The organism is Georgenia sp. H159, from assembly GCF_035607575.1.
Classification (GTDB): domain Bacteria; phylum Actinomycetota; class Actinomycetes; order Actinomycetales; family Actinomycetaceae; genus Oceanitalea.
On record NZ_JAYDZY010000005.1, the window covers coordinates 57,672 to 115,342 of the forward strand.

39 protein-coding genes (2 of these 39 cut by a window edge) are annotated in these 57,671 nt (G+C 71.7%); 24 read left to right on the forward strand and 15 right to left on the reverse strand.

The window, feature by feature from the left end; all coding sequences use genetic code 11:
• Nucleotides 1-50, forward strand: partial view of a mannose-6-phosphate isomerase, class I gene (gene manA, locus VR894_RS07790; protein WP_324650810.1) — the 3' portion only. Its footprint begins 1,150 nt before the window's first position; 50 of the gene's 1,200 nt are visible here — the last part of the coding sequence; its start codon lies off the left edge, out of view; its stop codon occupies nucleotides 48-50.
• A gap of 7 nt (nucleotides 51-57) precedes the next feature.
• On the opposite strand, the gene VR894_RS07795 is transcribed toward manA, so the two are convergent.
• The 7 genes from VR894_RS07795 to VR894_RS07825 are packed head-to-tail and all read right to left on the reverse strand — an operon-like array spanning nucleotide 58 to nucleotide 7,103.
• Nucleotides 58-1,440 (reverse strand): alkaline phosphatase family protein, encoded by a 1,383-nt coding sequence (locus tag VR894_RS07795; protein WP_324650811.1) that lies wholly within the window; start codon nucleotides 1,438-1,440, stop codon nucleotides 58-60.
• Complete coding sequence (gene eboE / locus VR894_RS07800) at nucleotides 1,437-2,603, reverse strand: metabolite traffic protein EboE (RefSeq protein ID WP_324650812.1); 1,167 nt, start codon at nucleotides 2,601-2,603, stop codon at nucleotides 1,437-1,439. The genes VR894_RS07795 and eboE overlap by 4 nt, the downstream gene beginning before the upstream one ends.
• Nucleotides 2,603-3,478 (reverse strand): TatD family hydrolase, encoded by an 876-nt coding sequence (locus VR894_RS07805; RefSeq protein WP_324650813.1) that lies wholly within the window; start codon nucleotides 3,476-3,478, stop codon nucleotides 2,603-2,605. The genes eboE and VR894_RS07805 overlap by 1 nt, the downstream gene beginning before the upstream one ends.
• 35 nt (nucleotides 3,479-3,513) lie before the next feature.
• A complete protein-coding gene (locus VR894_RS07810; protein ID WP_324650814.1) occupies nucleotides 3,514-4,191 on the reverse strand; it encodes an EboA domain-containing protein in 678 nt (225 codons plus the stop codon).
• 1 nt (nucleotide 4,192) lies between these two features.
• Nucleotides 4,193-5,059 (reverse strand): sugar phosphate isomerase/epimerase family protein, encoded by an 867-nt coding sequence (locus tag VR894_RS07815; RefSeq protein ID WP_324650815.1) that lies wholly within the window; start codon nucleotides 5,057-5,059, stop codon nucleotides 4,193-4,195.
• The gene (locus VR894_RS07820) at nucleotides 5,056-5,925 is read right to left on the reverse strand and encodes an SCO3242 family prenyltransferase (RefSeq protein ID WP_324650816.1); all 870 of its coding nucleotides are present in this window, start codon (nucleotides 5,923-5,925) and stop codon (nucleotides 5,056-5,058) included. Before VR894_RS07820 ends, VR894_RS07815 begins: the two co-directional genes overlap by 4 nt.
• A complete protein-coding gene (locus VR894_RS07825) occupies nucleotides 5,922-7,103 on the reverse strand; it encodes an inositol-3-phosphate synthase (RefSeq protein ID WP_324650817.1) in 1,182 nt (393 codons plus the stop codon). The genes VR894_RS07820 and VR894_RS07825 overlap by 4 nt, the downstream gene beginning before the upstream one ends.
• A gap of 349 nt (nucleotides 7,104-7,452) precedes the next feature.
• Here VR894_RS07825 and VR894_RS07830 point away from each other — a divergent pair, with 349 nt between their 5' ends.
• From VR894_RS07830 to VR894_RS07845, 4 genes are all read left to right on the forward strand, one after another.
• Nucleotides 7,453-8,496 carry a polyprenyl synthetase family protein gene (locus tag VR894_RS07830; protein WP_324650818.1) on the forward strand — a complete coding sequence of 348 codons (1,044 nt, stop codon included), beginning with the start codon at nucleotides 7,453-7,455 and terminating at the stop codon, nucleotides 8,494-8,496.
• An 80-nt stretch (nucleotides 8,497-8,576) separates the two neighbouring features.
• Complete coding sequence (locus VR894_RS07835; RefSeq protein ID WP_324650819.1) at nucleotides 8,577-9,266, forward strand: DUF1080 domain-containing protein; 690 nt, start codon at nucleotides 8,577-8,579, stop codon at nucleotides 9,264-9,266.
• 372 nt (nucleotides 9,267-9,638) lie between these two features.
• Nucleotides 9,639-15,203: a ThuA domain-containing protein gene (locus VR894_RS07840; RefSeq protein ID WP_324650820.1), complete on the forward strand. Its 5,565-nt coding sequence runs from the start codon at nucleotides 9,639-9,641 to the stop codon at nucleotides 15,201-15,203.
• A 299-nt stretch (nucleotides 15,204-15,502) separates the two neighbouring features.
• Nucleotides 15,503-21,385 (forward strand): ThuA domain-containing protein, encoded by a 5,883-nt coding sequence (locus tag VR894_RS07845; RefSeq protein WP_324650821.1) that lies wholly within the window; start codon nucleotides 15,503-15,505, stop codon nucleotides 21,383-21,385.
• A gap of 249 nt (nucleotides 21,386-21,634) precedes the next feature.
• On the opposite strand, the gene VR894_RS07850 is transcribed toward VR894_RS07845, so the two are convergent.
• On the reverse strand, nucleotides 21,635-22,849 hold the full coding sequence (locus VR894_RS07850; RefSeq protein WP_324650822.1) for an ROK family transcriptional regulator: 1,215 nt from the start codon (nucleotides 22,847-22,849) through the stop codon (nucleotides 21,635-21,637).
• Between the two features lie 107 nt (nucleotides 22,850-22,956).
• Here VR894_RS07850 and VR894_RS07855 point away from each other — a divergent pair, with 107 nt between their 5' ends.
• The 7 genes from VR894_RS07855 (at nucleotide 22,957) to VR894_RS07885 (ending at nucleotide 31,618) form a co-directional block, all read left to right on the forward strand.
• The gene (locus tag VR894_RS07855; protein ID WP_324650823.1) at nucleotides 22,957-24,474 is read left to right on the forward strand and encodes a sugar ABC transporter ATP-binding protein; all 1,518 of its coding nucleotides are present in this window, start codon (nucleotides 22,957-22,959) and stop codon (nucleotides 24,472-24,474) included.
• Complete coding sequence (locus VR894_RS07860) at nucleotides 24,471-25,538, forward strand: ABC transporter permease (protein ID WP_324650824.1); 1,068 nt, start codon at nucleotides 24,471-24,473, stop codon at nucleotides 25,536-25,538. The genes VR894_RS07855 and VR894_RS07860 overlap by 4 nt, the downstream gene beginning before the upstream one ends.
• 65 nt (nucleotides 25,539-25,603) lie before the next feature.
• The gene (locus VR894_RS07865) at nucleotides 25,604-26,668 is read left to right on the forward strand and encodes a substrate-binding domain-containing protein (protein ID WP_324650825.1); all 1,065 of its coding nucleotides are present in this window, start codon (nucleotides 25,604-25,606) and stop codon (nucleotides 26,666-26,668) included.
• A 76-nt stretch (nucleotides 26,669-26,744) separates the two neighbouring features.
• Nucleotides 26,745-27,923 (forward strand): Gfo/Idh/MocA family oxidoreductase, encoded by a 1,179-nt coding sequence (locus VR894_RS07870; RefSeq protein ID WP_324650826.1) that lies wholly within the window; start codon nucleotides 26,745-26,747, stop codon nucleotides 27,921-27,923.
• A 2-nt stretch (nucleotides 27,924-27,925) separates the two neighbouring features.
• Nucleotides 27,926-28,927 carry a sugar phosphate isomerase/epimerase family protein gene (locus VR894_RS07875; RefSeq protein ID WP_324650827.1) on the forward strand — a complete coding sequence of 334 codons (1,002 nt, stop codon included), beginning with the start codon at nucleotides 27,926-27,928 and terminating at the stop codon, nucleotides 28,925-28,927.
• A gap of 188 nt (nucleotides 28,928-29,115) precedes the next feature.
• Entirely contained in the window at nucleotides 29,116-30,312 is a 1,197-nt protein-coding gene (locus VR894_RS07880) for a CAP domain-containing protein (protein WP_324650828.1), read from the forward strand.
• A 106-nt stretch (nucleotides 30,313-30,418) separates the two neighbouring features.
• Nucleotides 30,419-31,618 carry a CAP domain-containing protein gene (locus tag VR894_RS07885; RefSeq protein WP_324650829.1) on the forward strand — a complete coding sequence of 400 codons (1,200 nt, stop codon included), beginning with the start codon at nucleotides 30,419-30,421 and terminating at the stop codon, nucleotides 31,616-31,618.
• A 32-nt stretch (nucleotides 31,619-31,650) separates the two neighbouring features.
• Here the strand turns inward: VR894_RS07885 and VR894_RS07890 are convergent, their stop codons facing one another.
• Nucleotides 31,651-32,817, reverse strand: coding sequence for a glycosyltransferase family 4 protein (locus tag VR894_RS07890; RefSeq protein WP_324650830.1), 1,167 nt, complete (start codon nucleotides 32,815-32,817; stop codon nucleotides 31,651-31,653).
• Between the two features lie 143 nt (nucleotides 32,818-32,960).
• Between VR894_RS07890 and VR894_RS07895 the strand changes: the two genes are divergently transcribed.
• A complete protein-coding gene (locus tag VR894_RS07895; protein WP_324650831.1) occupies nucleotides 32,961-34,109 on the forward strand; it encodes a hypothetical protein in 1,149 nt (382 codons plus the stop codon).
• A gap of 21 nt (nucleotides 34,110-34,130) precedes the next feature.
• Here the strand turns inward: VR894_RS07895 and VR894_RS07900 are convergent, their stop codons facing one another.
• Complete coding sequence (locus VR894_RS07900) at nucleotides 34,131-35,291, reverse strand: glycosyltransferase (RefSeq protein ID WP_324650832.1); 1,161 nt, start codon at nucleotides 35,289-35,291, stop codon at nucleotides 34,131-34,133.
• A gap of 28 nt (nucleotides 35,292-35,319) precedes the next feature.
• Nucleotides 35,320-36,492, reverse strand: coding sequence for a glycosyltransferase family 1 protein (locus tag VR894_RS07905; protein ID WP_324650833.1), 1,173 nt, complete (start codon nucleotides 36,490-36,492; stop codon nucleotides 35,320-35,322).
• A 220-nt stretch (nucleotides 36,493-36,712) separates the two neighbouring features.
• Between VR894_RS07905 and VR894_RS07910 the strand changes: the two genes are divergently transcribed.
• The 6 genes from VR894_RS07910 to VR894_RS07935 all read left to right on the forward strand — a co-directional run bounded on the left by VR894_RS07910 (nucleotide 36,713) and on the right by VR894_RS07935 (nucleotide 44,512).
• On the forward strand, nucleotides 36,713-38,527 hold the full coding sequence (locus VR894_RS07910) for an ABC transporter ATP-binding protein (RefSeq protein ID WP_324650834.1): 1,815 nt from the start codon (nucleotides 36,713-36,715) through the stop codon (nucleotides 38,525-38,527).
• Between the two features lie 22 nt (nucleotides 38,528-38,549).
• The gene (gene wecB, locus VR894_RS07915) at nucleotides 38,550-39,617 is read left to right on the forward strand and encodes a non-hydrolyzing UDP-N-acetylglucosamine 2-epimerase (RefSeq protein WP_324650835.1); all 1,068 of its coding nucleotides are present in this window, start codon (nucleotides 38,550-38,552) and stop codon (nucleotides 39,615-39,617) included.
• A 107-nt stretch (nucleotides 39,618-39,724) separates the two neighbouring features.
• Entirely contained in the window at nucleotides 39,725-40,141 is a 417-nt protein-coding gene (locus tag VR894_RS07920) for a VOC family protein (protein WP_324650836.1), read from the forward strand.
• Nucleotides 40,142-40,283: 142 nt separating this feature from the next.
• A complete protein-coding gene (locus VR894_RS07925; RefSeq protein WP_324650837.1) occupies nucleotides 40,284-41,579 on the forward strand; it encodes a nucleotide sugar dehydrogenase in 1,296 nt (431 codons plus the stop codon).
• Between the two features lie 10 nt (nucleotides 41,580-41,589).
• Nucleotides 41,590-43,629, forward strand: coding sequence for a DUF6541 family protein (locus VR894_RS07930; RefSeq protein ID WP_324650838.1), 2,040 nt, complete (start codon nucleotides 41,590-41,592; stop codon nucleotides 43,627-43,629).
• A 31-nt stretch (nucleotides 43,630-43,660) separates the two neighbouring features.
• Nucleotides 43,661-44,512 carry a glycosyltransferase family 2 protein gene (locus VR894_RS07935; RefSeq protein ID WP_324650839.1) on the forward strand — a complete coding sequence of 284 codons (852 nt, stop codon included), beginning with the start codon at nucleotides 43,661-43,663 and terminating at the stop codon, nucleotides 44,510-44,512.
• Nucleotides 44,513-44,533: 21 nt separating this feature from the next.
• On the opposite strand, the gene rfbB is transcribed toward VR894_RS07935, so the two are convergent.
• A complete protein-coding gene (gene rfbB, locus VR894_RS07940; RefSeq protein WP_324650840.1) occupies nucleotides 44,534-45,529 on the reverse strand; it encodes a dTDP-glucose 4,6-dehydratase in 996 nt (331 codons plus the stop codon).
• A gap of 223 nt (nucleotides 45,530-45,752) precedes the next feature.
• On the opposite strand from rfbB, the gene VR894_RS07945 reads away from it, so the two are divergent.
• Entirely contained in the window at nucleotides 45,753-47,747 is a 1,995-nt protein-coding gene (locus tag VR894_RS07945; protein WP_324650841.1) for a DUF6541 family protein, read from the forward strand.
• A 1-nt stretch (nucleotide 47,748) separates the two neighbouring features.
• Here the strand turns inward: VR894_RS07945 and VR894_RS07950 are convergent, their stop codons facing one another.
• From VR894_RS07950 to VR894_RS07960, 3 genes are all read right to left on the reverse strand, one after another.
• Entirely contained in the window at nucleotides 47,749-48,984 is a 1,236-nt protein-coding gene (locus tag VR894_RS07950; RefSeq protein ID WP_324650842.1) for an ABC transporter ATP-binding protein, read from the reverse strand.
• A 1-nt stretch (nucleotide 48,985) separates the two neighbouring features.
• Nucleotides 48,986-49,888 carry an ABC transporter permease gene (locus VR894_RS07955; protein ID WP_324650843.1) on the reverse strand — a complete coding sequence of 301 codons (903 nt, stop codon included), beginning with the start codon at nucleotides 49,886-49,888 and terminating at the stop codon, nucleotides 48,986-48,988.
• Nucleotides 49,889-49,982: 94 nt separating this feature from the next.
• Nucleotides 49,983-51,293: a polysaccharide pyruvyl transferase family protein gene (locus tag VR894_RS07960; protein ID WP_324650844.1), complete on the reverse strand. Its 1,311-nt coding sequence runs from the start codon at nucleotides 51,291-51,293 to the stop codon at nucleotides 49,983-49,985.
• A gap of 248 nt (nucleotides 51,294-51,541) precedes the next feature.
• Between VR894_RS07960 and VR894_RS07965 the strand changes: the two genes are divergently transcribed.
• The 4 genes in view from VR894_RS07965 to VR894_RS07980 are tightly spaced (at most 32 nt apart) and all read left to right on the forward strand, a layout consistent with a single transcriptional unit that may run on beyond the window.
• A complete protein-coding gene (locus tag VR894_RS07965; protein ID WP_324650845.1) occupies nucleotides 51,542-52,198 on the forward strand; it encodes a hypothetical protein in 657 nt (218 codons plus the stop codon).
• The gene (locus tag VR894_RS07970) at nucleotides 52,198-53,790 is read left to right on the forward strand and encodes a glycosyltransferase family 2 protein (protein ID WP_324650846.1); all 1,593 of its coding nucleotides are present in this window, start codon (nucleotides 52,198-52,200) and stop codon (nucleotides 53,788-53,790) included. The genes VR894_RS07965 and VR894_RS07970 overlap by 1 nt, the downstream gene beginning before the upstream one ends.
• On the forward strand, nucleotides 53,787-55,130 hold the full coding sequence (locus VR894_RS07975; RefSeq protein WP_324650847.1) for a glycosyltransferase family 4 protein: 1,344 nt from the start codon (nucleotides 53,787-53,789) through the stop codon (nucleotides 55,128-55,130). The genes VR894_RS07970 and VR894_RS07975 overlap by 4 nt, the downstream gene beginning before the upstream one ends.
• A gap of 32 nt (nucleotides 55,131-55,162) precedes the next feature.
• A protein-coding gene (locus tag VR894_RS07980; RefSeq protein ID WP_324650848.1) for a glycosyltransferase crosses the window boundary here: on the forward strand, nucleotides 55,163-57,671 show its 5' portion. It continues 11 nt past the right edge of the window; 2,509 of the gene's 2,520 nt are visible here — the first part of the coding sequence; the start codon lies at nucleotides 55,163-55,165; its stop codon lies off the right edge, out of view.

A 57,671-nucleotide genomic window follows, 5' to 3' on the forward strand; every position in this document is an offset into this window, starting at 1 on the left:
CGCTCGCCATCCGCGGGACGGGCACCCTCGTCCAGGCCGACGTCCCGTGACCCGGTCCTAGGAGGTTCCGGCCGGGACGGGGACGTCGGCGAGGGTGAGGAGGAGGTCACGGACGTCGGTCGCCCGGACGTGGTCGGTGGCCGTGGCGGCGTCGGAGCACAGGAGCACCGGGCCCTCCTCCGGCGACTCGGGCAGCCGGCCGTGGCTCCCGCGCAGAGGCGCCGGGTCCAGCGGCACGACGTCCATCGTGTACCGCATCCCGAGCTTCTTGCGGGCCAGTGCCGTGCCGGCACGCAGCTTGACCCACCGGTCCTTCGGGTCCATGAACAGCTCGACGGGGTCGTAGCCCGGCTTCTTGTGGATCTCCACGAGCTTGGCGAAGTCGGGGGCGTTCGCGTCGTCGAGCCAGTAGTAGTAGGTGAACCAGGCGCCGGGCTCCGCGACGAGCACCAGCTCACCGGACCTGGGGTGGTCCAGCCCGTTGGCCCGCTTGCCCTCCTCGTCGAGGACGGCCTCCACACCCGGCAGCCCGGCAAGGAGGTCGCGCACCGCGGGGACGTCGTCGGGGTCGCGCACGTAGACGTGGGCGACCTGGTGGTCGGCGACGGCGAAGGCCCGGGAGGTCCAGGTGTCGAGGAGCTCGCCGGTGGAGTTGCGGTGGACGTGCAGCAGCCCGGCACGCCGGAGCGCACGGTTGACGTCGACCGGCCGGTCGACGTCGGTGATGCCGTACTCGCTGAGGACGACGACGGTCGCGCCCAGCCGCTCGGCGTCGTCGAGCAGCGGGGCCAGGGCCTCGTCCACCTCCTTGGCCGCGCGCACGGCCTCGGGCCCGGAGGGGCCGAAGCGCTGGAGGTCGTAGTCGAGGTGCGGGATGTAGGCGAGGGTGAGGTCGTGGTCCGGCATGACCCGCCGGGTCGCACCGATGATCCACTTCGAGGACTCGATGTTCGCGCCCGGCCCCCAGAAGGTGAACAGCGGGAAGGGCCCCAGCTCGGCGACGAGCTGGTCGTGCAGCGACGGAGGCCAGGTCCAGCAGTCCGGCTCCTTGCGCCCGTCCGCGTGGTACTCGGGGCGCGGGGTGATCGTCGTGTCGACGTCCGCGCCCATCGCGTACCACCAGCACACGTTGGCCACCCGGTAGTCGGGGCGGTGGCGGCGGATCGTCTCCCACACCCGCTCGCCCTCGACCAGCCCGCTGTGCTGGCGCCACAGGAGGATGTCGCCGAGGTCCCGGAACCACCAGCCGTTGGCGACGATCCCGTGCTCACTGGGCAGCGTGCCCGTGAGGTAGGTGGACTGCGCCGTGCAGGTCACCGCCGGCAGGACGGTGTCGAGCGTCGCGCGGTAGCCCTGCTGGGCCACTCGCTTGAGCCGTGGCATGTGCTCGAGCAGCCGCGGGGTCAGCGCGACGACGTTGAGCACCAACAGCTTGGTCATGCGTCCTCCAGTCCGAGGGAGTGAAGCTGGTCCTGCGCGTGCCGCAGCTCGGCAGCGATACCGGTGACGAGGCCGGCGTCGTCCGTGGGTCGCTGGTCCGGCGGCAGCACCGTCCACGTGTAGGTCTCCACCTCGAGGTGGTCGGTGAGCGGCCGCTCACCGCCGACGAGCGCGCGCAGCGACTCCGTCAGCTCGGCTCCCGTGCCGGCGAGCGGCGCCGTCGGCGCCGAGTGCAGCGGCAGGTGGAAGTGGATCCGCCACGGGTCGCTGCCCGGCAGTGGGTCCGTGGTGAGCGCGTCGGGGAGGTCGTCGCGTCCGACCACGCCGGCCGCGGAGGGCTCGCGCACCTGGTGGAGGAACCGGTCCTCGACGAAGTCCGCGAGCAGGGCCCGCGCCTCGGCCGACAGCGGGTCCGCGACGTGCAGCGCCGCGGAGACCTGGGCCTTGACGACCGGCAGCCCGGCGGCGCCGAGGCGGGTCATCGCCTCGCCCGGGTCCTCGAAGGCGGTGGCGAGGTGGCAGGTGTCGACGCACACCCCGAGGTGCTCGGTGTCGATGCCGGCGAGCTCACGGACGGCGTCGGTGGTGGTCTCGACGACGCAGCCGGGCTCGGGCTCGAAGCCCACGCGGACCAGGCGCCCGGTCCGCTCGTGCAGCTCGGCCAGCCCCGAGGCGAGCTCGTCGAGGTTCGCCCGTGCCGCCCCCGCGGCCTCGGACGACCACGGGGTGTGCCACGCCAGCGGCAACGTGCTGATGCTGCCGCGCGCGGCGTCATCGGGAAGCAGCCGTGCGAGGACCTCGGCGGCGTCCAGCGTGTACCGCAGGCGCTGCCGCTCGGTCCAGTCCGGGCGGTAGACGCGGTGCTTGACGACGGGCGCGTGGAACCCGCCGTAGGGGAAGGCGTTGAGGGTGACGACCTCCAGCCCCTGCTCGTCGAGCACCGCGCGCAGCGCGTCGAGCTCGGTTCCGTCGGCGGCGAGCCGGGCCGCGGCCTCCGCCGGGAGCCACAGACCCAGCCCCAGGCGGTCGGCGCCGAGCTCGGCCCGCACCGGGCCGGCGAAGCGGCGCAGCTGGTCGTGGATGCCGGCGAGGTCCTCGGCGGGGTGGACGTTGCTGCAGTAGGCGAGGTGGACGACGGTGCCGTCGGGGTGACGCAGCCGCATCAGGCCTCCGTGACGGCCGGGCGCTCACCGCGGAGGATGGAGTTGCCCTCGAAGGTGGCGGCCGGAGCGTCCGTCGTGGCGTCCCCGAGCATGAGGCGTCCGCTCTGCCCGAAGAACTCCACGGGGTTGCGCCACAGCACGCGGTCGACGTCGTCGTCGGAGAAGCCGGCGGCGAGCATCGCCTGCCCGGTCTTGTAGGTCTTGAGCGGGTCGCTGCGGCCCCAGTCGGCGGCGGAGTTGACCAGCACGCGCTCGGGTCCGCGCTGCTGGAGGATCGCGACCATGCGGTGCTCGTCCATCTTCGTGTCCGGGTAGACGGAGAAACCCATCCACGCCCCGGCGTCGTCGACGATGTCGACCGTCGTCTCGTTGAGGTGGTCGACGACGATCATCCCCGGCTCTACTCCTACCTGGCGGACGAGGTCGAGGGTGCGCTGGGTGCCCACGACCTTGTCGCGGTGCGGGGTGTGGACCATGGCCGGGAGCCCGTGCTCGCCGGCCAGCTCGAGCTGCCGGACGAAGACCTCCTCCTCGGCCTGCGTCATCGAGTCGAACCCGACCTCGCCGACGGCGACGACGCCGTCCTTGGCGAGGTAGCGGGGGAGGAGGTCGAGGATGCCGACACAGCGCGGGTCGTTGGCCTCCTTGGGGTTGAGCGCGATGGTCGCGTGGTGCGCGATGCCGAACTGGGAGGCGCGGAACCGCTCCCAACCGACGAGGGCGTCGAAGTAGTCGACGAAGGACTCGACGCTCGTCCGCGGCTGCCCGAGCCAGAACGCCGGCTCGACGAGCGCGCGGACACCGGCCGCGTACATGGCCTCGTAGTCGTCGGTCGTGCGAGACGTCATGTGGATGTGCGGGTCGAAGATGCGCATGGCGAGCTCCAGGTCGGGAGGGAGGGAGGGGATGGCTAGGACGTCCGCAGCGCTGCGGCGACGTCGGGGTACTGGTCCACGGCCTGGGGGGTCCGGTCGAGGACGAGGTGGGCGTCGTCGGGCACGCTACGACCGGCGGCGAGGCGCTCGTGGACGTAGGCGGCGACCATGCGGCCCAGCTCCCCGTCGGCCCGCTCGGCGAGGCGGTGGACCGCGCGCAGCGGGACACCGACGAACAGGCACTTGAGCACGCCCTGGCGCCAGGTGGCGTCGTCGAGGTGCGAGCCGGACCAGGAGCCCATGGCGGCCGAGACGAGCCGGATGTCGTTGGTGCGCAGCGCATCCTCGACGAGCGGCTGGACCTCGGGCCCGAGGCCGTCGAGGGCGCGCAGCACCGCGCGCTTCTCGTCGGCGTCGCCGTAGCGGTACAGGGCTGTGACCTCGGCGACCGTCCGTGCCGGGTCGGGCTCGGCCTCCGCCATGGCCGCGATGAGCACGCCGCGGACCGCGTCGTCGAGGGTGGGACCGTGGACCCCGCTCGGGTCGGACGGGTCGAGCGGGCCGCGGGCCACCTCGCGCGCTGCCGCGGGGAAGAGCCGACCGATGGCCGTCGGCTCGGCGGTGATCTCGGTGACCATCTGCGTCAGCCGTTCGGTGGCGGCCGGGGAGAGGTGCTCCTCGATGACGGCACGCAGCTGGTGGGCCCTGCTCATGTCAGCTCCTCACGGGGGTGTGGGACGGGCGTGCGGCGTCGAGCGCCGCGCGCAGTGCCGCGAGGGACCGTGCGGCGACGGCGGGTGCGTCGTGGCTGTGCCGGCTCAGCTCGACGGAGACGAGCCCGCTGTAGCCGATGTCGACGAGCGCACCCACGGTGGCGGGGAGGTCGAGGTCGCCCTCCCCGAACTCCAGGTGGTCGTGAACTCCGCGGCGCATGTCCTCGATCTGGACGTGGGCGACGAGGTCGGGGTGCGAGCGGACGCACTCGTCGGGGCTGAGCTCCTCGTTGACCAGCGCGTGGCCGACGTCCACGGTCGCCCGGAGGGCGGCGGGGTCGCCGAGCCGGGAGCGCAGCTCCCGCACCCCGGCGAGCCGGTTGACGAACATGCCGGGCTCCGGCTCGAAGGCGAGCACGACGCCGGCGTCCTCGGCGTGCGCGAGGACCGGCGCGATCCGGGACACGAGCCGCTCCCAGGCCACGTCCGCCGGTGTGCCCGGCGGCAGTGCACCCGACCACAGGTGGACGACGTCGCCGCCGAGGTCGACGGCGATGTCGATCGCGTCGTGGATGTGCCGCGCCCGCAGGTCCGCTCCCTCGTCGGAGAGGAAGGTCGGCTCGTGCTTGCGCAACGGGTCCAGGACGTACCGTGCCCCGGTCTCGACGGCGACCGCGAGGCCGAGACGGCTGAGCACGGCCGCTGTCTCGGCCACCCGCCCCGGCAGGCCCGGCGCGAACGGGTCGAGGTGCTGGTGGTCCAGGGTGAGCGCGACGCCGTCGTACCCGAGCTCGGCGATGATCGCGAGCGCGTCGGGCAGGCGGTGGTCGGTGAAGCCGTTCGTCCCGTAGGACAGACGCAGACTCATGTCGGTGAGATTCCCTTCGCTGCGGCCCGCAGCGCGGGGACCGCGGCCATCAGGCCGGCGGCCGCCGCCACGGCACCACCTCCGGCGACAAGTGCTGCCTGGAGGGGCACCATGCCGCGGATACCGGTGCCGGTGGCCCTGCGTACGGTGGGGGCGTCCGGGGTGCGGACCGCGGCGACCTGCGCCCGGCCGACCGTGGCGGCGTAGCTGCCCGCCAGCGCGACCGACGCGAGGCGGGACAGCCCGCGGCGACGGCCACCACCGCGCAGGTTGCTCGCGACGACGGCGGAGGCGACCCCCGCGGTCGTCGCGAGAGCGGCGCGGGCGACCGTCGGGCTCGAGCCGTGCACCTCCCCGCGGCTGAGCACCGTGACGGAGGCGGTGTGGGCGCCCAGCGCGAGCGCGGCCGGCAGGGCGCGGCGCGGCGCGGCCGAGCCGCCCAGCAGGACGTCGAGGGTCCGCGTCGAGGCCATGACGGCCGGGCCCAGCGCCGTGGGCTTGGCGAGGAGGTCGTAGACCCAGACGGCGCCGGCGAGCGGGACCGCGACGGCGACGGCACGCCGTCCGGCGACGGACGCGAGCCCGATCCCGGCCAGCGTGAGCCCGCTCGCGATCCCGAGCGCCGTCGTCGGGCTCACCCGCCCGGACGGGATGGGGCGCTCGGGGCGCTCGACCGCGTCCAGCTCGCGGTCCGCGTAGTCGTTCAGCGCCATGCCCGCCCAGTACAGGCAGCACGACGACGCCGCGAGGGCGGCGGTGGGCCACCCGAGCCGGCCCGCGGCCACGGCACCGGTGAGCGCGTCGCCGGGGACGGAGAGAGCGGCCGGGAGGCGCACGAGCTCGGCGATGTCGGCTGCGGTGGTCATACCGACGCACCCAGCTGCTCGCACCACTCGGTCAGGGCACGCCACTGCCCGGCGAGGGAGTGGTCGATCCCGCCGAGAGGGTCCTTGAAGAAGAAGGCCAGCGGCCCCAGGACGCCGCGCTCGCCGCGCTCGTGGGCACGGGCGGTGAGGCGGACGAGGTCGATGACGAGCGGCGCGGCGAGGGCCGAGTCGCAGCCCTGCCAGGTGAACTGCATCGTCATCCGGGTGCCGAGGAAGCCCTCGAAGGACACGTGGTCCCAGGCGGTCTTCCAGTCGCCGAGGTCCTCGACGTAGTCGATGTGCATCGGTCCCTGGACGTGGTACCCGAGCATGGCGTCCAGCCCGGCGCCCTTCGTCGTCGTCTTGCTCACGGCGGCCTTCGGGTCGGCGAGCGTGCGTCCGTCGCCGCCACCGAGCATGTTGTACGAGGCCCAGGACCTCACCTGGAGCGCACGGGTGCCGAACATGGGGGCAAGCGCCGACTTCACCAGCGTCTCGCCGGTCTTGCCGTCCCGCCCGGACCACGGCACGTCCTGCTCCTTGGCCAGCTCGGTGAGGGCACCGAGCGTCGCCCCGGGACTCGGGGTGAAGGACACGAGTGGGCACTGTGCCCGGAACGCCGCGTAGGCGTAGAGCGAGCTCTGGGGGAGCGGGGACCGGCCGGCGTCCAGCGCCTCCTCCAGCGCGCCGAGGCTCTCGAGCTCTGGGCTCGGCGGTGCGGGCGGCTCGGTGTTGGAGACGTCGACGACGACGACGCGCTCCAGGGCGTTCTCGTCGCGGAAGGCGCGGATGTCCTCCTCGATGGAACGGGCGGTCTCGCGCTGGGTCGCGCCCCGGGGTGCGAGGCGGATGCGGGAGTCGGCACGGGAGAGCTCGTCGGTGAGGGCCGACACGAGCGTGGTGGGGAAGACGCCTCCCTCGGCGAGGAGCTGGGCGCGCTGCGCGAGAGGGGTGTCGATGACATCGTGGCCGCCGGTGATCAGGCCTTCCAGTGGCGGCAAGCCGGCGACGGAGACCTCCGCCAGCTCGCTGACCAGCCCGGTGCGCGCGGCGAGACCTGCCGTCATCGCGGCCGCCCCGACCGTGGCGGTGGTCGCCACCGAGCCTCGCGCGCCGACGAACCACACTCCGGTCCGGGAGGGCGGGGACTGCTCGTCGACGGCACTACGCTGGGTCATCACATCACCTCGTTGTATGCGCACCGCCGGAACCGCCTGTGGTTCCCGAACTCCGCGGTGTTAAGTAAAGCAATGGCAGTTTAGCCAAGCACCTGTTGACAAAAGACGCTAACACATCGTGTCCCCGCCAAAAGCCTATCCGGGGGAGTGCGGCAACGTGGAGGTGTTGGAGACGGGACCGGCGTACGGCCGGTGGAAGGAGGCCGCAGTGGACGGTGACGGCGCCGTTGGCAGTGCGGGAGTGGAGGCTGACGGTGCGGCGGCACCGGCCCGAGTGAATGGTGACGGGGCGCGGGGACCGGTCGGAGCACCGGCACCCGCCGAGGTCGGTGCGGTCCTGGCGAGGCTCATGGCCGAGACCGCGCCGGCGGCTGCAGGGCACGGGCCCGTGTACCAGCGGCTCTGGGACGAGCTCGGTCGCGCCGCCAGCGGAGGCAAGCGGTTCCGCGGCAGGCTCGTGGTGGCGCTGCACGACGCCCTCGGAGGGCGACGCCCGGAGGCTGCCGCTCAGGTCGGTGCCGCCTTCGAGCTGCTGCACGTGGGCTTCCTCGTCCACGACGACCTCATCGACCACGACACCATGCGGCGTGGGGAGCCCAACCTCGCTGCTCGGATGGGCGCCGCTGCGCGTGCCGCAGGCGCCTCGCACGCCGCGTCCCAGGAGCTTGCCGAGGCCGCTGCCGTCCTCGCGGGCGACCTCGCGCTCGCCCTCGCGCACCGCCTGGTCGCCACGGTGGAGGCGCCGGAGCCTGTCCGCGCCCGCCTCCAGGAGCTCCTGTGGGACACCGTGTTCGTCAGCGTGGCCGGTGAGATGGGTGACGTCGCCGCCGCCCTCGGACTCCAGGACCTGTCCCTCGACGACGCGTTGCGCATCGCCGAGTCTAAGACCGCGCTGTACTCGTTCCAGGCTCCGCTGCGCGCCGGTGCCATCCTCGCCGACGCGCCGGTCGAGCTGCGCGGTCGGATCGAGGGGATCGGACTCGCCCTCGGCAAGGCCTTCCAGCTGGTCGACGACCTTCTCGGCGTCTTCGCGCCGGAGTCGGTGACCGGCAAGAGCTCCCTGTCCGACCTCCGGGAGGGGAAGGCGACGACGCTCGTCCTCCACGCGCGGACGCTGCCCGTCTGGGCGCGGATCGGTGACCACGTCGGCAGGGCCGACCTCGACGAGGCGACGGCAGGGGGGCTGCGGCGCGAGCTCGCCCGGTCCGAGGCGCCGGCGCGGGTGAGCCGCCAGGCCCGGGACGAGCTCGAGACCGCGTCGCGGCTGCTGGAGGAGGCCGGCGCGCTGGCTCCGGCCGCACCGGTCATCGCGTCCGTCTCGACCATGGTGAGCCGCAGCCTGGCCGATGCCGAGCGCTTCGTCGCCGCCGCCCGGGGCGCCGCCTCCGAGTAACGAGGCCTCAGCCGACACGACTGGGGGCTACCCCTCGTCACCGCGTACGGTGAGGGACGCACCGGACGAGGGAGTGGCCAGTGTCGAGGCAGTCGCGTCGCACCGTCGCAACCGCGCTCGCCTGCGCCGCAGTCGCGGCGGGCTGCGGGGGCGAGCCTCCCGCGGCGCCTCCGCCGACCGACGCGGACACCGATGCCTGTCCGTCCGTCGAGGACGGCTACCGCTCGCTCTTCGACGGCACCGAGGACAGCCTCGACGCCTGGCGGATGGCCGGCCCCGGAGGCTTCGAGCTCCGGGAGGACTGCTCGATGGTGACGGTCGGCGGGATGGGCCTGCTCTGGTTCCCCGAGACGTTCGACAGCTATCGCCTGCGGCTGGACTGGCGGATGGAGGGTGACGACAACTCCGGCGTCTTCGTCGGCTTCCCCGACCCCGGCGACGATCCGTGGCTCGCCGTCACGGAAGGCTACGAGGTGCAGATCGACCCCACTGACCAGCCCGACAGCACGACGGGCGCCATCTACTCCGTCCAGGGCGCGGACCTGGAGGCGCGCGACGAAGCGCTCAACCCGCCTGGGGAGTGGAACAGCTACGAGCTGGTGGTCGAGGGCCCACGCCTCGTGGTGTACCTCAACGACGTGCTCGTCAACGACTTCGTCAGCCCGGACCCCGCTCGACTGCCGGGCGGGGGCTACATCGGGCTGCAGAACCACGCGGACGGTGACGAGGTGTTCTTCCGCAACGTGCGCCTCACCGAGCCCGCAGACTGAGCCGCCTGCTACTTCGGTTCATGTGCTGTTCCTCCGCAAGTAGGAGTGTCTCAGTTCTTGGCCTGGATATCGCAACTTTTGGTTGACGGGTACGCAAAACCGGTCATACGCTCGCAATGCAGTGATCTGGCACACATCGTGTGCCGCGTGGGCGTCGCTGGTCTGTGCAGGTGCAGGAAGTGACGTCCAGCTGGACGCCAACGTCGGTGATCCCCGGCCTCGGCGCCCGCACTACCGGCCGCGCCGGCAGGTGGCGGCCCGGACGTGAACACGACTCAAGGAGGAACCGTGGTCAGACGACCGATGGGTTCGCGGGGGTGGGCTCGTGGTGCGGGCGCACTGCTCGCCTCCACCCTCGTACTACCGCTCGCTGTGAGCGGAGCAAGCGCACAGATCGACCCCCCACCGGAGGACGCGGCGTTCAACGCCCTCGTCTTCTCCAAGACGGCCGGCTTCCGGCACGGCTCGATCGAGGAGGGCGTCGCCGCCATCCAGCAGCTGGGGGCGGAGAACAACTTCTCGGTGGACCACACCGAGGACGCAGCGGACTTCACCGAGGAGAACCTCGCCGACTACGACGTCGTCGTCTGGCTCTCCACGACCGGTGACGTGCTCAACGACGAGCAGCAGGCAGCCTTCGAGCAGTACATCCAGAACGGTGGGGGCTACGCCGGCATCCACGCCGCGAGCGACACCGAGTACGACTGGCCCTGGTACGGCGAGCTCGTCGGTGCCTACTTCGCCGGCCACCCGCCGGGCACCCCCGACGGCACCGTCCAGGTCGCCGACCGGGTCCACCCCTCGACCGAGCACCTGCCCTACGAGTGGGCCCGCACCGACGAGTGGTACACCTACGACACCAACGTGCGCGGAGAGGTGCACGTGCTGGCGGCGCTGGACGAGACCAGCTACGACGCGGGCAACCTCGCGATGGGTGACGACCACCCGATCGCCTGGTGCCAGGACTTCGACGGTGGCCGCGCCTGGTACACCGGCGGTGGGCACACCGAGGCCTCGTTCACCGAGCCGGCATTCGTCCAGCACATGCTCGGCGGCATCCAGACCGCTGCCGGCGTGGTCGACGCGGACTGCTCCGCCACCGTCGGCGACGCGTTCGAGCAGGTGACCCTCGTGATGGGGGAGGAGAACACCGGTGAGCCGATGGCGCTCGCCGTGCTGCCCAACGGGGACGTGCTGCACTCCGCCCGCGACGGACGGCTGTTCCACACCACCGCCACCGGGCAGACCAGCGTGGCCGCCACCATCCCGGTGTACAGCCACGACGAGGACGGCCTGCAGGGCATCGCCGTCGACCCGAACTTCGAGGAGAACCGGTGGGTCTACGCGTACTACGCGCCGCCGCTGGACACCCCGCCGGGTGACGCTCCGGAGACCGGGACGGCCGAGGACTTCGCGGCCTTCGACGGCTACAACCAGCTGTCCCGGTTCAAGCTGAACGAGGACTTCACCCTGGACCTTGCGTCCGAGCAGGAGATCCTCGAGGTCGAGGCCGACCGTGGCATCTGCTGCCACGCCGGCGGCGAGATCGACTTCGACGCCCAGGGCAACCTCTGGCTGTCCACCGGCGACGACACCAACCCCTTCGCCTCGAACGGGTACACCCCGATCGACGAGCGCGAGGACCGCAACCCCGCCTTCGACGCCCAGCGCAGCTCGGCGAACACGAACGACCTGCGCGGCAAGCTGCTGCGCATCTCGGTCAACGAGGACGGCTCGTACGACATCCCCGAGGGCAACCTCTTCGCGCCCGGGACGGAGCTCACCCGTCCCGAGATCTACGCGATGGGCTTCCGCAACCCGTTCCGGTTCTCCGTCGACGATGAGACCGGATGGGTCCACCTCGGTGACTACGGCCCGGACGCCGGTGGCCCCAACCCCGACCGTGGCCCCGGTGGCCAGGTCGAGTTCAACCTCATCAAGGAGCCGGGCAACTACGGCTGGCCGTACTGCCACGGTGACAACGACGCCTACATCGACTACAGCTTCGCCACCGGCGAGTCCGGTGCGGCGTTCGACTGCGCCAACCCGGTCAACGAGAGCCCGAACAACACCGGGCTGACCGAACTGCCGCCGGCCGTGCCGGCGTGGCTGCCGTACGACGGCGGGTCGGTGCCCGAGCTCGGCTCCGGCAGCGAGTCCCCGATGGGTGGCCCGACCTACCGGTACGACCCGGAGCTGGACTCGGACACCAAGTGGCCCGAGTACTACGACGGCAAGACACTGCACTACGAGTGGGGCCGGGACTGGATCAAGGAGTTCGTCATCGACGACGAGGGCAACCTCGTCGACATCCTGCCGATGGACTGGATCGAGACGTCCAACCCGATGGCGCTGGAGTTCGGACCGGACGGCTCGCTCTACCTGCTCGACTACGGCAGCGGCGGGTTCTTCTCCGGCGCTCCGGACTCCGCGGTCTACCGCATCGACTACGTCGCCGGCAGCCGCAACCCGGTCCCGAGCATCGTCGCCACGCCGACGAACGGCCAGGCACCCCTGACCGTCGAGTTCGACGCCTCCGGGTCCACGGACCCCGAGAGCATGCCGCTGTCCTACGAGTGGGACTTCGACAACGACGGCGAGATCGACGCCACCGGCGCGACCGCGAGCCACACCTACACCGAGAACGGGCAGTACACCGCCCGCCTCTTCGTCTCCGCAGGCGAGGGTGAGGACGTGCGCACCGGGACGTCAACCGTCAACATCACCGTCGGCAACACGGCGCCCGAGGTCACCCTCGAGCTCCCGGTCGACGGCGGTATCTTCAGCTTCGGCGACGAGGTGCCCTACCGGGTGACCGTCACCGACGCCGAGGACGGCGAGATCGACTGCTCCAGCGTGCAGGTCGAGTACATCCTCGGCCACGACGAGCACGGGCACCCGCTCAGCTCGTCGACCGGCTGCGAGGGCACGATCGTGACCCCGCAGGACGAGGGCCACGGCCTGGACGCCAACGTGTTCGGCGTCATCAACGCGTCCTACACCGACGAGGGTGCCGAGGGCCTGCCGGCCCTCTCTGCCGACGACGAGGCCGTCCTGCGGCTGCGTCACCAGCAGGCGGAGTTCTACACCGACTCCGAGGGCGTCAACATCTTCGCCAAGGACGGCTCACGCGGTGGTTCCCAGGTGGGCGACATCCACCACGGTGACTGGATCGCCTTCGAGCCGATGGACCTCACGAACATCGACGAGGTCTCCTTCCGGTTCAGCTCCGCCGGTGCCGGTGGCACCGTCGAGGTCCGCAAGGGAGCCGTCGACGGTGACCTCATGGCCACCGCCACGGTGGGCTCCACCGGGAGCTGGGAGACCTGGGACAACACCGACCTGGCCGCGCTGACCCCGGTCGGGGGCCCGGACCCGGTGTACTTCGTGTTCCTCAACGAGGGCGCGGGCGAGGAGGCTCTCTTCGACATCGACGAGATCCAGTTCCACGGCCTGGGCATGTCCGCCGAGGAGCCCGACCCGGACCCGGAGGACCCGGTCTGTGAGGACCCGACCGCCGAGATCCCGGCCAGCGACGAGTTCGACGGCGACGACGTCGACCCCTGCCGCTGGGAGGTCATCGACCGCAACAACGACCTGCTCGACGTCAGCGACGGTGCGGTGCACCTCACCACCACCAACAACGACATCTACGGCACGGACAACACCACCGTCCCCAACATCCTGCGCTCCGTGCAGGCCGAGGGTGACCAGTGGACGGTCGAGACGAGGTTCACCGGCGCGCTGGAGAGCACCTACCAGCAGGGCGGGCTCATCGTCTACGGCGACGCGGACAACTACGTCAAGCTCGACGCCGTCTCCACGGGTGGGGACGGGTTCCGCGTGGAGCTGCGCAGCGAGGTCGGCGGGGAGATCCAGAACCCGCAGGACGACATCAACGACCTCACGCAGTCCGAGGACCACGCGTTCCACCTGCGCCTGACCCGGGACGGGGACACCTTCACCGGTGCCTACTCCCCGGACGGTGAGACCTGGACCGACCTCCCCAGTGCCGTGACCAACGGCGCCGTCGGGGACGCGGGGCCGGGACTCTTCGCCCTCGGTGCCCAGCAGGCCGCGCCGACGACCCTCGCCTTCGACTACTTCCGAGTGGTGGGCGAGGACATGCCGACCGACCCGATCCACGTCCCCGTGGACAAGGTCTCGGTGCAGATGTTCTCCCTCATCCCGTGGGTCGAGGAGGCCGGCCTCCAGCCGGTGCTCGCTCGGCTGGCGGAGATCGGGCTGGAGAACATCGAGCCGTTCGGTGGCACCTTCGGCGGCTACACGGCCGAGGAGTTCCGCGCGATGGTCGACGAGATCGGCCTGAGCGTGCCCTCCTCGCACTACAGCACCAACGAGGCGACCTTCGACGAGACGCTCGCGTTCGTCGAGACCGTCGGTCAGGAGTACGTCGGTTCGGGTGGCTTCGCGCAGCCCGGGATCAGCACCTACGGCCGCACGCTGCTGACGGCTCAGGCGATGAACCGGCTGGGTGAGCGCTCCGTGGAGGCCGGGATCGGGAAGTTCTTCGGTCACAACCACGACGGGGAGTTCACCACCGTGTACAACCACGGCGGTGAGGAGATGTCGGCGTGGGAGATCCTCGTCGAGGAGACCGACCCCGAGTACGTGACGTTCCAGCTCGACGTGGCCTGGGCCGCGCACGCGGGGGTCGACGTCCCGGCTCTGATCGAGGAGTACGGCGACCGCATCGAGCTGCTCCACATCAAGGACGCCACCAACCTCGGTGGGGAGCGTCCGACCTTCACCAACCTCGGTGAGGGTGACGTCCCGCTCCAGGACATCCTGGCCGCGGCCCGCGACCACGCGAACATCGCGTACTACGTCCTCGAGTACGACGTCGCACCCGACGGCGAGGACTTCGTGGAGACCGGCTTCGAGTACCTCACCGGCCAGCCGGCCGGCGAGGAGGGCTCGCGCCCGGTCGAGGTCACCCCGTCCGCGGTGACGTTCTCCGACGAGCACGGCACCGACGACGACACGTACACGGTCCCGCGGGACGTGGGCGTGGAGTACCTGGTCGACGGCGAGGTCGTCGAGCCCGGCACCTACGAGGGTGAGGGCACCGTGACCGTCACGGCCCAGGCCCTGCAGGGCTTCGCGCTGGCGGCGGGAGCGACCACGGAGTGGTCGCACACCTTCTCCACCGCTGGTCCTGGCCCGGGTCCGGGCCCGCTGCCGGGAGGTGAGGGCTTCTACCTGAGCAACGACTGGAAGGGGACGACGCACCACGCCTTCGTGTACGGACGGAGCTCCGACCAGGTCCTCATCGGTGACTGGGACGGCGACGGGGTGGACTCCATCGCGGTTCGTCGCGGCAACCGGTACTACGTCTCCAACGCCCCGCGCGGTGGAGAGGCGGACGTCGTCTTCGACTACGGCCGCCCCGACGACACGGTCCTGGTCGGCGACTGGGACGGCGACGGCACCGACACGCTGGCGGTGCGTCGCGGCAACCAGTACTTCATCAAGAACTCGCTGTCCGGTGGTCCGGCTGACGTGGTGGTCCACTACGGCCGGCCCGACGACACGGTCCTGGTCGGTGACTGGGACGGCGACGGCACCGACACGCTGGCGGTGCGGCGCGGGACCGAGTACTTCGTGAAGAACTCGCTCACCGGCGGGCAGGCCGACGTGGTGTTCCACTACGGCCGGTCCGGCGACACGACGATGGCCGGTGACTGGGACGGCGACGGGACCGACACGCTGCTCGTGCGGCGCGGCTCGGTCTACTTCGCGAAGAACTCCCTCACCGGTGGTCCGGCCGACCTGACGGTGGCCTACGGGCGAGCCACGGACGAGGCCTTCGTGGGTGACTGGGACGGCAACGGCACCGACACCCTGGGTCTGCGGCGTCCGCCCGCACCGGCGGGCACCGCGATGGCCCCGATGGGTCAGGTGATCGCGGTCTGACCTGACGCCAGCCAAGGGCCCGCAGCCGTCATGGCTGCGGGCCCTTGGCCTGCCCGGAACGCCGGGCGCCGCTGCGGCCACCCGATGGCCCGAGTGTGCACGGGATCCTCATTTTGGTTGACGGATACCCAAAAGACTTAATACGCTGCGGACTGCACAGTGATGTGGGGTTCCGAAGCCGGCGCAGCCGCTGGGAGGTCCCCTGCCGACGTGGTAGCGAGGCGATCCCGCGCGCCAGGTAGGCCAGCACCCGCGGTCAGCAACGACCGTGAACCACGTGCACGATTCGAGGAGGAATTGTGGTCAGCAGACCTATGGCCAGACGGTGGTGGGCGAGGGGCGCGAGCGCCGTACTCGCCGGCGCCCTGGTGGTCCCGCTCGCGATGAGCGGCGCCAACGCCCATCCCGGACACTCAACCGAGGACGACGCGGCGTTCAACGCGCTCGTCTTCAGCAAGACCGCCGGCTTCCGGCACTCCTCGATCCCCGCGGGCATCGCGGCGATCGAGACGCTCGGCGACGACCACGGCTTCGAGGTGACCGCCACCGAGGACGCCGCCGCCTTCACCACCGAGAACCTGGCCCAGTACGACGTCGTCGTCTGGCTGTCCACGACCGGTGACGTCCTCAACGCCGAGCAGCAGACCGCCTTCGAGCAGTACATCCAGGGCGGTGGCGGCTACGCAGGCATCCACGCCGCGAGCGACACCGAGTACGACTGGGAGTGGTACGGCGACCTCGTCGGTGCCTACTTCGCCGGTCACCCTCCGGGCACGCCCGACGGCACCGTCGTCGTCGAGGACCCCGCCCACCCGTCCACTGAGCACCTGCCCGCTCGCTGGGACCGGACCGACGAGTGGTACTCGTTCCGGGACAACCCGCGCGGTGACGTCCACGTGCTCGCCTCCCTGGACGAGACCACCTACGACGCCGGTAACAACGCCATGGGTGAGGACCACCCCATCGCTTGGTGCCAGGACTACGACGGCGGCCGCTCCTGGTACACGGGTGGCGGTCACACCGACGCCTCCTACGCGGAGCCGGAGTTCCTCACCCACATCCTCAAGGGGCTGCAGACCGCGGCCGGGGTCGTCGACGCCGACTGCAACGCCACCCTCGACGAGAGCTTCGACAAGGTCGCCCTCGACCTCAACACCCAGAACCCGATGGACCTGGCGCCCACGCCGGACGGCCGGACCATCTACCTCGAGCGGGACGGCCGGGTGCAGATCGTCCAGCCCAACGGCGGCACGACGACCGCCGGAACGCTCCCGGTCACCCAGGTGCAGGAGTTCGGCCTGCTCGGTCTCGAGCTGGACCCGGACTTCGCGGACAACGGGTGGGTCTACCTCTACTACTCGCCGCAGGGCTCCGCGACGGACCACGTCTCCCGGTTCACCCTCACCGGTGACACGCTCGACCTGGCCAGCGAGCAGGTGCTGCTCGAGGTGCCGGTCCAGCGCGAGGAGTGCTGCCACGCCGGTGGCGCCCTCGAGTTCGACGGCGAGGGCAACCTGTACATCGCCACCGGTGACAACACCAACCCCTTCGCCTCGGGCGGCTACTCGCCGATCGACGAGCGCGACGGCCGGTCGGCGTGGGACGCCCAGCGCACCTCGGCCAACACCAACGACCTGCGCGGCAAGGTCCTGCGGATCACCCCGCAGGACGACGGCACCTACACGATCCCCGAGGGCAACCTCTTCGCTCCCGGGACCGAGCTGACCAAGCCGGAGATCTTCGGCATGGGCTTCCGCAACCCGTTCAAGATCGGGATCGACCCGCGCACCGACACGCTTCTGGTCGCCGACTACGGTCCGGACGCCGGCACGGCTGACCCCGACCGCGGCCCGGCCGCCATCGTCGAGTGGAACGCCCTGACCGAGCCCGGCAACTACGGCTGGCCGCTCTGCGTCGGGGACAACGAGCCGTACGTCGAGTACGACTTCGCCACCGAGACCTCCGGTGACCCGTACGACTGCGCGAACGGACCGACGAACAACTCCCCAAACAACACCGGGCTGACCACGCTGCCGCCGGCTGTCCCGGCGACCGTCTGGTACCAGAACAACGGTCAGCGGAGCAACGCTCCGGAGATCGGCAACGGCGGTGCGCCGATGGCCGGTGGCGTCTACGTCTACGACGAGGCCCTGGCCTCGGACCGCAAGTGGCCCGCCTACTTCGACGGCAAGGCCGCGTTCGCGGAGTGGAACACCGGCAAGCTGTTCTCCTTCCAGCTGTCCGACGACACGAGCACCGTCGTCGACATCAACCAGATCCTGTCGACGATGTCCTTCGCCCGTCCGCACGCCCTGGAGTGGGGCGCCGACGGCGCGCTGTACATCATCGAGTGGGGCTCGGGCTTCGGCGGCAACAACGCCGACTCGGGCGTCTACCGGATCGACTACGTCTCCGGCTCGCGGGCGCCCATCGCCCGGGCCGAGGCCGACGTGACGTCCGGCCCGGTCCCGCTCACAGTGCAGTTCAGCTCCGCCGGGTCGCGTGACCCGGAGGGCGGCGAGGTGACCCTCGCCTGGGACTTCGGTGACGGCGAGACCTCCACGGAGGCCAACCCCACGCACACCTACACCACACCGGGGAACTACACGGCCAGTCTCACGGTGACCAGTGACGGCGAGCTGTCGTCCCTGGCGACCGTGCCGATCACGGCCGGCAACACCGCGCCGACGGTCACCGTCGACACCCCGCCGAACGGTGGGTTCTTCAACTTCGGTGACGTCATCAAGTACTCGGTGACGGTGACCGACCCCGAGGACGGCGAGATCGACTGCCAGGACGTCATCGTCCAGCCCGCACTCGGCCACGACGTCCACGCCCACCCGTACGACCAGTACTTCGGCTGCGAGGGAGAGATCCCCGTCAACGGAGACACGGGCCACATCGGCGCGAACATCTTCGGCGTCCTCACGGTCACCTACACGGACAAGGGAGCCGAGGGCGTCGACCCGCTCACCACGCAGGAGATCATCGTCCTGCAGCCCAAGCACAAGGAGGCGGAGTACTTCTCCGACACCGGACGGCTCGAGGGCTCGACGAGCACGGGTGACCCGGGCGTCCAGCTCGAGGACACCACGGACGTCGGCGGCGGCCAGAACGTCGGCTTCGCCGAGGTCGACGACTGGTTCGCCTTCGACCCGACCAACCTCACCAACATCGACACCATCCGCGTACGCGGCGCCTCCGAGCCGGGCGGTGTCCTCGACATCCGCACCGGTGCGCCGGACGGCCCGTCGATCGGGTCGGTGACCGTGCCGGCCGGTGGGTGGCAGTCGTGGGGCAACTACGACGTCGAGCTGTCCGAGGACGTGACGACGGAGAGCGGACCGCTCTACTTCGTCACCACCGAGGGGCAGGCCAACGTCAACTGGGTCGAGTTCATCGGCCAGGGCGTGACGGACAACGCCAGCCCCGTCGTCGAGGTCACGGCGTCCGAGACCTCGGGTCCCGCACCGCTCACCGTCAGCTTCACGACGACGGCGACCGACCCCGACGGCGACACCCCGCTCACCTACGCGTGGGACTTCGGTGACGGCACCACGGCCGACACGGCCGACGGGACCCACACCTACACCGACCCGGGGGAGTACGTCGCCACCGTCACGGTGACCGACGCCCGCGGTGCGGTCACGTCGCAGAGCGTGGAGATCACTGTCACCGCCCAGGCGATGAAGTGCTTCGCCGGCCGCTCGGACGACTTCACCGGCGACACCCTCGACACCGAGCGGTGGGACGGCGTCGTCAGGGCCAACCAGGACCTGCGGGTCGAGGACGGTCACCTGATCATCCCGACCGTCTCGTCCGACATCTACGGCACGGACAACGCCGGGGCGCCGAACATCGTCCTGCAGGACCTGCCCGAGGGACCGTTCACGGCCACCGCCAAGGTGACCATGCCCGGTGCCGAGGCGTACCAGCAGGCCGGCCTGATCATCTACGGCGACGACGACAACTACGCCAAGATGGTCTTCTCGGGACGCAGCACCTCCGGGCCGGACCCGGCCTCCCGGGTGTTCCAGCTGATCCGTGAGGAGAACGCCACCCCGAACGAGGTGGGCGACTCCCTCACAGCCCCGGTGGGTGCGGACTACCCCAGCACGGTCTGGGTGCGCTTCACCAGCGACGGGGAGAACCTCGTCTCGTCCTACAGCGCGGACGGCGTCGAGTTCACCGACATGCCCGAGACGAAGTCGCTCGAGGGCATCGACAACCCGAGGATCGGTCTGCTCTCGCTGCAGGGCAACGGTCGTCCGCAGGCACCGGTCGACGCTGCGTTCGACTACTTCACGATCACGCCCGACGACACCGTGCCGCCGGTCGACCCCGACGACGAGTTCGACGGGACCGGCCTCGACGGCTGCCGCTGGGACGTCGTCCGTCCGGACCCGGCGCACATGCGGGTCGTGGACGGTCACCTCGAGCTGGACGCCACCACCGGCGACATCTACGGCGGTGACAACGGCACGCCGAGCAACTTCGTCCTTCAGGACCTCGAGGGGGACTGGACGGTCGAGACGCTCGTCGACGCCGGCGAGCTCGCCGAGCAGTACGAGCAGGCCGGGCTCATCGCCTACGCCGACGACGACAACTACGTCAAGCTCGACATGCTGACGACGAACGCCGCCGGCAGCACGCTGGCCCGTGGCCTGGAGTTCCGCAGCGAGATCGACGGAACCGTCCAGAACCCGCAGCCCTCCGCCAGCAACCTCGATCAGGGCGTCTGGTACCTGCGGCTGCAGAAGGAAGGCGACACCTTCACCGGGTCCTACTCGGCCGATGGTGAGAGCTGGACGGCGTTCGAGTCGTTGACGAACGCGGCCGTCGCCGAGACCGGACGGATCGGTCTCTACGCGATCGGCACCGCCTCGACCGCGAACCGGACGGCGACGTTCGACTACTTCCGGGTGGTCGAGGACGACGTCGAAGAGCCGGTGGAGGTCACGCCTGCTGCGGTGACGTTCACCGACGAGGCTGGGACCGCGAACGACACCTACACCGTTCCGGCGGTCGACGGGGTGGAGTACGTGGTCGACGGTGAGGTCGTGGAGGCCGGGACGTACCCGGGTTCCGGGACCGTGACCGTGACGGCGCGTGCGACGGAGGGCTACGTGCTCGCCGAGGGCGCGACGGCCGAGTGGAGCACGACGTTCTCCACCGAGGGCACCGACCCCGAGCCGCTGGAGGTCACGCCTGCTGCGGTGACGTTCACCGACGAGGCTGGGACCGCGAACGACACCTACACCGTTCCGGCGGTCGACGGGGTGGAGTACGTGGTCGACGGTGAGGTCGTGGAGGCCGGGACGTACCCGGGTTCCGGGACCGTGACCGTGACGGCGCGTGCGACGGAGGGCTACGTGCTCGCCGAGGGCGCGACGGCCGAGTGGAGCCTCACCTTCACGACGGGTGGCGGCTCGCAGCCGGTGCCGAACATGGAGCACGGGTTCTTCCTGTCCAACGACTGGAAGGGCACGACCGCTCACGCGTTCCACTACGGCCGGTTCACCGACGAGGTGTTCATCGGTGACTGGGACGGGGACGGGACCGACTCGATCGCGGTGCGACGGGACGGTGTGTTCTACGTGAGCAACGCTCCCCGGGGCGGCGTGGCCGATGAGGTCTTCGCCTACGGCCGGCCCGGTGACCGCGTGCTCGTCGGTGACTGGGACGGTGACGGCACGGACACCTTCGCGGTGCGCCGGGGCAACGTGTACTTCGTCAAGAACTCCCTCACCGGGGGAGCGGCCGACGCGGTGGTCGCCTACGGTCGCGTGGGTGACGCGGTGCTCGTGGGCGACTGGGACGGCGACAGCCGTGACAGCCTCGCCGTGCGTCGCGGCAGCCAGTACTTCGTGAAGAACTCGATCGCCGGCGGGATGGCCGACGAGGTCTTCCACTACGGGCGTGCGGGTGACGTCACGATGGCCGGTGACTGGGACGGCGACAGCCGTGACACGCTGCTGGTCCGTCGCGGGAACGTGTACTTCGCGAAGAACTCGCTCTCCGGTGGCGACGCCGACGTCGTGGTCCACTACGGACGCGTGGGTGACCAGGCGTTCGTCGGCGACTGGGACGGCAACGGCACCGACACCCTGGGCCTGAGGCGACTGCCCCAGCCTGCGGTGAACACCGTGCTGGCAGCAGTCGGTCAGCTGATCGCTCTCTGATCAGCGGCCTCATGTGACCAGGGGCCCGCAGCCGCGGTGCTGCGGGCCCCTGGTCACCACCACCGTCCGCACGAGGCGGAACGCCCGGTGGGCGAACGACCAGCAGGACCCTTCTCAGACCGCTCCGACGATGACCTCGTGGTCAGCGTCGGCCTCCAGGACACGGTGACGACGATGAGGTGGACGACCGCGACGTGCGCGTCGCCGCGACCGGGGCGCCGGTATGCCGGCCATCCGGCCGGTGCCGCGTCAGGCCCCGACGAGCAGTCGGTCGATGGCCGGCGCCGACAGGACCTGCTGAGCGACCATCTGCGAGGCTCCGAGGACTCCGGCGCGCCCCTCGGTCTGGGAGGCGACGATGCGCAGGTGCTGGGTGGCGAGTGGCAGCGAGCGGCTGTACACGACCTCACGGATACCCGCGAGCAGGTGCTCACCGACCTCGGACACGATCCCGCCGATGACGATGACCGACGGGTTGAGCAGGTTGACGACGCCGGCAACGACGTCACCGATGTCCCGCCCGGCCTGGCGCACCGTCTGGCTCGCGGTGGTGTTGCCTGCCCGCACGAGCTCGACGATCTGCGCGGTGCGCTGGATGTCGACGCCCTGCGAGCGCAAGGACTCGACGACGGCCTGGCCGCTCGCCAGCGCCTCGAGGCACCCGACGTTGCCGCAGCGGCACGGCACCTGACGTCCGCGGGGCACCGCGATGTGACCGAGGTCCCCCGCGGCGCCCAGCGCCCCGCGCCGCAGCTCGCCGTCGGAGATGATGCCGGCGCCGATGCCGGTGGCGATCTTGATGAAGACGAGGTCCTTGACCTCGTGCCACCGCGCCGCGTGCTCGCCGATGGCCATGATGTTGACGTCGTTGTCGACGAGCACCGGGGTCGGCAGCGTCCGGCTCACGTGTCGAGGCACGTCGAAGCCGTCCCAGCCGGGCATGATCGGTGGGCTGATCGCCCGACCGAGCTTGTGCTCGACGGGACCCGGAAGACCGATCCCGACCCCTGCGACGTCGGACACCGGGCGCCCGAGCTCCTCGACCATCTCGCACAGCACCGTCGTGACGGCGTCGAGCACGACCTCCGGACCGTCCGCGATGGTCAGCTCCAGCGACCGCTCGCTCAGCACCGTCGAGGCGAGGTCGGTCACGGCCAGGCGGCCGTGGCTCACGCCCAGGTCAGCGGCGAGGATGATGCGCGCGCCGGGGTTGAACGCGAACGTCGCGGGCGGGCGTCCTCCGGTGGACGAGGCCTCGCCGGCCGGGACGATCAGGCCCGAGGCAAGCAGCTCGTCGATCCGCGCCGCCACCGTCGGGCGCGCGAAGCCGGTGACGGCGGCAAGGTCCGCGCGGGTCCGGGGCCGCCCGTCGCGGATGAGCTGAAAAAGCGTGCCGGCCGACCGCGGGTCGGCCTCACGGCGCACCTCACCTCGCGCCTCCAGGCCTGTCGAAAGTGTGACCATGCACAGAGTAAACCACCGATGCTTCAACAGGTCACGCTAACGTAACTATCTTTTTTCTTCCCAACTTTTGATTGACGGACGTCAGAATGCCCCCTTACAGTGTCGCCATGGTCACAGCAGACCCCCGTCCCCTCCTCCACATCACCGACATCGTCAAGCACTTCCCGGGCGCCAAGGCCCTGGACGGCGTGGACCTCGAGGTCCACGCCGGTGAGGTCCACTGCCTCCTGGGCCAGAACGGCGCCGGAAAGTCGACCCTCATCAAGGTGCTCGCGGGCGCGCACCAGCCCAACTCCGGGGAGATCCGGTGGAACGGCGAGGTCGTGACCATCGGGTCACCCACCGCCGCCCTCGAGCTCGGCATCGCCACGATGTACCAGGAGCTCGACGTCGTCGACGGTCTCAGCGTGGCGGAGAACATCTTCCTCGGCCACGAGCTCTCGCGCGGCGGCCTGCTCCGGCGGTCCGAGGCACACAGTCGCACCCGCGAGCTGCTCGCGCGACTGGGCCACAGCGAGATCTCTCCCGGCCGTGAGGTCGGGCGCCTGTCGGCGGCCGGCAAGCAGATCGTGTCGATGGCACGTGCGCTCTCCCACGACGCGCGCGTCATCGTCATGGACGAGCCGTCCGCGGTGCTCGACCCGGAGGAGGTGGCGAACCTCTACCGCATCGTGCGTTCCCTCTCCTCCGAGGGCGTCGCGGTCATCTACATCTCCCACCGGCTGGAAGAGATCCGTGAGATCGGTGACCGGATCACCGTCCTCAAGGACGGCCGGACCGTCGCCGAGAACCTCGCGGTCGCCGACACGCCCACTGCGGACCTCATCCGCCTCATGACCGGCCGCACCGTCGAGGGCGACTTCGGCGGTGGCCGGGGCACGCACGAGCGGGGCGAGCCCGTGCTCGAGGTCGAGAACCTCGCGCTGGCCGGCGTCTTCGAGGACGTGTCGTTCACCGTCCGCGCCGGACAGATCGTCGGCCTTGCCGGTCTCGTGGGCGCCGGACGCTCGGAGATCCTCGAAACCATCTACGGGGCCCGCCGGGCGACGGGCGGGTCCATCCGCGTCAAGGGCGAGAAGCTGCGGCCCGGTTCCGTGCCGGCGGCCGTGGACGCGGGCATCGGCCTGGCTCCGGAGGAGCGCAAGAGCCAGGGTCTCCTGCTGGACGAGCCGGTCTACCGCAACATCACGCTGTCCACGTTCGCCCGGTTCGCCCGGTCCGGCTTCCTCGACGAGCGGGCCGAGCGCAAGGCGGCTGACGAGCAGATCACGTCGTTGCAGGTCGCTCCCAACGACGGTGCCCGCAACATCCGCACGCTCTCCGGCGGGAACCAGCAGAAGGCGATGCTCGCCCGCTGGCTCGTCCACGGGTGCGACATCCTGCTGCTCGACGAACCGACCCGAGGAGTGGACGTCGGCGCCCGCGCCGAGATCTACGCCCTCATCCGCCGCCTTGCCGCCTCGGGGGCAGCGGTGCTCATGGTCTCGAGCGAGATCGAGGAGGTCCTCGGCCTGGCCGACGAGGTCCTCGTCATCGCCGAAGGCCACGTGGTCCACGACGGACCCGCTGACCAGATCGACGAGCACAAGGTGCTCGACCTCGTCATGGAAGGAACTCACGCATGAGTGAGAACACCGCGGCAGACACCTCCGCGGCCGGCTCCCCGGCCCTGCCGCCCACGAACCGCGACGCCGCTCCGGAGGCGGAGACGACGAAGGACGCAGGCGGCCGGCGGTTCGGGGGCTCGGGCCTGGCCCGCAACCTCGGCCTGATCATCGCGCTCGCCCTGCTGTGCATCGTCGGGTTCATCACCGCGGGGGAGCGGTTCCTCGACGCCAACAACTTCACGACGATCGTGGCCTTCGCGGCGACCGTCGGCATCGTCAGCGTCGGGATGACCTTCGTCATCACCGGCGGGGGCATCGACCTCTCCGTCGGGTCGGTGCTGGGCCTGGCCTCGGTGTGGGCCACGACCCTCGCGACGCAGACCATGGCGGCGGACATGCACTGGATCGTCATGGTCTTCGCCGCCCTCGCCGTCGGAACCGTCGCGGGACTCATCAACGGGGTGATCGTCGCCTACGGGCGGGTGGTGTCCTTCATCGCCACCCTCGCCATGCTCGTCGGTGCCCGCGGCCTCGCCGAGATCATCTCCGGCCGGCAGACCCAGATCATCGACGTCAGCGCGTTCAAGGACTTCTTCGGCGCGGACGTCCTGGGCCTGCCGATGATCGTGTGGATGTTCCTCCTGGTCGCCGCGCTCGGCTGGGTGCTCCTCAACCGGACGACGTTCGGCCGGCGCACCGTCGCCGTGGGTGGCAACCCGGAGGCCGCCCGGCTGGCCGGCATCAAGGTCCAGCGCCACACGATGTACCTCTTCGCGCTCTCCGGCCTCACCGCCGGGATCGCCGCCGTGACCCTGATGGGTCGGACGGGCGCCGGCACCTCGACGCACGGCCTGCTCCTGGAGCTGGACGTCATCGCCGCCGTCGTCGTCGGTGGCACGCTGCTCGTCGGCGGTCGCGGCACCATCGTCGGCACCGTCCTCGGCGTACTCATCTTCGCCACGCTCAAGAACATCTTCGTCCTCAACAACCTGTCCACCTCGGTGCAGGCACTGGCGCAGGGCGCAATCATCGTCCTCGCCGTCATGCTCCAGCAGCGGTTCGCCGCTCGCGGTACCAGCTAACCCTCTCGTCCCGTCCCCTACCCCCGTCAGTACGTCCTGTTATCCCGTTCAAGGAGGAACCCCTCATGTCCGCACGTACCACGCGCCGTCGGTTCGCCGTCGCGGCCGGCGTCTCGGCCGCCCTGCTCCTCGCCGGATGCACCGGCAACACTCCCGAGGAGGTGGAGGGTGACAACGGCGACAACGGCAACGGCTCCACCAACGAGCAGGCCGGCTCGAGCAACGACGAGACCGGTGAGACGGTGACCATCGGCTTCTCCGCACCCGCCGCCGACCACGGCTGGATGGCGGCGATCACCACAGCGGCCCAGGAGGAGGCTGCGGAGTTCGAGGACGTCGACCTGCGCGTCGCCGAGGGCACCAACGACGTCAACCTCCAGATCAGCCAGGTGGAGACCTTCATCAACGAGGGCGTCGACGCGATCGTCATGCTGCCCTTCGACGGCGCCGCGCTCACCGGGGTCGCGCTCGACGCCATGGAGGCCGGCATCCCGGTCGTCAACGTCGACCGCGAGTTCTCCGACCCCAACGCCGCCCGCGTCACCATCCTGGGCGACAACTACGGCATGGGTGTCAGCGCCGGCGAGTACATGTGCGAGCGCCTCGGTGACCAGCCCGACGCCGTCATCGCCGAGATCGCCGGCATCGACAACCTGCCGCTGACCCAGGACCGCAGCCAGGGCTTCGCCGACGCGCTGGGCGAGTGCGGCCTCGAGGTCTCCAACCGCGTCGCCGCCGACTTCACCGTCCAGGGCGGGGAGTCCGCGACGGCCAACCTGCTCCAGGCGGCCCCGCAGATCGACGCCATCTGGAACCACGACGACGACCAGGGTGTCGGCGTCATGCAGGCCATCGAGAACGCCGGCCGTGACGAGTTCTTCGTCGTCGGTGGCGCCGGCTCGGCCAACGTCATGCGAGACATCCAGTCGGGCGACTCCCTCGTCGAGGCCACCGTCGTCTACCCGTCCACGCAGGCTGCGGACGGCATCCGGCTCGCCCGCCTGCTCGCGCAGGGCAAGGCCATGTCCGACCTCGTCGAGGTCGAGGTCCCGCGCCTCATCCAGCTCTACGCCCCGGTCGTGACCGCGGACAACGTCGACCAGTACATCGACTCGGCGTTCGAGTCCTGAGCAGCCCGTGAATCCGGGGGTGCCGGTTCGCCGGCACCCCCGGTTTCGCGCACGACACACGAAGGAGCCAATTCCGATGACTGAGGACAAGCCGCGGATCGGCGTGGCGATGATCGGGTACGCCTTCATGGGGCGGGCCCACTCCCAGGCGTGGCGCAACGCGCACCGGTTCTTCGACCTCCCGCTCGAGCCGCACATGGCGGTCCTCGTGGGACGCGACGAGCAGCGTGCGACGGCGGCGGCCGGCCAGCTCGGGTGGGGCGCCGTCGAGACCGACTGGCGCCGGGCCATCGCGCGTGACGACGTCGACGTCGTCGACATCTGCACACCGGGGGACACGCACGCCGAGATCGCCATCGCGGCGCTCGAGGCCGGCAAGCACGTCCTCGTCGAGAAGCCGATGGCCAACACGGTCGCCGAGGCGGAGGCGATGGCCGCGGCGGCAGCGACGGCTCGCGCCTCGGGCGTGCGCTCGATGGTCGGCTTCACCTACCGGCGCGTGCCGGCCATCCAGCTGGCCCGCCAGCTCATCGCCGACGGTCGCATCGGCGAGGTCAGGCAGGTCCGCGCGCAGTACCTCCAGGACTGGCTCGCCGACGCGGACGCACCGCTGTCGTGGCGGCTGGACAAGGAGAAGGCCGGCTCGGGCGCCCTGGGGGACATCGGCGCCCACATCGTCGACCTCACGCAGTTCATCACCGGGCAGCGCCTCACCGGCGTCTCCGGCATGCTCGACACGTTCGTCACGGAACGGCCCGTGGCCGAGAGCTTCAGCGGCCTGCACGGGACCGCCGGCACCGAGCGCGGTCCCGTCACCGTCGACGACGCAGCCCTGTTCACCGCGCGCCTCGACAGTGGTGCGCCGGCGATCCTCGAGGCGACCCGCTTCGCGTGGGGCCGCAAGAACGCGATGCGTATCGAGGTCAACGGCTCGACGGGCTCGATCGCCTTCGACTTCGAGGAGATGAACGTCCTCAACTTCTACGACGCGACAGAGCCCGCGGTGACCTCCGGTTTCCGGCGCATCCTGGTCACTGAGCCGGTCCACCCCTACATCGAAGGCTGGTGGCCCCCGGGTCATGGCCTGGGGTACGAGCACGGCTTCGTCCACCAGGTCGTCGACCTCGTGCGCGCCCTAGCCGCCGACGAGGACCCGGCACCGTCCTTCGAGGACGGGCTGCACGTCCAGCGCGTGCTCGACGCGGTCGAGAGGTCGAGCGCGCAGCACAGCACCTTCACCCAGATTGGAGACTGACAATGGCTCGACCGATCACGCTCTTCACCGGCCAGTGGGCGGACCTTCCCTTCGAGGAGGTGGCCCGGCTCGCCGGCGAGTGGGGCTACGACGGGCTGGAGATCGCCTGCTGGGGTGACCACCTCGACCCGTGGCTGGCCGCCGAGGACGACGCCTACGTCCAGAACAGGCTCGACATCCTGGAGAAGAACGGCCTCAAGGTCTTCACGATCGCCAACCACCTCAAGGGTCAGGCCGTCTGCGACGACCCCATCGACCAGCGGCACCGTGACATCCTCTCGGACAGGATCTGGGGCGACGGCGATCCCGAGGGCGTGCGTCAGCGCGCCGCGGAGGAGATGAAGGTGACCGCTCGTGCGGCCGCCCGGCTGGGGGTCAAGACCGTCACCGGCTTCACCGGCAGCTCGATCTGGAAGTACGTCGCGATGTTCCCGCCCGCCTCCGACGAGCTCGTCGAGGCCGGCTACCGGGACTTCGCCGACCGCTGGAACCCCATCCTCGACGTGTTCGACGAGGTCGGCGTGCGCTTCGCCCACGAGGTCCACCCCTCGGAGATCGCCTACGACTACTGGACGACGCACCGCACGCTGGAAGCCATCGGCCACCGGGAGGCCTTCGGCCTGAACTGGGACCCCTCGCACTTCATGTGGCAGGACCTCGACCCGGTCGCCTTCCTGCTGGACTTCCGGGACAAGATCCTCCACGTCCACTGCAAGGACTCCAAGCGTCGCCTCAACGGGCGCAACGGCCGCCTCGGCTCGCACCTGCCGTGGGCCGACCCGCGCCGTGGCTGGGACTTCATCAGCACCGGCCACGGCGACGTGCCGTGGGAGGACGCCATCCGGATGCTCAACCACATCGGCTACGACGGCCCGCTGTCGGTCGAGTGGGAGGACGCCGGCATGGACCGGCTCGTCGGTGCCCCCGAGGCGCTGGAGTTCGTCCGGAAGCTGTCCTTCAAGCCCTCCGAGGCGGCATTCGACGCCGCGTTCTCCACGCGCTGACCCGCCGGTCGCGGGACCCCCGAGACCGCCGACACCACAGCTCCTGCCGATCCGCTTCGGCAGGAGCTGTGCTGTCGGCGCCGCCGTGTGTGACGAAGGTCCGATTGTCACGGTTCGGTAACGCCCCCTAGCGTGGGCCGCCGGAGGCGAAGACGCCGAGGACGGACGACACCGAGGGGATCTCGACAATGACTGTGCGACGCACGCTGGGCGCGGGCCTGACCGTAGGGCTTCTCATGGTGGCTGCACCGGCCGCCGCCAAGGGGGGAGACGTCGACGGTGAGGGCGAGCGCTACCGCCTGACAAACGGCTGGGCAGGGGACAGCGACGTGACCTTCGCCTACGGGCGCGGCGACGACAGCGTCTATGCCGGCGACTGGGACGGGAGCGGCTTCGACACGCTCGCCGTGCGACGCGGCGCGACCTACCACTTCCGCAACAGTCTCTCCGGCGGTGCGGCCGACGTCGTCGCCACCTACGGTCGCTCCGACGACGTCGTGTACATGGGTGACTGGGACGGCGACGGTGTCGACACCCCGGTCGTCCGGCGCGGGAGCGAGTACCACGTCAAGAACAGCCTGACCGGCGGCGACGCGGACGTGGTCATCGCCTACGGCCGACCTGGCGACGTCGTCCTCATCGGGGACTGGGACGGCGACGGTGTCGACACGCTGGGCGTGCGCCGCGGGAACGTCTACCACCTGAAGAACTCCATCGCCGGCGGCGACGCCGACGTCGTGGTCGGGTACGGCAGGGCCGAGGACGTGGTCCTCGTCGGCAACTGGAGCGGCCAGGGCGGGGACACCCTGGGCGTGCGCCGCGGTGACGTCTTCCACATGAAGAACTCCATCAGCGGCGGGAACGCCGACATCGTCATGGCGTACGGGCAGGCGACCGACGGCGTCCTCGTCGGCGACTGGGACGGCGACGGGAGCGACACGATCGGCCTGCGCAGCCCCGAGGTCACGTCCGCAGCCCAGACGGTCGACGGCATGCACGCGTACGACGATCGGATGATCGAGCTGGTCAACGCCGAACGTGCCGCCCGCGGCATCGCGCCGGTGCGTGCGGTCCCGGCACTGCGCGACGCCGCCGTGCGCCACTCCACCTGGATGGCGGACCAGGGCCGGATCGAGCACGCCGCGTGGTCGACGATCAGCAGTGACGCCGGCGCCATCGGGTGCACGGCGGCCTCCGAGCTCATCGTCCGGACCTGGCAGCGCGACACGGCGCCCGAGCCGCGCGCCGCGATCGACTGGTACATGAACTCAGCGGTCCACCGCGACGCCATCCTCAACCCGGACTACCGCTACCTCGCCGCCGGGTCCGTCGAGGCCGGCAGCTACGCCTACAACACGATGCGCTTCGCCCGCAGCTGCTCCTGACCCACGCCTCTCATCGGCGGTCGGGCCCTCCGACCTCTCAAGTCCGTCGACCGGCTGCCGATGCGTGCTGTGGATGGCTGTCACACGGAACTCGAGGAACGCACACATGACGACACGACGCCGCCTGCTCGCCGCGGGCCTGACCCTCGGGCTCCTCGCCGTCGCGGCTCCGGCCGCCGGCAAGGGCGCGGAGACCGACGGTGAGGGACCCCGCTACCACCTGACGAACACGTGGGCGGGGATCACGCACCTGTCTCTCGCTTACGGGCACTCGGACGACATCGTCTACGTCGGGAACTGGGACGGGGAGGGCACCGACACCCTGGCCGTGCGCCGTGGTGCGACCTACCACTTCCGCAACAGTCTCTCCAGCGGCGTGGCGGACCGCGTCGTCACCTACGGCAGGCCTGACGACGTCGTCCTCATGGGTGACTGGGACGGCGACGGCGTCGACACCCCGGCCGTCCGCCGCCGGTCGCACTACTTCGTGAAGAACACCCTGAGCGGGGGCGACGCGGACAAGGTCATCGCCTACGGGCGTCCGGGAGACGTCGTCGTCGTCGGGGACTGGGACGGCGACGGCTCCGACTCCCTCGGCGTGCGGCGGGGAAGCTTCTACTACCTGAAGAACTCCATCAGCGGCGGCGAGGCGGACTCCGTCATCGCCTACGGCCGTCCGAACGACGACGTCCTCGTCGGCGACTGGGACGGTCGCAACGGTGACAGCCTCGGGGTGCGGCGCGGCGACGTGTTCCACATGAAGAACTCGATCAGCGGTGGCAACGCCGACATCGTCATGCCCTACGGCGCCACCACCGACGGTGTCCTGGTCGGCGACTGGGACGGCAACGGTGCCGACACGATCGGCCTGCGCAACGCGGTGAACCACCCCGTGCCCCCGCGCGTCGGCAGCATGCACGAGTACGACGAGCGGATGATCGAGATGATCAACGCCGAGCGCGCGGCCCGCGGTACCGCCCCGGTGCGCGCCGTGCCCGAGCTGCGGCCGGCAGCCGTGCGCCACTCCTCGTGGATGGCCGGCAAGAGCATCATCCAGCACGCGACGAGTGCCACGATCGCCTCGGACGCGCAGGCGGTCGGCTGCACCCGCGGCGGCGAGCACATCGTGCGGACCTACCAGCGCGGGACGGCGCCCGACCCCCGGGACGCGATGAACTGGTACATGAACTCCACGGACCACCGCACCGGCATCCTCAACCCGAACAACACGCACGTGGCCGTCGGCACCGTCCAGTCCGGCGACATGGTCTACAACACCCAGCGGTTCGTGCGGAACTGCTCCTGACGGCGTCCAGCTGACCGGCCGACTGCTGCTGGCTACCCGGCAGCGGCCACGACGATGTCGGCAGCCTCGCGTCCGGTCGCGGCGGCCGATCGGTGCCGGCGCACCCAATGCGCACGGCGACGGCTCCCCGCGGGAGACCGCGGAGCCTGCAGCGCAGCGATCATCGCACCCGCCGCAGCGTCGGCGTCGTGCTCGACAGCCCAGCCCAGCCGCTCCTCCGTGATCTGCTCCGCGGCCGCGCCCACCCCGGCGAAGATGATGGGAGCGCCGCACGCGAGCGCGGCGTGGATCTTGGTCGGGAAGGCGAGGTCGTACCCACGACCGGGGATGATGCTCGCCAGGCAGGCGGACGCGCCGCGCTGCCACCTGGCGGCGTCCTCTGCCGGCCCTCGCGCGTGGAACGTCACGGACCCCGGGGGCAGGTCGTCGGCGAGGGCCTTCAGCCGCTGCCAGTCGGTTCCCTGCCCGAGATAGACCAGGCGGGCCTCGGGCACCGCTTCCAGGACGCGGGGGAGCGCACGGATGAAGACGTCGGCCCCCTGCCACTCCGACGCGGTTCCGGCGTACAGCAGATACGGACGTCCCCCGTCGTCGACGGCCGGGCCGTCCGGTGTGAAGACGTCGGTGTCGACGCCGTTGGGCACGACGTGGACGTTCCTCACACCGAGCTCGGCCAGCCGTGTCGCCACCGGGGCCGACACGGCGATGACACCCTCAGCCGCGCCCATCGCCCAGCGCTCGACGGCCCGCAGCGTCCGGACGACCACCCCCGGCATGCGAGCGGACTCGGCAGCGTCCGCCCACACGTCGGCGGCGTAGTAGACGTACGGCACCCGGCGTAGCGCCGCTGCGACGCGGACCACGACACCGGTGGTCGGGGGCGGCTCGCAGACCACGACGTCCGGGCGCGGTGCACGCAGCAGCCGCAGGAACAGCGGCAGGTCGAAGCTGAGGTACTGGAGGTACCCGCGGACGTAGCCCTCGGAGTCGCGGAGGACCGGCCAGCGCTCGACCCGTGCACCGACGTCGGTGGGTTCGGGCAGCCCGCCGGGAACGGTGGTCGTGAGCACCCGGACACGGGCCCCGACGCCCGCCAGTCCGCGGGTGAGCGCGGCGAGGCGGAAGGAGGCCGCCGCAGGCTCCGGGGCGAAGATCCGCGTCGCCACGAGCACACGAACCCCGCCATGAACCTTCGCCATGCACCCTCCTCCGACATCCCGCGGGTCCGATCGCCGAGCCCAGACTACGGCTCACGCGGCCGCTCACCCGCCCGGACCCACCTGTCGACATGGCTCGTCAGCGGTGCGCCGGGCCCGCAAGGCCCGGACCGTACGATGGCCACGTGTCCGACCGACCTCGCGCGCTCATCGTCTCCTTCTCCCCGATCCACCGCGACGCGCGCGTGCTGCGCCAGCTCTCGGTGGTCGCCCGGCACGCCAGGGTCACGACGATCGGCTACGGCCCCGCACCAGCCGGCTCCGAGGAGCACCTGCGCATTCCCGACGACGCTGCGTCGCTCCCGCAGACGGTGCGCGGGGTGCTCACCCTGATCGCCCGTCGCTGGAGGGCTGCCGAGCTGGCCTCGCCGGCGGCGAGGCTCAGCCTCGAGCTCGTGGCGGGCCGGCGCTGGGACATGGTCGTCGCGAACGACGCGCGGGCCCTGCCCGTTGCGTTCCGGCTCGCCGACGGCGCGCCGGTGTGGGCCGACCTGCACGAGTGGGCTCCGGAGGAGCGCAGCCACGTACCGGTGTGGAAGATCCTCGTCGCGCCGCTGATGGATCACCTGTGCCGCACGTACCTGCCGCGGTGCGCAGCGACGACCACCGTGGGTCTGGCGATCTCCGAGCTCTACGAGGAGCGCTACGGGGTCCGTCCAGCGGTCATGCGCAACACGGCCCCGTGGACCGACCTTGCTCCTACGCCCGTCGACGGCGACACGATCCGGCTGGTCCACTCCGGTGGGGCGGTGCCCGGACGGCGGCTGGAGACCATCATCGACGTCGCGGACCGGCTCGGCGAGGGGTACAGCCTCGACCTCTTTCTCGTACCGGCGAAGGACGGGGAGGCCTATCTCGAAGGGCTGCGGGAGCGTGCGTCGTCCAACCCCAGGGTCACCTTCCACCCACCCGTCCCCGCCACGGAGCTCCCCGCGACACTCAACCGCTTCGACCTGGGCGTCTACTGGATACCGCCGTACTCCCGGAACGCACGGCTCGCGCTGCCGAACAAGCTCTTCGACTTCGTCCAGGGCCGCCTGGCCATCGCGGTGGGGCCCTCCCAGGAGATGGAGAGCGTCGTCCGCGAGCACGACCTCGGTGTGGTGAGCGAGGACTTCGACGTCGCGAGCTGCGTCCGCTCGGTCGCCGCGATGACGCGCGACGACATCGCCAGGTTCAAGAGCAACGCGCACGCGGCGTCCCGCCCGCTGAGCTTCGAGTCCGACGCGGAGGTCGCCGACGGCGTCGTGCGGACGCTGCTGTCCGCCGGGTAGCAGCCGGAGATCCCGAACCGTTCAGTCGCCGGCGAGGAGCGCGTCGATGGCCCGCACCCACGGCTCGGACAGCCTGCGGGCATCCAGCTGCTCCGCTGCTCGGTGGGACGCCGCCTTGTAGGCGTCCACCGCCTCGGGAGTCAGGGCCGTCAGCGCGGCGGCGATCTCCTCGGCACTGAACCCGTCGGTCACCAGGCCGACGTCATGTGCCCGGACGAGGTCGACCATCTCCGGCGAGGGCCCGACGACGAGAGCAAGGCGGGCCTGGACGAACTCGAACATCTTGTTCGGCAGGGCGTGCCGGAGATTGAACGTCGTCGGGGGACAGACGAAGATGCCGATGTCATACCGGTGCATCGTCGGGACGAGCTCGGTGAAGGCGACCGGCTCGCGCACCGCGACCCCCGTGACGGACTCGTCACCCGCCCGCTCGACGAGCTCACGGATGTACCTGACATCGCCGGCAACCAGGTAGAGGTCGAACGTCAGGCGTCCGGGCGTGCGGGCGTTGACCCTCGTCACGGCATCGATCATCGCCTCGAGGCGCCGACCTCGGCCCGCCGCGCCGGCGTGGACGAGGCGGAGCGGCTCCGACGTCGGGGTCGGCGAGAGGTCCGGGCGGTACGGGGTGGCGTTCGGCACGACGTCCGCTGCGACACCGAAGGTCCTGCGGTACTCCTCCGCGATGCCGCGGGCGACCGTCGTCACCGAGGCGGCACGGGTGACGTACCTGCGGACGGCCCACCGCATGAGAGGCGCGATGGTCGCTTTCCACACCGCCTTCTCGCCCTGTTTCGGGGAGAACTCGTGCAGGTCGGCGTGTACCCCGGCCCGCGGCGCCAGCTCGACGGCCACCGGGACGGCGAGGACGTCGTTGGCGAGGACCACGTCCATCGGCGGCCGGCGCAGCACCTCGCGGCGGACGAGCGCGATGCGTTCCGAGCCGAAGTACAGCCGGTGGTACTGCCGCGCCCCGAGGAGTCCGGCGAGCGCCGCGGTGCTCTTGCGCCACCGGGCCAGGTGCACCGGGATCTCGATGTGGTCCGCTGCCCCCGCCGGTGCCGCTCCGTATCCGCACGTGACCACCTCGTAGCGCTCGGCGAAGATCTCGATCTGCCGCAGCACGCGAGGGTCCCTGGTCAGCTCGGAGAACGAGAGGATGAGCACCCTGCTCTTGGTCATGTCACCATCCGTCGAGTGCGTGTCGGTGTCACGGGCGAGCGGTCCCAGCCGAGGCAAGGGCGGAGACGGCTGCGGCCCACGGCGCCGAGAGCCGCTCGGCGGACAGCGCATCGGCTGCCGCATGGGACGCCGCCTTGTGCACGTCGACGGCTGTGGGAGTGAGCTCCTCGAGCGCGTGGACGAGGTCATCTGTCCCGTACCCGTCGGTCACCGCGCCGACGCCGTGCTCGCGCACGAGTGACGCCATCGCCGGGGACGGGCTCACCACGAGCATGAGCCGCGCCTGGACGAACTCGAACACCTTGTTGGGAAGTGCCCAGTAGTTGTTGAAGCTCACCGGCGGCAGGACGTGCATACCGACGTCGTAGGAGTGCATCGTCGGCACGAGCTCGGTGAAACCGACCGGCTCACGCACCGCGACACCCGTGACCGCCTCGTCGCCGGCACGGGCGGCCAGCTCGCGGATGTACCGCTCGTCGCCGGGGACGAGGTAGAGGTCGAACGCCAACCGACCGGGCGTGCGGGTGTTGACCTGCGTCACGGCGTCGATCATCACCTCGAGCCGCCGACCTCGGGTCGCCGCTCCTGCGTGGACCAGCCGGATCGGGTCCGCGGTCGGGGTCGGGTGGAGGTCGGGCCAGTACGGTGCCGCGTTGGGGACGACGTCGGCCGTAACGCCGAAGTTCTTGCCGTACTCCTCCGCGATGCCGCGGTTGACCGTCGTGACGGACGCCACCCGTGGCAGTGCGGTCCGGCACGCCCAGACCGCGAAGGGGCGCAGGCGTCTGCGCCACGTGCGGGTCGAGCCCTGCCCGGGAGCGTACTCGTGCAGGTCTGCGTGCACACCGCGTCGCGGGCGCAGCTCCAGGGCGACGGGAACGGCGAGGACGTCGTTGGCGACGACGATGTCCACGCCCCCTCGGCGCTCGACCTCGGCCCGGACGAAGCGGATCCGCGGCGAGCCGAAGTACAGCCGACGATGGCGGTGCGCCTCGAGCATGAGGGCAACCGGCTTGTAGCTGGGGCGCCATGACCGCAGCTCGTCGGGTATCTCGATGTGGTCGACGACGCCGGGCGGGGCGGGTCCGAACCCGCACGTGACGACGTCGTAGTCGTCACGGAACAGGTGGACCTGGCGCAGCACACGCGGGTCTCGTGCGATGTCCGAGAAGGACAGGACGAGGAGTGTCGTGCGCGCCACGCCTGTCCTCCTGTGTACTCCCCGGCCCGGACCTACCGGGCTGGCGACCCATCCTACGAGACTCGGGACGGTGTCTGTCGTCCTGCCGTACCCCAGTGCCCCTCAGCGAGGAGAGAATGGGGAAGGAATAGAGTCGCCACATGACGACGCGTGACGCCTTCCCCGGTCGGACTCCTCACGCACGACGAACCGCCTCCGACGACGACTGGCGCCTCGATCGATGAGGAACATCTGGACCACCCTGCGCCCGCTGCTCAAGGTCCTGCCTGCAGGCAGCCGCCGCTTCCTGCTGACGTACGGGTTCCTCACCGCCTCGCTGGCACTGCTCGACCTCGTGGCGCTCGGGATGGTCGGGACGCTCCTGCAGTCGGTTCTCAACGACTCGGCGGTGAGCATCCCGCTCGTGGGCGACCTGGCCTCGACGCAGAGCCGCGTCGTCGCGCTCTCCGCGGTGTGCACGCTCATCGTCCTCAAGGGAGTGCTGGCGGTGGCCCTCCTCTGGGCCGCCACGCGCAGGTTCGCCGCCCACGAGGTCGCGATCGGCGACCGCCTCTTCGCGGCCTACATGCGCTCGTCCTGGGAGGACCGGCTCAGCAAGAACACCGCCGAGCTCGTCCGCTCGGTGGACGTCGGGGTCGGCACGTCCGTCTCCGGGGTGCTCATGCCGAGCATGACGCTGTTCGGTGAGGTGGGCACGCTGCTGGCGATCGTCGTCGCCCTGGTGGTCTTCGACCCCCTCATCGCGGGGGTCACGGTCGTGTACCTCGGGCTCGTCGCCCTGCTCCTCGCCACGGTGATCTCTCCGCGTGCGGTCGCCGCCGGACGGGTCAACCGCACCTGGTCCCAGCGGACCGTACGGATCCTCAGCGAGGCGCTGGGTGCGCTCAAGGAGGTCACGCTCGCCGGGCGCTCCCAGGACGTGCAGGCGCGCGTGCACGGCACCCGCGTCCACAGCTCGCGCGCCCGGTCCAACACGATCTTCCTCGGGCAGGTTCCGCGCTACGTCCTCGAGGCCGCGCTCATCGTCGGATTCGTCCTCATCGCCGGGGTCGGGTACCTCACCGGCGGCGTCGAGGGAGCGGTGGCCGCCCTGGGCATGTTCGGCGTCGCCGGGTTCCGGATGGTGCCCGCACTCACGCGCTTCCAGGCCGTCCAGTCCCAGGTCAACGGTGCCGCCGCGTTCGCCAAGCAGGTGGTGCGCGACATCGAGGAGGCAGAGGAGGTCTTCGAGCGCCGCAGCCGTGACCGGCCGCAGCACGAGCTCGACGACGACGTCGCTGACATCGTGCTCGACAGCGTGACCTTCCACTACCCGGGCGCCGACGGGCCGGCACTGGACACGGTGAGCCTGACGATCCCGGCGGGATCACACGTGGCGTTCGTCGGTGCCTCCGGCGCCGGTAAGTCCACCATGGTCGACATCCTTCTCGGCCTGCTCGAGCCCACCGAGGGTCAGGTGACGGTCGGTGGGCAGCCGCTCGAGCTGGTGCTCGACTCCTGGCGACGCCGGATCGGGTACGTCCCGCAGGACGTGGCCCTCTTCGACTCGACGGTCGCCGAGAACGTCGCGCTGACCTGGGACCGCCATTCGGTCGACGAGCACCGCGTGCGCCGCGCGCTCGAGCGCGCGCAGCTGCTCCGCATCATCGAGGGGCGCCCGGGAGGGATCGACGCCCCGGTGGGGGAGCGCGGGCTCGCCCTGTCGGGTGGCCAGCGTCAGCGGCTGGGCATCGCCCGGGCGTTGTACAACGACCCCCGCGTCCTGGTGATGGACGAGGCGACGAGCGCCCTCGACACCGCGACCGAGGCCGCGGTCACCCGCGCCGTCAGCGACCTGCACGGTGAGGTCACCGTCATCACCGTCGCTCACCGACTGTCCACGATCAGGAACTCCGACATCGTCTTCTTCCTCCGCGACGGACGGCTGATCGCGCAGGGCAGCTTTGACGACGTCGTGCGCCAGGTCCCCGACTTCGCCGAGCAGGCTGCCCTCGCCGGGCTCTCCCGGTCAGCCGGGGACGCCTCACCCGGCTGACCACCATCGGTAGGGTGCCCCCGTGAAGATTCTCAGCGTCGTCGGAGCGCGTCCCCAGTTCGTCAAGCTCTCACCCGTCGCCCACGCGCTCGAGGCGGCAGGCCACGAGCACGTCATCGTCCACACGGGCCAGCACTACGACGCCGCCCTGTCCGACGTCTTCTTCAGCGACCTCGGCATCCGACCCCCGGACCTCAACCTCCACGTCGGGTCCGGCTCCCACGCGGAGCAGACCGGGGCGATGCTGCCCGGTCTCGAGCGCGCGATGCTCGAGCACCGTCCGGACTGGGTCCTCGTCTACGGGGACACGAACTCGACCGTGGCCGCCGCGCTGGCGGCAGTGAAGATCCACCAGCCGGTGGCCCACCTCGAGGCGGGCCTGCGGTCCTTCAACCGGCGGATGCCCGAGGAGCACAACCGTGTGATGACGGACCACGCCGCGGACCTGCTGCTGGCACCGACGGCTGTGGCCGTCGAGCACCTGCGCTCGGAGGGGCTGGGTGAGCGGACCGTGCACGTCGGTGACGTCATGGCTGACGTCCTCTACCGCGTCCGGGACGCCGGCCTTGCCCACGGACCGGTGCCGCTCGCGAGGGGCGTGGGCGCCGGCGACTATCTCGTCGCGACGATCCACCGCGCGGAGAACACCGATGACGCAGGTCGCCTCTCGGCGATCGTCGATGCGCTCGCGGGGCTCTCCCGACCGGTTCTCCTCCTCGCTCACCCCCGCCTGCGTGACCGCGCCGCCGCTGCGGGTATCGCGCTGGACGCCGGGGCGATCACGGTGCTGGAGCCGCAGCCGTACCCGCGCCTGGTCGACCTCGTCGCCCGGTCCGCCGGTGTGGTCACCGACTCCGGGGGACTGCAGAAGGAGGCCTTCCTGCTGCGGGTCCCGTGCACCACGCTGCGCCACGAGACGGAGTGGGTGGAGACCGTCGAGCTGGGCTGGAACGTGCTCGACGGTGATCTCACGGACGTCGCCGCGCACGCGCAGCGTCCCACGCCGCCCGCGACGGACGCCGCACCCTACGGCCGCGGTGACGCGGCCGTCCGCGTGGTGGAGGCCCTGACCGGCGCCCTGCGGTCGTAGGCGGACGTCCGGTGGGAGCCGCGGGCGTTCGAGAAGGCTAGTGCGTCGCCCGTCCACGCGGTGCCACGATGGGGCCGGATGACGTGCGACACACCGGGAGGCCGACGATGGACCAGCGGGTCAGCTTCATCACCCTGGCAGTGCGTGACCTCGACGCGAGCCGCCGCTTCTACCTCGACGGCCTGGGGCGGACGGCGGCCGTCGACGTCCCGGGTGAGGTGGTGATGATCAGCGTCGGTGAGCGGGTGGTGCTCTCCCTGTGGGACGAGCAGGCCTTCGAGGCGGAGGTCGGCCCGGTCGCGCGCGGCAGCGGTGTCCCGCCGGTCACGCTGGCGCACAACGTGGCCACGGAGGAGGCGGTCGAGGACGTGCTCGCGACCGCCCGCGCGGCGGGGGCGTCCGCCGTCGGCGTGCCGACCCGCCGCGAGTGGGGCGGGTACACGGGCTACTTCGCCGACCCCGACGGCTTCCGGTGGGAGGTCGCGTACAACCCCGACCCGATCGGCCGCAGCGTGCTGCCCTGAGCGCTCGCCACGACGTCGACCGTGCGGGGCGCGCCGGTGGGCCCTCACCGCACTCGCGCCCGACGCTCACCCGCGACCCCGCGGCTGGTCGATATCGTGGCCCCCGGGACCCGGACCTGCCGGGCCGAAGCTGAGGAGCACCATGCGTATTGCGGTCGTCGCCCTGGGGAAGATCGGTCTGCCGTTGGCGGTGCAGTTCGCCGATGCCGGTCACGACGTGGTCGGTGTGGACGTGGCGCAGTCGGTGGTGGACCTGGTCAACGCGGGCACCGAACCCTTCCCCGGTGAGGCGCACCTGGCGGACAAGCTCGCCGAGCTGGTCCCGGCGGGGCGGTTGCGGGCGACGACGGACTACGGGCAGGCGGTACCGGGTGCCGACGCGGTCGTGGTGGTGGTCCCGCTGTTCGTGGACGAGACCACGGGCGAGCCGGACTTCGGGTGGATGGACGGCGCGACGCGGTCGCTGGCCGAGCACCTGACCCCGGGGACGCTGGTGTCGTATGAGACGACGTTGCCGGTGGGGACCACGCGGGGGCGCTGGAAGCCGATGATCGAGGAGATCTCGGGTCTGGTCGAGGGCCGTGACTTCCACCTGGTGTTCTCCCCGGAGCGGGTGCTGACCGGGCGGGTGTTCGCCGACCTGCGTCGCTACCCCAAGCTCGTCGGTGGGCTGGACGAGCGGGGCGCGGTGCGGGCACGGGAGTTCTACGAGGCGGTGCTGAGCTTCGACGAGCGCCCGGACCTGGCGCGCCCCAACGGGGTGTGGGACATGGGCAGCGCCGAGGCCGCGGAGATGGCCAAGCTCGCCGAGACGACCTACCGGGACGTCAACATCGGGCTGGCCAACCAGTTCGCGGTGTTCGCCGACACGGTCGGGATCGATGTGTACGCGGTGATCGAGGCGTGCAACTCCCAGCCCTACTCCCACATCCACCGGCCGGGGATCGCGGTGGGTGGGCACTGCATCCCGGTCTACCCGCGGCTGTACCTGTCCACCGACCCCGACGCCACGATCGTGCGCACCGCGCGGGCGCACAACGCGGGGATGCCGGCCTACGCCGTGGGCCGGGCCGCCGAGCTGCTCGGTGACCTGGATGGGCTGCGGGCCGTGGTGCTGGGCGCGGCCTACCGCGGCGGGGTCAAGGAGACCGCGTTCTCCGGGGTCTTCGCCACCGTGGAGGCGTTGCGTGAGCGCGGGGCCCGGGTGCTGGTGCACGACCCCATGTACGACGACGCCGAGCTGGCCGCCTTCGGCTGGGAGCCCTACCACCTGGGCCAGCCCGTCGACCTGGCCGTGGTCCAGGCCGACCACGGCGCCTACCGCGACCTGACCCCCGCCGACCTGCCCGGGGTGCGGCTGCTCGTCGACGGCCGCCAGGTCACCGACCCCGCCACCTGGACCGGCACCCCACGCATCGCCATCGGCGCCGGCAGCTGACGGGCGCCCGATGAGCTGGTGGGCGCTGCTGCCGGGCGCAGCCGCGCTGGCGGCACTCGCCGCGGTGCCCGGGGTGCTCGCGCTGCGGGTGCTCGGGGTGCGCGGCCTCGCCGCCCTCGCCGGCGGCGTGCCGGTGACCGTCGCCGGGCTCGGCGTGCTCAGCATCGCCTACGCGCCGCTCGGCGTCCCGTGGCGGCTGCCCGCCGTGCTGGTGGGGCTCGCAGCCCTCCTCGCTGCGGCGTGGGCGCTCGGTCGGCTGGTGGGACGAGCGGACGGCGCTACCCGCCTCACCGCACCGTCCGCGGTCCCCGACGACGGAGCGCGATCCGCGGCACCTCCCACCGGCCTCGACGACGTCACCTGGCGGCCCGGACCGCTCGGCACCCGCAGCGCCGCCGCCGTCGCAGCGGCCGTCCTCGCCGGCTTCCTGCTCCTCGCCGCACCGTTCGTCGCCGCGCTGCCGTCCCCCGACGCCCCGCTGCAGCAGTGGGACGGCGTCTTCCACCTCAACGCCCTGGTCACGGTCCGGGACACCGCGACCGCCACGCCACTGGGCGGGCTGGCCCCGCTCTACGGTGACGGCACGCTGGCGCCCTACTACCCGACCGGCTGGCACGCCCTCATGGCGGTGGCCCCCGGCCTGGCCTCGGTGCCCGCGGCGACCAACGTCGGAATCCTCGTGCTCGGTGTCGGCGTGTGGCTGGTGGGCCTGGCCGGCCTGGCGCGAGAGGTCTTCGCCAGGCAGGCCCTCCCCGCCGTCCTGGCCCCGCTGCTGGCGGCGAGCTTCGTCGCCTTCCCGGCGGTCCAGCTCGGCGTGCTGGGCCAGCTCGCCCACGGCCTGTCCACCGCGCTGCTGCCCGGTGCGCTGCTGCTGGTGGTGCGAGCGGTGCGCGCCGCGGAGTGCCGGGCGGGCTGGGGGCCCGTCGCGTGTCACGCGGTGGCGGCGGTCGTCGCCGTCGGGGGCGTCGTGGTGGCCCACGCCAGCGGGATCTTCTCCCTCGCGGTGCTCGCGGGACCGGTGGTGGCCGGCGCGGTCCTCGCCTGGGCGGTCCGGCGGGTGCGCGGCGGGCGCAGGGTGCTCGGCGTCGGCGCCGTCGTCGCGCTGACCGGCGTCGTCGTGGCGGGGCCCGTGGTGGCGGCGAACCTGGACGCGCTGTCCGTCGTCGTGGGCTTCGAGCGGGCCAGCGGCCGCACCCATGCCGCGGCGCTGCGCGAGGTGCTGTTCGACCAGACCCTGACCTTCGACTACGCCCACGACGGTGTCTGGCAGCACCTGGCGATCACGGCGGCCACGCTGGCCGGAGGCGTGCTGCTGCTCCTGCGGCGACGCCACCGGTGGCTGGTGGTGGCCTTCGTGCTCGCGGTGGGCCTCGCGGTGCTCGCGTCCGGACCCGAGGACCACCCGCTGAGGTGGCTCGCGGGCTTCTGGTACACGCAGGCGGGACGCATCGCGCCGGTGGCTGTCGTGCCCGCGGTCCTGCTGGCGGCCGTGGCGCTCGCCGCCCTCGTCCGGTGGGCCCGTGCCAGGTCGGCGGCCGGGGTCGCCCTGGCGGCAGTTCTCGCCCTCGTCGCGGTGTCCGTGGCGGTGCGGCTGCCGCTGCAGCACGGCGTCGCCGCCAGTGCGTACGCCCCGAGCGAGCTCGCCTGGGGGACGATGGCCACGGACGAGGAGCTCGCGATGATGCGGCGCGCCGCCCGGGTCCTGCCGGCAGACGCCGTCGTCGTCGGCGACCCGTTCAACGGTTCCGCGCTGCTGCCGGCAGTGGCTGGCGTGGACGTCGTCTTCCCCCAGCTCGGGCCGAGCGGCATGTCCGACGCCCAGGTCGTGCTGCGGGAGGGACTGTCGGACGTGCACGACGACCCTGCGGTGTGTGCCGCCCTCGCCGATGTGGGTGCCACGCACCTGTACCAGGACACGGCGCTGGAGGCCGACGGCGCCAAGCGCGGTCCGCCCACCAGGGCCATGGAGGACGTCGACGTCAGCACGGGGTTCGTCGAGGTCGAGTCCGCCGGCACGGCCGCCATCTACCGCATCGAGGTGTGCGACTGAGCGGCGCCCGGACAGCATATTCTGGGCGGCGATGAATACAGCGGCGGTGCGTGTGGTGACGGTGGCCTTCAACCCGGGCCGCGAGCTGGAGTCCTTCGCCTCCTCGTTGCGGGAGGCCACGGCCGGCGAGGTCACCCTCGTCATCGTCGACAACGGCTCGGAGCACGACGTCGTCGACGACGTCGCCCGTCGCTTCGACGCCCAGGTGGTGCGGCCCGGTGCCAACCTGGGGTACGGCGCCGCCGCCAACCTGGGCCTGCGGGACGGCGAGGAGCCCTGGGTGGTGGTTTCCAACCCGGACATCGTGTGGGAGCCGCACGCCCTCGACGCCCTGCTCGACGCCGCCACCCGCCACCCGCGCGCAGGGTCGCTCGGCCCGCGGATCCTCAACACCGATGGCACGGTGTACCCCTCCGCCCGGGCGATCCCGTCGCTGACCCAGGGAGCCGGGCACGCCCTGTTCGTGCGGCTGTGGCCCGGGAACCCCTGGACCAGGCGCTACCACCAGCGCCAGGAGCAGGTGCAGCTCAGCGAGCACGCCGTCGGCTGGCTGTCCGGGGCGTGCCTGCTGCTGCGCCGAGCAGCGCTGGACGAGGTGGGCGGCTTCGACGAGACCTACTTCATGTTCTTCGAGGACGTCGACCTGGGGGAACGGCTCGGGCGAACCGGCTGGCACAACGTCTTCGTGCCGACGGCGCGGGTCGTGCACGACCAGGGCGCGAGCTGGCGCGAGCGGCCCGCGGCGATGATCCGGGCGCACCACCGCAGCGCGGAGCAGTACCTGCACCGGCGCTACCCCGGGTGGTACCGGCTGCCCCTGCGTGCGGCGATCTCGGTGGGTCTACGCGGACGGGCGTGGCTGGAGACGCGCGGCTCCCGGTGACACCGGCGCGCCTCCGGGGTGCTACTGGCCCTGCTTGGCGTACTTCGCCTCGACCTCCGCCTTGCGCGGGCGCCACCAGGACTCGTTCTCCCGGTACCACTCGATGGTGTCCGCCAGCCCGGAGCGGAAGTCGGGGAACTGCGGCTGCCAGCCGAGCTCCTCGCGCAGGACGGTGTTGTCGATCGCGTACCGCAGGTCGTGGCCGGGACGGTCGGCGACGTGCTCGTAGTCACCGGGCTCGTGGCCCATGAGCTCGAGGATGAGCTCGATGACCTCCTTGTTGTTCTTCTCCCCGTCGGCGCCGATGAGGTAGGTCTGCCCGATCCGGCCGCGGTCGATGATGTCCCACACCGCCCGGTTGTGGTCGCGCACGTGGATCCAGTCGCGCACGTTCTGGCCTGCGCCGTAGAGCTTCGGCTTGACACCGTCGATGAGGTTGGTGATCTGCCGGGGGATGAACTTCTCGATGTGCTGGTAGGGGCCATAGTTGTTCGAGCAGTTGGAGATCGTGGCCGCGACGCCGAAGGAGCGGACCCAGGCCCGCACGAGCAGGTCCGAGCCGGCCTTGGTCGCCGAGTACGGGCTCGAGGGGTTGTACGGGGTCTGCTCGGTGAACTTCGCCGGGTCGTCCAGCTCGAGGTCGCCGTAGACCTCGTCGGTGGAGATGTGGTGCAGCCGGGTCCCGTGCCGGCGCACGGCCTCCAGCAGCGCGAACGTGCCGGTGATGTTGGTGTGGAGGAACGGCGAGGGGTCGTTGAGGGAGTTGTCGTTGTGCGACTCCGCAGCGAAGTGGACGACGACGTCGGACTCCGCCACCAGCGGGTCGACGACGTCCGCGTCGGCGATGTCACCCTCGACGAACGTGATCCGGTCGGCCACGTCCGCCAGGGAGTCCCTGCTCCCGGCGTAGGTGAGCTTGTCGAGCACGGTGACGGCGACGTCGGGACGGTCCTGCAGGGTCTGATGGACGAAGTTCGCGCCGATGAACCCCGCTCCGCCTGTGATGAGTGCGCGCACGCCGGCTCTCCTCCTGTTGTCTCCACACGGTCCAACCCCGAATTATGCCCCGGACCGGTGCCGCCCAGCACCAGGCCCGTGACGGCCCGGCGGGCCACCGAGTGCGAGGCCGGGCACCGCCGGGCACCGACCGGTCCCGTGAGCGCCCCGCCGCGGTGGGTGCTGCGACGGTCGGTAGGCTGGCTCGCAGTGCGGGGGTGCAGAGGCAGCGGGAAGGGACGTCATGACGTGGGTTGAGACCGTGCCCACGGCTGCGCTCCTCCTCGTGGTGCTCGTCGTCCCCGGGTGGGTCTACGTCCACGCGCTCGGCGTGCGGGGGCTCGTCGCGCTGGCGGCCGCACCGGCCGCCACGGCAGGTGTCCTGGGCGTGCTCACGGTGGCCCTGGGTGCGGTGGGCCTCGCCTGGTCCCTGCCGGTCGTGGTGACGGCCCTGGTGCTCGTCGGTGTCGTGCTGACCGTCGGCGGCCGGATCCTGCTGAGGGGCTCGCGTGCGTCGGGGCGGCCGCGGCTGGGCCCGGGACCAGCGGGGCTCGTCGCGGCCGGTGTCGCTGCGGGGACCGCGCTCGTCACGGTCGCGTTCGCGGACGCCGTCGTCACCCCCGACGCCGTCCCGCAGATGCACGACTCGCTCTTCCACCTCAACGGCGCGGAGCTCGTCACCCGGACCGGCGACGCGTCGCCGCTGGGCTCGATGCAGGGCCTGTACGGGCAGGGCCGCGGCGGCGGGTTCTACCCGACGCTGTGGCACGCGCTCGTGGCGCTCGGCGCGAGCGTGAGCGGCGTCGTGCCGGCCACGAACGTCCTGATCGTCGTGGGCGTCGTCCTCCCCTGGATGCTCGGTGTCGCGGCGCTCGCCCACGTCGCGGCCCCGCGGCACCCTCTCGTCGCCTCCCTGGCTCCCGTGGTGGCTGCGTCGTCGGTCGTCTTCCCGACGGTGGCGGTGATGTTCAAGGGGATGTACCCGTTCGGGCTGGGAGTCGCGCTCACCCCGGCCACCCTCGCCCTCGCCGCGGCCGTCCTCCCGCAGCTGCACCGGGGCGGATGGACAGCGGTCGAGGCGCGCCGACGGGGTCGGCTCGGGCCGTGGCTGGCGCTGGCCCTGGCCGCGGGGGGCGTCGTCCTCGCGCACAGCAGCGGCCTCGCCGCCCTCGGCTTCCTCGGGGCCCCCCTCGTCGTCGTCGCATGCTGGCGCGCCGGCAGACAACGACGGCGGGCTGGGCAGCAGCTCCTGGGGTGGGTCCTCGCACTCGCCCCGGTCGTCGTCCTCGGGCTCCTCGTGGCCGCGGTCTTCACGGTCCCCAAGCTCCAGGCGATGGCGGGCTTCTCGAGCCCCGAGGGGTCGCGTGTCGACGCGCTCCTGCACGTGCTGCTCGGCTCCACCCCGCAGGAGACGGCCGGCAACCTTGCCGTGGCGCTCCTCGTGCTCGTCGGTCTCGTGACGGCCTGGCTCAACGCCCGCTGGCTCGCCTGGGCGTGGCTCGTCGCCCTCCTCCTCTTCGTCGCCGCCTCCGGCCCGGACGGCGCGCTGCGCACGCTCACGGGCTTCTGGTACAAGTCGCCCGACCGTCTTGAGTCACTCCTCGTGACCGTCTCAGCGGTCCTCGGCGCGTGGGGCGCCGTGGCCGTCGGCAGGGCCGTCCTGGTGGCCGTGCCGAACCGGCGCACCGGGGACCGCGGTCCGGTGGGTGCCGGTGTGCTCGCCGGAGCGGTGGCGGTCGTGGTCGTGCTGGTCGCTGCGCTGAGCTCGGGCACCTTCAGCGCGCAGGAGCGGGCGGGGACGACCGCGAGCGCCTACCGGCCCGAGGAGATGGTCCACCCGCCGTGGGCGACGCAGGACGAGCTCGACTTCATCAGGGAGCTCGACGACGTCCTGCCGGAGGACGCGGTCGTCGTGGGCGACCCGATGAACGGCGCCTCCCTGGTCCAGGCGCTCACCGACAGCCGGGCTTACCTGCCCATCCTCGGCGAGTCCGCGTTGTCGACGGACCAGCGGTACCTCCAGGAGAACTTCCACGACATCGGCAGCGACCCACGCGTGTGCGAGATCCTGCGGGACGGCGGCGTCGAGTACTTCTACCGGGACGAGTCCGTGCCGTACGGACGGCGCAGTCTCGCGGACATGCGCCCGGGCCTGTACGACGTCGACGTCACGTCCGGGTTCGAGCTGCTCGCCTCCTCCGGAAGCGCCGAGGTCTACCGGATCGTGGCCTGCGGCTGACTCAGGGAACCGTGCTGGGACGGACGTCGACCTGCGGCTCGGTGTGGAGGTAGCCCACCGTGCGGCCCTCGGTGACGACGGTGAAGTGCGCCGCCCGCGCGGCCCTGTCGACGTCGCGTCCGGAGGCGTCGCGCAGCGCGACGTTGACGGAGTAGTCGCCCTGGGCGATCTGCAGCGCCGGCAGTGTGATCGTGAAGGTCGCGGTGCCGTCCACGGTGGGCAGGTCCTGCTCGAGCAGCCGGGTGTCCGTGGCGAAGATGACCTGCCCCAGGGGTGTCTCGATGGAGGCGCCCAGCGTCCACCCGGCCAGCGGCTCGGGCACGGAGATCGAGCCGGTGATGCTGAGGTCGTCACCCGGGCGCAGCGAGAGCGGGGCGCCGTCCCGGCCGGGAGCGGACAGGGTCACCGAGTGGAGCCGGCTGCGCCGCGTCCCCGCGGTGACGCCGTGCTCGGCATCGGTCTCGGCCTCGCGGGCCTCCCGGTCGGCGATGTCCTGGTCGATGCGCTCCTCGTAGTCGTGCCGCAGCCGGCGCAGCGCCTCCCGCGGGGAGCCGTCCTCGACGACCTGCCCGTGCTCGAGGACGACCGCCCGCGTGCACAGCTCGGTGACCTGTTCGGCCGAGTGGCTCACGAGCACGATGGTGCGGCCCTCGGCCTGGAACTGCCGGATCTTGTCCATGCACTTGCGCTGGAACGGCTCGTCGCCCACCGCGAGGACCTCGTCGACGAGGAGCACGTCCGGGTCCACGTGCACCGCGACGGCGAAGGCCAGCCGGACGTACATGCCCGAGCTGTAGAACTTCACCTGGGTGTCGATGAACTGCTCGATGCCCGAGAACTCGACGATCTCGTCGAAGTGCCGGTCGGTCTCCCGCGAGGTGAGCCCGAGGATCGAGGCGTTGAGGTGGACGTTCTCCCTGCCGGTGAGGTCCGGGTGGAAGCCGGCGCCCAGCTCGAGCAGCGCCGCCAGCCTGCCGCGGAGCAGGACCTGACCGGTGGTGGGCTGGATGATCCCGCCGATGGTCTTGAGCAGCGTGGACTTGCCCGAGCCGTTGGGTCCGACCAGGCCGATGCTGGTCCCGGCCTCGATCGCGAGGTCCACCCCGCGCAGCGCCCAGAAGTCCTCCTTGTGCTTGGCGGACCGGCCGGCGTTGACGATGCGTTCCTTGAGGGACTTCTCCTTGCGGATGACGAAGCGCTTGGAGACGTCACGGACGTCGACGACAGTGGTGCTCACGTCACAGCTCCTGGGCGAAGTCGCGCTGCATCCGGGCGAAGAGCCGCTGCGCGAGGATGAGGAGGACGGCGCCGACGGCGAGCGCCACCAGCAGCCGGAGGGCGTGGTCCGGGGGGAACGCGGTCGCCGGGCCGCTGATCCACACCGAGCGCTGGAACCCGAGGGTGGCGAGGGTGATCGGGTTGAGCAGGTAGATGTTGGCGAGGGTGTCGGGGATCGCGTCCGCGACCATCGCCCACGAGTAGACGATCGGGGAGAGCCAGAAGCCGACCATGACCGCGACCTCGACGAGGTACTGGATGTCCCGGAGGTAGACGTTGGCGGCCGAGAGGACGAGCGCGAAGGCGGTGCCCCAGGCGAGGATGACGAGCAGCGCCAGCGGGAGGTAGAGCAGGCGTTCGTCGAGGACGAGGCCCCGGACGAGCGCGGCGGCGACGACGAGGATCCCGAGCTGGATGAGGAAGTTGAAGACCGCGGAGCCGACGACGCTCAGGGGGAAGATCTCGCGCGGCAGGTAGATCTTCTTGACGATGCCCGAGTTGGCGAGGATGGACGCGGTGCCGCCCTGGACGATCTCCGCGAACAGCGTCCAGGCCGTGATCCCCGCGAAGACGTAGATCGCGAAGTCCGGGATGGCCCGGTCCGCGCCCAGCACCCGCCCGATGGCCAGGTAGTAGATCGCGAGCTGGACGAGGGGGCGTGCCAGCGACCACAGCAGCCCGAGCGAGGAGTCCTTGTACCGCGCGCGGAGCTCGCGCCGGACGAGCATGTCGAGGAGCTCACGGCGCTGCCAGATCGCGGCGAGCGACTCGCGGGCGCCGCTGACGAAGCCGTTCTGCGGGCTGGCGGGACGCAACGGCTCCTGCGCGAGCGCTGCCGCCCGGGCCTCGGCTTCTTCGTTCACGTCTCGTTCCTCCACTGGGTCCACCGGGACGGGCGACATCGGCATGCCCGTGGTGGCCGGGCACCCTGGCGCGACGCCCGCAGCACGACGGTCCTCAGCGGTCGTCCGTCTTCCAGCGGCCCACGATAGACCGAGTGATGCCGCGACCACGACGCACGAGTCGCCGCAGACGGCGGTCGAGCGTGCGCTCCAGGGCGGCCCGCAGCACGGCCGTCTCGCTCTGCAGGCCCTGGATGTGGTTCTCCAGCCCCCCGATGTGCTCCTGCGCACGTCGCAGGTGCGTGCTGTGGGAGTCCAGCTCGCTCCGGAGCTCGGCGTTGGCGGTCCGGAGCGACGCCGCCACGCGGGCGTTCGCGGCGATGAGGTGGTCGCGGTTGCGCAGGGCCTCCTCGCGCTGCTCGGCCGCGAGGACGACGACCTGGCGCGGGCTGGCCGGGTCCGTGGGCGACGGCGGCGACGGGGTCGTGGTTGCGTCGGAGCGCTCCTCGGCGTCCTCCTCACCCGCGAGGGAGGCGATGCGGGAGAAGGCGTCGTGGACCGCGGCGCGGTCGGCGGCGACCAGCTCGGAGAGCGCCGGCGGCTCCTGCTCCACCCGGGCGAGCGCGTCGCGCAGCGAGTGGTCGTCGGAGAAGAGCCAGTCGGTGAGACCCCGGTCGGCGAGGAAGTCGCGGACCTTGCGCTGGTCGGCGGTGACGAACGGCACGCCCTGTGCGTAGGCGAAGAACGTCGCGTGCAGGGAGGAGACGACGACGTAGGACAGCTGCCCGATGACGGAGTGCAGCTCCAGCGGTGACAGCCGAGGGAGGTCGATCGCACGCGACCTGTCGAAGGGCAGGGCCGCCATGAAGGAGTCGTCGTAGTTGTAGTGCGTGAAGGGGATGAAGACCTTCGGGTGGTCGATCGCGTCGACCGCCTCGACGAGCTCGGGGCACAGCTGCAGGGCGTGGGGGACCACGTGGATCCCGACGACGGGCTCGTCGCGGGGGAGACCGTCGATCTCCACGTGCTCGGACTCCAGGGTGATCGTCGCGTCGGGCAGCAGCTCGGCGTCGGGGACGACCGACCGCAGGTGCTCGACCTCGGCGGAGGTCCGGGCGCTGACGAGGCGGTACTCCTTGAGGTAGTCGAGCTCGTCGGCGTCGGGCCACACGCCCGCCGCGTTGAGGACGGCCGGTCCCTGCACGCGGAACCGGTCGTAGAACGGGTCACCGGCGGGGCGGATGAGATCTCCGCCGCCGACGACGACGAGCTGGTCGTGCGCGTCGACGGGTTCGAAGGGGCTGAGCACCTCCGGTCGGGCCACCCCGTGGCGGGCGAGCTCCTGCGCGACCGCGATGCCGATCGCCCAGTCGCCGGTGTTCGGGCTGATCGAGTCGTAGAGCGAGCGCACCACTGCTGACGCCACCTTTCCTCCTGCCCTGCGCCGGTGCGCGGGCGGACATCACTCTAGTGGCCGGGTCGAGGAGCGGTCCCGGCCACGTCCGGTCCGCCCCCACCCGGCCCTGCCCGCGACGCAGCCACGGGCGCTCCGCGCACGGTGAGCTCGCCGGGGCGGGGGAGGGAGCCACCGCAGCAGCCGGGACCCGGCGGCTAGACTCCCCGGGGCACGGTCCGGTGTCATGGCCGGGACCGCCGCGGAGCGGGAGGTAGGAGATGGGCAGGAACGACGCGACGGAGGACGACGCCGCGACCGGCACGGCCGCGAACGGGCTGGCCGCACTCGTCGGGACCGGCACGACGGTCCTCGTCGTGGGCACGGCCCCGGCCGCGCTCGCCGAGGAGCTGCGCGGACGCGGCAGCGACGTCACGGTCCTCGAGCGCCGTCCGACACCCCAGCACGACGACGCCGAGGCTGCCGTCGGAGGCGGCGCGGACTGGGCGAGCGAGCTGGGGGCCTGCACGTTCGACGTCGTCGTCCTCGACGACGGCGCGCTGTCCGGTCCCGGTGACGCGACCCCGGCGCTGGCAGCCGCTGCGTCACGGCTGCGCCCGGGCGGGACGGTCGTCGTCCAGGCCCCCGACGGACCGGTCCGGCTGGCGCGCGCGGACGGAGGCACCGTGGCCCCGCAGGGTGCTGCCGCGGGAGACGACGACGAGGTCGCCGAGCTCAAGCACCGCCTGCTCACCCTGCGCGACCACGTCATCGGCCTGGAGGCGACGACCGCCACGGCCCGGGCCCAGGCGGCCCGAGCCCAGCGCGAGGCCCAGCAGCAGCTCGAGGAGATGGCCGCGTCCGCCACCTGGCGCGCGGGCCGGCTCGCCGTGGCACCCGCCTCCTGGGCGCGGCGCCGCATCGCGGGGCGCGGCTGATGGGCCACCCACTCCTCTCCGTCCTCACCCCGGTCTACGACCCGCCGCTCGACGCGCTCCGGCAGATGATCGCCTCGGTCCGGGAGCAGACGTTCTCCTCCTGGGAGCTCATCCTGGCCGACGACCGCTCCACCGACCCCCGGGTGCGGGAGGTGCTGCGCAGCGAGGCCGAGGGCGACCCGCGCGTCGTCGTCGTCGAGCGGGAGCACAACGGGGGGATCGTCGCGGCGTCGAACTCGGCGCTGGACAAGGCGCGCGGCGAGTTCGTCGCGCTCCTCGACCACGACGACCTCCTCGTCGAGCACGCTTTCGACCGCGTCGTCGCGATGCTCTCGGCCCACCCCGAGGCCGACTACCTCTACAGCGACGAGGACAAGATCGACGAGACGGGCCGGCACTACGACGTCTTCCGCAAGCCCGACTGGTCGCCCGAGCGGCTCCGCGGCCAGATGTACACCTCCCACCTCTCCGTGCTCCGCACGTCGCTCGTCCGTGAGGTCGGTGGCTTCCGCGCCGGCTTCGAGGGCTCGCAGGACCACGACCTCGTCCTGCGGGTGACCGAGCGCGCCCGGCAGGTGCTCCACCTGCCCGAGGTGCTCTACCACTGGCGCGCGCACTCCGGGTCGACGGCCAGCGACTACGGGGTCAAGTTTCACGCGTGGGAGGCCGGGCGCCGAGCCGTCCAGGACCACCTCGACCGGGTCGGGATCGACGGACGCGCCGAGCTCGGCGCGCTGCCGGGCACCTACCGCCTCGAGCGGACCGTGCCCGAGGGCACGACCGTCAGCGTCATCATCCCGACCAAGGGCTCCGCCGGGCTCGTCTGGGGCGAGCGCGGCGTGTTCGTCACCGAGTGCGTCAGGTCCCTGCTCGAGCGGACCGGTGAGGAGCTGTCCGTCGAGATCGTCGTCGTCCACGACGACGACACCCCACCCGAGGTGCTCGCCGACCTGCACCGGATCGCCGGCGACCGGCTCGTGCTCGCGCCGTTCAGCAGCCCGTTCAACTTCTCCGAGAAGTGCAACGTCGGCTACCTGGCCGCCAGCGGGAGCATCCTCGTCTTCCTCAACGACGACATCCGCATCTCCTCCGACGACTTCCTCGCCACCCTTGTCGGGCCGCTGAGCGAGCCCGACGTCGGACTGACCGGCGCCCGGCTGCTCTTCGCCGACGGCACCCTCCAGCACGGCGGGCACCAGTACGCCCGCGGGGACATCACCCACGCGTTCCTCGGCGTCGACGGCACCTGGGGCGGCCCGTTCTCCGAGCTGACGATCAACCGCGAGTGCTCGGGCCAGACCGCGGCCGCAGCGGCGGTGCGCAGGGAGGTCTTCGAGGACATCGGCGGGTTCTGCGAGGCGCTGCCGGGGAACTTCAACGACGTCGACCTGTCGTGGAAGATCGGCCACCTCGGGTACCGGACCGTGTGGGTCGCCGGCGCCTCGGCCTACCACTTCGAGTCCCGCACCCGGAAGCCCACGGTGCACGAGTGGGAGTACCAGTTCATCACCACCCGGTGGGACTTCTCGGGGAACGACCCCTACATGCCCGTCGAGCACACGGCGCCCTGGCGCCCTCAGGCGCGGCCGTGAGCCGGGTCCTGGTCGTCACCCTCGACACGGTGGCGCAGCGGATGGCGGGACCCGCCATCCGGGCGTGGGAGATCGCCTCCTTCCTCGGGGCGCACCACGAGGTCGAGCTCGTCACCTTCGGTGCCTGCGAGCGGTCGGCCGCCACCTTCACCGCACGCCGCACCACCCCGTCGCAGTTCCGGGACGACGTCGGGCGGGCCGACGTCGTCATCGTCCAGGGCTACCTCATGCGCGCCTTCCCGTGGTTGCGCGCCGCGTCGCAGGCGCTCGTCGTCGACCTCTACGACCCGTTCCACCTCGAGTCGCTGGAGGTGGAACGGGGCAAGAGCCACGACCAGCGGGCCTCCTCGACCGAGAAGGCACTGGCCGAGCTGACCGCGCAGGCCCGCCGCGGCGACTTCTTCCTGTGCGCCTCCGCCAAGCAGCGCGACTTCTGGCTCGGGCACCTCGCCGCGACCGGCCGCGTCAACCCCGCCACCTACGACGACGACCCCTCGCTGCGCCGGCTGCTCGACGTCGTGCCGTTCGGGATCACGTCCGAGGCGCCCGTCCGCGCCGCCGGGGCGCTCAAGGGTGTCGTCCCCGGGATCGGCGTCGACGACCACGTCATCGTGTGGGGTGGCGGCGTCTACAACTGGTTCGACCCGGCGACCGTCATCCGGGCCGTCGACCGGCTGCGCGTGACCGTGCCCTCGGTGCGGCTGTACTTCCTCGGGATGAAGCACCCCAACCCCGACGTGCCGGAGACCGTCGCCGCACGCGGTGCCCGTGCCCTGGCGGACGAGCTCGGCCTCACCGGGCGGTTCGTCTTCTTCAACGACGACTGGGTGCCCTACGACCGCCGCGCCGACTACCTCCTGGACGCCGACATCGGGGTCAGCGCCCACTTCGACCACGTCGAGACCGCGTTCAGCTTCCGGACCCGGATCCTGGACTACCTCTGGGCGGGCCTGCCGGTCGTGTGCACGGCGGGGGACGCCTTCGGTGACCTCGTCGCGGCCGAGAACCTCGGCCGGGCCGTACCGCCGGAGGACCCCGCGGCCCTGGCCGCCGTGCTGGAGGAGCTGCTCACCGACCCCGCCGAGCGTGCCGCCGTCGCCGAGAACGTCCGGCACGCCGCCGAGCGGTACCGCTGGCCCGTCGTCCTGGAGCCGCTGGCACGGTTCTGCGCCGACCCGCGCCGTGCCGCCGACGCCGACCGGCCACTCCGCGCGGCCACCTTCCAGGACGCCGGCCCGCTCACCCGGGTGCGGGAGGACGCGACCGCGGCCGTGCGGCTGCTGCGCGACGAGGGACCGGCCGCCGTGGTCCGCAAGGTCCGTGCCCGCCTGGGACGGTAAGGACCGCCGTGGCTGACGGCTACGATCGGCCGGTGCGTGTCGTCCAGGTGTCTGCCCACTTCCCGCCGAACTTCGTCAGCGGCGGAACCCTGGTCCCGCACCGGGTGGCCCGCGCGGTCGCCGAGGCCGGGCACGAGTCCTACGTCTACGCCGGGCACCTCGACGAGCACCGGGAGCCGTTGAGCACCTGGACCGAGGACGACGACGGCGTCACGGTCCGCTGGGTCTCGACGACGCCGTGGACCGGGTGGTCCGACCCGCGCAACAGCCACAACCCCGAGGTCGAGGCCGACTTCCGGGGGTGGCTCGAGGAGGTCCGGCCGGACGTCGTCCACGTCCACTCGGTGCAGACCCTCGGTGGCTCGCTCGTGCGGGCGGCCAAGGACGCGGGCGCCGTCGTCGTCGTGACGATGCACGACTTCTGGTGGTTCTGCGCCCGTCAGTTCCTCGTCACCACGGACCTGCGGCCGTGCTCCCTCGTCGTCGGGTGCGGCACGTGCCCGTGCGCGGTGGACCACGACTGGCTCGTCGAGCGGGACGAGGCCCTCGCCCGCCACCTCGACGCGGCCGACGTCGTCCTCGCGCCGTCGGCCAGTGCCGCGCGGGTCCTCGTCGCGAACGGCGTCGACCCGGGCCGCGTCCGGGTCGACGAGAACGGGCTCCCCGCCCTTCCGGAGCCACCCGGCGCGCGGCGGCGCGACGCCGCGGTGCGGTTCCTCTTCGCCGGCGGGGCCGACCCCATGAAGGGGGTCACCGTCCTGCGCGAGGCGCTGCGGTCGCTGGGGGACCTGCCCGGCTGGACGATCGACCTCTACGGCGTCCCGGACGACGGGAGCCTGCCGCCCGCAGCGCGGTCCCGCGCCGCCTACGACCCGTCCGAGCTCGCGACGATCCTCGCCGAGCACGACGTGCTCGTGCTGCCCTCGATCATGCGCGAGTCGCACTCCATCCTCACGCGTGAGGCACTCAGCGCGGGCCTGGCCGTCATCTGCACCGACACCCTGGGTCCCGAGGAGGCCGTCGCCGACGGCGTCAACGGGATGGTCGTGCCCGCAGCCGACGCCGCGGCACTGGCCGACGCCATGCGCCGGGTCGTCACCGACGACGCGCTCGCGGACCGGGTGATCGGCGCCGGCCCCGTCGCGCCGCCGCGCGACTTCGCCGACCAGGCAGCGGGGCTGCTCGACCTGTACGCGGAGCTCACGCGCCCGCAGGCCGGGACGGTCGACGGTCCCGCCGAGCCCGGCCCCGTCCGGCGGGTACTCTTCGTCGTCGGGATCCAGGGCGCCCCGCTCCGCTACCGCGTCCACCTGCCGGCCGAGGGCCTGCGGCTGCTCGGGGTCGAGTCCGTCACCCGCCACTACCGGGACCCGGACCTGTGGCAGGAGATGGCCTCGGCCGACGCCGTCGTCCTGTACCGGGTGCCGGCCACCCACCAGGTGCTCGACCTCCTCGACCGGCTGCGGGCACGGCGCCCGGCAGTGCCGGTCGTCTTCGACATCGACGACCTCATCTTCGACCCCGGCCTGCGTGGGCAGGTCGACGGGCTCTCGGGCCTGTCGCCGGACGAGGAGGAGCTGTGGTGGCGCGGGGTGGCGCGGTACCGCACCACCATGGAGCGGGCCGACCTGTACATCGGCAGCACACCCGAGCTGTGCCGTCAGGCCACGGCCGTCACCGGCCTTCCCGCCCGGCACGTCGCCAACGGCGTCGGCGCGCTGCTGGCACAGGTGAGCGACGACGCCGTGCAGCGCCCGCGCACGCCCGGCCCGCCCCGCCTCGGCTACTTCTCCGGCACGACGACGCACGACGCGGACTGGGCCCTGGTGGAGCCCGCCGTGCTCGCGGTGATGCGGGCCCGGCCGGACGTCGAGCTCTGGCTCGGCGGGCACCTGCGGTCCACCCCGGCCCTGGAGTCCGTCGCCCCACGGGTCCGCCGCCTGCCGTTCGTGCCGTGGCACGAGCTGCCCCGGCTGCTGCGGGACGTCGACGTGGCCCTGGCCCCCCTGACCGGCTCCCGCTTCAACGAGGCCAAGTCGGCCATCAAGTGGCTGGAGGCCGCACTCGTCGAGACACCGATGGTCGCCACGCCCACGGAGCCCTTCCGTGAGGCGGTGGAGGACGGACGGACGGGTTACCTCGCCGAGGGGCACGAGCAGTGGGTCCAGGCCCTCGGGGCGCTGCTGGACGACGCGGTGCTGCGGCGTCGGCTCGGCACGCGGGCGCGCCGCGAGGCGCTGCTGCGCTGGGCTCCGCACCTCCAGGGACGGGCCTACCTGGACGCCGTGAAGGCGGCGGCCGAGCAGGTCGCGGTCCACGGTCCCCGCCGGCCGACGGGCTGGGAGCCCGTCGCCGACGACGAGCCGCTGTCCGCGGCCGACGCCTACGTCGAGCCCTACGCCCTCCCCGCGCGCCGCGGCCGGGCACTGCGGCGCCTGGCGGGGGCGGCGCCCGTGCGCGCCGCGCGCGCCGTGCAGCGGGTCTATCGCGCCGGCGGCGCCCTCGCCGTCGCGGCCCGGGTGGCCTCCCGGCTGCGGCGGG

Coding starts and splice junctions, on each gene's coding strand:
- VR894_RS07795 (WP_324650811.1), bottom strand. CDS start 1,440: ATGACCAAGCTGTTGGTGCTCAACGTCGTCGCGCTGACCCCGCGGCTG.
- eboE (WP_324650812.1), bottom strand. CDS start 2,603: ATGCGGCTGCGTCACCCCGACGGCACCGTCGTCCACCTCGCCTACTGC.
- VR894_RS07805 (WP_324650813.1), bottom strand. CDS start 3,478: ATGCGCATCTTCGACCCGCACATCCACATGACGTCTCGCACGACCGAC.
- VR894_RS07810 (WP_324650814.1), bottom strand. CDS start 4,191: ATGAGCAGGGCCCACCAGCTGCGTGCCGTCATCGAGGAGCACCTCTCC.
- VR894_RS07815 (WP_324650815.1), bottom strand. CDS start 5,059: ATGAGTCTGCGTCTGTCCTACGGGACGAACGGCTTCACCGACCACCGC.
- VR894_RS07820 (WP_324650816.1), bottom strand. CDS start 5,925: ATGACCACCGCAGCCGACATCGCCGAGCTCGTGCGCCTCCCGGCCGCT.
- VR894_RS07825 (WP_324650817.1), bottom strand. CDS start 7,103: ATGACCCAGCGTAGTGCCGTCGACGAGCAGTCCCCGCCCTCCCGGACC.
- VR894_RS07830 (WP_324650818.1), top strand. CDS start 7,453: ATGGCCGAGACCGCGCCGGCGGCTGCAGGGCACGGGCCCGTGTACCAG.
- VR894_RS07850 (WP_324650822.1), bottom strand. CDS start 22,849: ATGGTCACACTTTCGACAGGCCTGGAGGCGCGAGGTGAGGTGCGCCGT.
- VR894_RS07855 (WP_324650823.1), top strand. CDS start 22,957: ATGGTCACAGCAGACCCCCGTCCCCTCCTCCACATCACCGACATCGTC.
- VR894_RS07860 (WP_324650824.1), top strand. CDS start 24,471: ATGAGTGAGAACACCGCGGCAGACACCTCCGCGGCCGGCTCCCCGGCC.
- VR894_RS07865 (WP_324650825.1), top strand. CDS start 25,604: ATGTCCGCACGTACCACGCGCCGTCGGTTCGCCGTCGCGGCCGGCGTC.
- VR894_RS07870 (WP_324650826.1), top strand. CDS start 26,745: ATGACTGAGGACAAGCCGCGGATCGGCGTGGCGATGATCGGGTACGCC.
- VR894_RS07875 (WP_324650827.1), top strand. CDS start 27,926: ATGGCTCGACCGATCACGCTCTTCACCGGCCAGTGGGCGGACCTTCCC.
- VR894_RS07880 (WP_324650828.1), top strand. CDS start 29,116: ATGACTGTGCGACGCACGCTGGGCGCGGGCCTGACCGTAGGGCTTCTC.
- VR894_RS07885 (WP_324650829.1), top strand. CDS start 30,419: ATGACGACACGACGCCGCCTGCTCGCCGCGGGCCTGACCCTCGGGCTC.
- VR894_RS07890 (WP_324650830.1), bottom strand. CDS start 32,817: ATGGCGAAGGTTCATGGCGGGGTTCGTGTGCTCGTGGCGACGCGGATC.
- VR894_RS07900 (WP_324650832.1), bottom strand. CDS start 35,291: ATGACCAAGAGCAGGGTGCTCATCCTCTCGTTCTCCGAGCTGACCAGG.
- VR894_RS07910 (WP_324650834.1), top strand. CDS start 36,713: ATGAGGAACATCTGGACCACCCTGCGCCCGCTGCTCAAGGTCCTGCCT.
- VR894_RS07920 (WP_324650836.1), top strand. CDS start 39,725: ATGGACCAGCGGGTCAGCTTCATCACCCTGGCAGTGCGTGACCTCGAC.
- VR894_RS07925 (WP_324650837.1), top strand. CDS start 40,284: ATGCGTATTGCGGTCGTCGCCCTGGGGAAGATCGGTCTGCCGTTGGCG.
- VR894_RS07930 (WP_324650838.1), top strand. CDS start 41,590: ATGAGCTGGTGGGCGCTGCTGCCGGGCGCAGCCGCGCTGGCGGCACTC.
- VR894_RS07935 (WP_324650839.1), top strand. CDS start 43,661: ATGAATACAGCGGCGGTGCGTGTGGTGACGGTGGCCTTCAACCCGGGC.
- VR894_RS07945 (WP_324650841.1), top strand. CDS start 45,753: ATGACGTGGGTTGAGACCGTGCCCACGGCTGCGCTCCTCCTCGTGGTG.
- VR894_RS07965 (WP_324650845.1), top strand. CDS start 51,542: ATGGGCAGGAACGACGCGACGGAGGACGACGCCGCGACCGGCACGGCC.
- VR894_RS07970 (WP_324650846.1), top strand. CDS start 52,198: ATGGGCCACCCACTCCTCTCCGTCCTCACCCCGGTCTACGACCCGCCG.